The 57383-nt window shown below is 70.7% G+C and carries 51 protein-coding genes, 1 tRNA gene and 2 pseudogenes (1 of these 54 cut by a window edge); 26 read left to right on the top strand and 28 right to left on the bottom strand.

The features are described 5' to 3' along the window. Positions 1-59 precede the first annotated feature (59 nt). The 8 genes from ACZ60T_RS04820 (at position 60) to ACZ60T_RS04785 (ending at position 7459) form a co-directional block, all read left to right on the top strand. Entirely contained in the window at positions 60-1409 is a 1350-nt protein-coding gene (locus ACZ60T_RS04820; protein WP_365629371.1) for an aromatic ring-hydroxylating dioxygenase subunit alpha, read from the top strand. Further along, entirely contained in the window at positions 1406-1741 is a 336-nt protein-coding gene (locus ACZ60T_RS04815) for a non-heme iron oxygenase ferredoxin subunit (RefSeq protein ID WP_365629368.1), read from the top strand. Before ACZ60T_RS04820 ends, ACZ60T_RS04815 begins: the two co-directional genes overlap by 4 nt. Further along, complete coding sequence (locus ACZ60T_RS04810) at positions 1738-2952, top strand: NAD(P)/FAD-dependent oxidoreductase (protein ID WP_469664419.1); 1215 nt, start codon at positions 1738-1740, stop codon at positions 2950-2952. Before ACZ60T_RS04815 ends, ACZ60T_RS04810 begins: the two co-directional genes overlap by 4 nt. Before the next feature lie 68 nt (positions 2953-3020). Further along, a complete protein-coding gene (locus tag ACZ60T_RS04805) occupies positions 3021-3596 on the top strand; it encodes a 3-phenylpropionate/cinnamic acid dioxygenase subunit beta (protein ID WP_365629362.1) in 576 nt (191 codons plus the stop codon). A gap of 105 nt (positions 3597-3701) precedes the next feature. Further along, positions 3702-4559 carry an alpha/beta fold hydrolase gene (locus ACZ60T_RS04800; RefSeq protein WP_365629359.1) on the top strand — a complete coding sequence of 286 codons (858 nt, stop codon included), beginning with the start codon at positions 3702-3704 and terminating at the stop codon, positions 4557-4559. Next, a complete protein-coding gene (gene hcaB, locus ACZ60T_RS04795; RefSeq protein WP_365629356.1) occupies positions 4556-5392 on the top strand; it encodes a 3-(cis-5,6-dihydroxycyclohexa-1,3-dien-1-yl)propanoate dehydrogenase in 837 nt (278 codons plus the stop codon). Before ACZ60T_RS04800 ends, hcaB begins: the two co-directional genes overlap by 4 nt. Next, positions 5392-6996 (top strand): acyl-CoA synthetase, encoded by a 1605-nt coding sequence (locus ACZ60T_RS04790; protein WP_469664416.1) that lies wholly within the window; start codon positions 5392-5394, stop codon positions 6994-6996. Before hcaB ends, ACZ60T_RS04790 begins: the two co-directional genes overlap by 1 nt. A 1-nt stretch (position 6997) precedes the next feature. Continuing rightward, positions 6998-7459, top strand: a complete 462-nt coding sequence (locus tag ACZ60T_RS04785) for a hypothetical protein (RefSeq protein ID WP_469664414.1) — start codon at positions 6998-7000, stop codon at positions 7457-7459. Positions 7460-7538: 79 nt separating this feature from the next. Here the strand turns inward: ACZ60T_RS04785 and ACZ60T_RS04780 are convergent, their stop codons facing one another. Both ACZ60T_RS04780 and ACZ60T_RS04775 read right to left on the bottom strand, forming a co-directional pair. Then, positions 7539-7925, bottom strand: a complete 387-nt coding sequence (locus ACZ60T_RS04780; RefSeq protein ID WP_365629347.1) for a peptidase inhibitor family I36 protein — start codon at positions 7923-7925, stop codon at positions 7539-7541. Between the two features lie 251 nt (positions 7926-8176). Continuing rightward, positions 8177-9277: a hypothetical protein gene (locus tag ACZ60T_RS04775; protein WP_469664412.1), complete on the bottom strand. Its 1101-nt coding sequence runs from the start codon at positions 9275-9277 to the stop codon at positions 8177-8179. 310 nt (positions 9278-9587) lie between these two features. On the opposite strand from ACZ60T_RS04775, the gene ACZ60T_RS04770 reads away from it, so the two are divergent. After that, positions 9588-9803 carry a hypothetical protein gene (locus tag ACZ60T_RS04770; RefSeq protein ID WP_252424202.1) on the top strand — a complete coding sequence of 72 codons (216 nt, stop codon included), beginning with the start codon at positions 9588-9590 and terminating at the stop codon, positions 9801-9803. Positions 9804-9833: 30 nt separating this feature from the next. Here ACZ60T_RS04770 and ACZ60T_RS04765 read toward each other — a convergent pair whose 3' ends face one another. The 15 genes from ACZ60T_RS04765 to ACZ60T_RS04695 all read right to left on the bottom strand — a co-directional run bounded on the left by ACZ60T_RS04765 (position 9834) and on the right by ACZ60T_RS04695 (position 22591). Beyond that, the gene (locus ACZ60T_RS04765) at positions 9834-10280 is read right to left on the bottom strand and encodes a hypothetical protein (protein WP_469664410.1); all 447 of its coding nucleotides are present in this window, start codon (positions 10278-10280) and stop codon (positions 9834-9836) included. Between the two features lie 74 nt (positions 10281-10354). Beyond that, positions 10355-11065 (bottom strand): discoidin domain-containing protein, encoded by a 711-nt coding sequence (locus ACZ60T_RS04760; protein ID WP_365629337.1) that lies wholly within the window; start codon positions 11063-11065, stop codon positions 10355-10357. 124 nt (positions 11066-11189) lie between these two features. Continuing rightward, positions 11190-11642: a hypothetical protein gene (locus ACZ60T_RS04755; RefSeq protein WP_469664408.1), complete on the bottom strand. Its 453-nt coding sequence runs from the start codon at positions 11640-11642 to the stop codon at positions 11190-11192. A gap of 73 nt (positions 11643-11715) precedes the next feature. Next, entirely contained in the window at positions 11716-12276 is a 561-nt protein-coding gene (locus ACZ60T_RS04750) for a phage tail protein (RefSeq protein ID WP_469664406.1), read from the bottom strand. Further along, positions 12277-14244 (bottom strand): putative baseplate assembly protein, encoded by a 1968-nt coding sequence (locus ACZ60T_RS04745; protein WP_469664404.1) that lies wholly within the window; start codon positions 14242-14244, stop codon positions 12277-12279. Continuing rightward, complete coding sequence (locus tag ACZ60T_RS04740) at positions 14241-14648, bottom strand: GPW/gp25 family protein (protein WP_365629325.1); 408 nt, start codon at positions 14646-14648, stop codon at positions 14241-14243. The genes ACZ60T_RS04745 and ACZ60T_RS04740 overlap by 4 nt, the downstream gene beginning before the upstream one ends. A gap of 4 nt (positions 14649-14652) precedes the next feature. Then, positions 14653-14928, bottom strand: coding sequence for a PAAR domain-containing protein (locus tag ACZ60T_RS04735; protein WP_365629322.1), 276 nt, complete (start codon positions 14926-14928; stop codon positions 14653-14655). A 61-nt stretch (positions 14929-14989) separates the two neighbouring features. After that, complete coding sequence (locus ACZ60T_RS04730) at positions 14990-16897, bottom strand: VgrG-related protein (RefSeq protein WP_469664401.1); 1908 nt, start codon at positions 16895-16897, stop codon at positions 14990-14992. 8 nt (positions 16898-16905) lie between these two features. Further along, on the bottom strand, positions 16906-17706 hold the full coding sequence (locus tag ACZ60T_RS04725) for a CIS tube protein (RefSeq protein WP_365629316.1): 801 nt from the start codon (positions 17704-17706) through the stop codon (positions 16906-16908). Positions 17707-17709: 3 nt separating this feature from the next. Beyond that, positions 17710-18141: a phage tail protein gene (locus ACZ60T_RS04720; protein ID WP_365629313.1), complete on the bottom strand. Its 432-nt coding sequence runs from the start codon at positions 18139-18141 to the stop codon at positions 17710-17712. Positions 18142-18166: 25 nt separating this feature from the next. Further along, a complete protein-coding gene (locus ACZ60T_RS04715) occupies positions 18167-19933 on the bottom strand; it encodes a hypothetical protein (protein ID WP_469664399.1) in 1767 nt (588 codons plus the stop codon). A 5-nt stretch (positions 19934-19938) separates the two neighbouring features. Further along, the gene (locus ACZ60T_RS04710) at positions 19939-20082 is read right to left on the bottom strand and encodes a DUF6760 family protein (RefSeq protein WP_469664397.1); all 144 of its coding nucleotides are present in this window, start codon (positions 20080-20082) and stop codon (positions 19939-19941) included. Further along, positions 20079-20519 carry a hypothetical protein gene (locus ACZ60T_RS04705; RefSeq protein WP_469664396.1) on the bottom strand — a complete coding sequence of 147 codons (441 nt, stop codon included), beginning with the start codon at positions 20517-20519 and terminating at the stop codon, positions 20079-20081. The genes ACZ60T_RS04710 and ACZ60T_RS04705 overlap by 4 nt, the downstream gene beginning before the upstream one ends. Continuing rightward, on the bottom strand, positions 20519-20962 hold the full coding sequence (locus ACZ60T_RS04700; protein WP_252424216.1) for a phage tail protein: 444 nt from the start codon (positions 20960-20962) through the stop codon (positions 20519-20521). The genes ACZ60T_RS04705 and ACZ60T_RS04700 overlap by 1 nt, the downstream gene beginning before the upstream one ends. 63 nt (positions 20963-21025) lie before the next feature. After that, the gene (locus ACZ60T_RS04695; RefSeq protein ID WP_469664394.1) at positions 21026-22591 is read right to left on the bottom strand and encodes a phage tail sheath family protein; all 1566 of its coding nucleotides are present in this window, start codon (positions 22589-22591) and stop codon (positions 21026-21028) included. 294 nt (positions 22592-22885) lie between these two features. Between ACZ60T_RS04695 and ACZ60T_RS04690 the strand changes: the two genes are divergently transcribed. Then, positions 22886-26548: a phage tail protein gene (locus tag ACZ60T_RS04690; protein WP_469664392.1), complete on the top strand. Its 3663-nt coding sequence runs from the start codon at positions 22886-22888 to the stop codon at positions 26546-26548. Next, positions 26545-27135 (top strand): hypothetical protein, encoded by a 591-nt coding sequence (locus ACZ60T_RS04685; protein ID WP_469664390.1) that lies wholly within the window; start codon positions 26545-26547, stop codon positions 27133-27135. The genes ACZ60T_RS04690 and ACZ60T_RS04685 overlap by 4 nt, the downstream gene beginning before the upstream one ends. Before the next feature lie 49 nt (positions 27136-27184). Here ACZ60T_RS04685 and ACZ60T_RS04680 read toward each other — a convergent pair whose 3' ends face one another. The 4 genes from ACZ60T_RS04680 to ACZ60T_RS04665 form a co-directional block, all read right to left on the bottom strand. Beyond that, positions 27185-29359 carry an ATP-binding protein gene (locus ACZ60T_RS04680; RefSeq protein ID WP_469664388.1) on the bottom strand — a complete coding sequence of 725 codons (2175 nt, stop codon included), beginning with the start codon at positions 29357-29359 and terminating at the stop codon, positions 27185-27187. Next, the gene (locus tag ACZ60T_RS04675) at positions 29356-30135 is read right to left on the bottom strand and encodes a Pvc16 family protein (protein ID WP_469664386.1); all 780 of its coding nucleotides are present in this window, start codon (positions 30133-30135) and stop codon (positions 29356-29358) included. The genes ACZ60T_RS04680 and ACZ60T_RS04675 overlap by 4 nt, the downstream gene beginning before the upstream one ends. 6 nt (positions 30136-30141) lie before the next feature. Further along, positions 30142-32451: a VWA domain-containing protein gene (locus tag ACZ60T_RS04670; RefSeq protein WP_469664384.1), complete on the bottom strand. Its 2310-nt coding sequence runs from the start codon at positions 32449-32451 to the stop codon at positions 30142-30144. Positions 32452-32775: 324 nt separating this feature from the next. Beyond that, entirely contained in the window at positions 32776-33345 is a 570-nt protein-coding gene (locus tag ACZ60T_RS04665; protein WP_365629284.1) for a helix-turn-helix transcriptional regulator, read from the bottom strand. Between the two features lie 361 nt (positions 33346-33706). Here ACZ60T_RS04665 and ACZ60T_RS04660 point away from each other — a divergent pair, with 361 nt between their 5' ends. After that, on the top strand, positions 33707-35077 hold the full coding sequence (locus ACZ60T_RS04660; protein WP_469664382.1) for a COG1470 family protein: 1371 nt from the start codon (positions 33707-33709) through the stop codon (positions 35075-35077). A gap of 48 nt (positions 35078-35125) precedes the next feature. On the opposite strand, the gene ACZ60T_RS04655 is transcribed toward ACZ60T_RS04660, so the two are convergent. Next, positions 35126-35944, bottom strand: coding sequence for an eCIS core domain-containing protein (locus tag ACZ60T_RS04655; protein WP_469664380.1), 819 nt, complete (start codon positions 35942-35944; stop codon positions 35126-35128). A gap of 654 nt (positions 35945-36598) precedes the next feature. Continuing rightward, positions 36599-38038 carry an NADP-dependent phosphogluconate dehydrogenase gene (gene gndA / locus ACZ60T_RS04650; protein ID WP_469664378.1) on the bottom strand — a complete coding sequence of 480 codons (1440 nt, stop codon included), beginning with the start codon at positions 38036-38038 and terminating at the stop codon, positions 36599-36601. Between the two features lie 272 nt (positions 38039-38310). On the opposite strand from gndA, the gene ACZ60T_RS04645 reads away from it, so the two are divergent. Next, positions 38311-39573 (top strand): transglycosylase family protein, encoded by a 1263-nt coding sequence (locus ACZ60T_RS04645; protein WP_365629272.1) that lies wholly within the window; start codon positions 38311-38313, stop codon positions 39571-39573. On the opposite strand, the gene ACZ60T_RS04640 is transcribed toward ACZ60T_RS04645, so the two are convergent. After that, positions 39543-40640: a DMT family transporter gene (locus tag ACZ60T_RS04640; protein ID WP_469664376.1), complete on the bottom strand. Its 1098-nt coding sequence runs from the start codon at positions 40638-40640 to the stop codon at positions 39543-39545. The genes ACZ60T_RS04645 and ACZ60T_RS04640 overlap by 31 nt on opposite strands. 286 nt (positions 40641-40926) lie before the next feature. Here ACZ60T_RS04640 and ACZ60T_RS04635 point away from each other — a divergent pair, with 286 nt between their 5' ends. The 8 genes from ACZ60T_RS04635 (at position 40927) to ACZ60T_RS04600 (ending at position 50567) form a co-directional block, all read left to right on the top strand. Further along, positions 40927-43254, top strand: a complete 2328-nt coding sequence (locus tag ACZ60T_RS04635) for a GH92 family glycosyl hydrolase (RefSeq protein WP_469664374.1) — start codon at positions 40927-40929, stop codon at positions 43252-43254. A gap of 120 nt (positions 43255-43374) precedes the next feature. After that, complete coding sequence (locus ACZ60T_RS04630; protein ID WP_365629263.1) at positions 43375-44769, top strand: wax ester/triacylglycerol synthase family O-acyltransferase; 1395 nt, start codon at positions 43375-43377, stop codon at positions 44767-44769. 172 nt (positions 44770-44941) lie between these two features. Then, positions 44942-46417, top strand: coding sequence for an SDR family NAD(P)-dependent oxidoreductase (locus ACZ60T_RS04625; protein ID WP_469664372.1), 1476 nt, complete (start codon positions 44942-44944; stop codon positions 46415-46417). A gap of 99 nt (positions 46418-46516) precedes the next feature. After that, positions 46517-46750, top strand: coding sequence for a hypothetical protein (locus ACZ60T_RS04620; protein WP_365629257.1), 234 nt, complete (start codon positions 46517-46519; stop codon positions 46748-46750). Between the two features lie 203 nt (positions 46751-46953). Next, the gene (locus tag ACZ60T_RS04615) at positions 46954-47643 is read left to right on the top strand and encodes a nucleotidyltransferase domain-containing protein (protein WP_469664371.1); all 690 of its coding nucleotides are present in this window, start codon (positions 46954-46956) and stop codon (positions 47641-47643) included. A 496-nt stretch (positions 47644-48139) separates the two neighbouring features. Further along, positions 48140-48316, top strand: a complete 177-nt coding sequence (locus ACZ60T_RS04610; RefSeq protein WP_252424254.1) for a hypothetical protein — start codon at positions 48140-48142, stop codon at positions 48314-48316. A gap of 148 nt (positions 48317-48464) precedes the next feature. Further along, complete coding sequence (locus ACZ60T_RS04605; RefSeq protein WP_469664368.1) at positions 48465-49655, top strand: thiolase family protein; 1191 nt, start codon at positions 48465-48467, stop codon at positions 49653-49655. A gap of 132 nt (positions 49656-49787) precedes the next feature. Then, positions 49788-50567 carry a sulfite exporter TauE/SafE family protein gene (locus ACZ60T_RS04600; protein WP_469664366.1) on the top strand — a complete coding sequence of 260 codons (780 nt, stop codon included), beginning with the start codon at positions 49788-49790 and terminating at the stop codon, positions 50565-50567. A gap of 14 nt (positions 50568-50581) precedes the next feature. On the opposite strand, the pseudogene ACZ60T_RS04595 reads toward ACZ60T_RS04600, so the two are convergent. Beyond that, positions 50582-51351, bottom strand: a pseudogene (locus tag ACZ60T_RS04595) (HAD-IIA family hydrolase). 74 nt (positions 51352-51425) lie between these two features. On the opposite strand from ACZ60T_RS04595, the gene ACZ60T_RS04590 reads away from it, so the two are divergent. Next, positions 51426-52178 (top strand): cobalt-precorrin-6A reductase, encoded by a 753-nt coding sequence (locus ACZ60T_RS04590; protein WP_469664365.1) that lies wholly within the window; start codon positions 51426-51428, stop codon positions 52176-52178. Here the strand turns inward: ACZ60T_RS04590 and cobF are convergent. Further along, complete coding sequence (gene cobF / locus ACZ60T_RS04585) at positions 52175-52963, bottom strand: precorrin-6A synthase (deacetylating) (protein WP_469664763.1); 789 nt, start codon at positions 52961-52963, stop codon at positions 52175-52177. The genes ACZ60T_RS04590 and cobF overlap by 4 nt on opposite strands. Before the next feature lie 51 nt (positions 52964-53014). Continuing rightward, entirely contained in the window at positions 53015-53524 is a 510-nt protein-coding gene (locus ACZ60T_RS04580; protein ID WP_469664363.1) for a DUF309 domain-containing protein, read from the bottom strand. 98 nt (positions 53525-53622) lie between these two features. Between ACZ60T_RS04580 and ACZ60T_RS04575 the strand changes: the two genes are divergently transcribed. Beyond that, positions 53623-53696 (top strand) — tRNA-Pro (locus ACZ60T_RS04575). Between the two features lie 237 nt (positions 53697-53933). Then, positions 53934-54344 (top strand): annotated as a pseudogene (locus ACZ60T_RS04570) (secondary thiamine-phosphate synthase enzyme YjbQ); the annotation flags it as partial. Between the two features lie 93 nt (positions 54345-54437). On the opposite strand, the gene ACZ60T_RS04565 reads toward ACZ60T_RS04570, so the two are convergent. After that, the gene (locus ACZ60T_RS04565) at positions 54438-55388 is read right to left on the bottom strand and encodes a VOC family protein (RefSeq protein WP_469664361.1); all 951 of its coding nucleotides are present in this window, start codon (positions 55386-55388) and stop codon (positions 54438-54440) included. Between the two features lie 403 nt (positions 55389-55791). Here ACZ60T_RS04565 and ACZ60T_RS04560 point away from each other — a divergent pair, with 403 nt between their 5' ends. Together ACZ60T_RS04560 and ACZ60T_RS04555 are read left to right on the top strand one after the other, a co-directional pair. Beyond that, positions 55792-56916, top strand: a complete 1125-nt coding sequence (locus ACZ60T_RS04560; RefSeq protein ID WP_469664359.1) for a helix-turn-helix transcriptional regulator — start codon at positions 55792-55794, stop codon at positions 56914-56916. Positions 56917-57307: 391 nt separating this feature from the next. Next, a protein-coding gene (locus ACZ60T_RS04555) for an FAD-dependent monooxygenase (protein ID WP_469664357.1) crosses the window boundary here: on the top strand, positions 57308-57383 show its beginning. The gene runs 1427 nt beyond the window's last position; only the first 76 of its 1503 coding nucleotides appear in the window; the start codon lies at positions 57308-57310; its stop codon lies beyond the right edge, outside the window.

The following is a 57383-nucleotide window of genomic DNA, read 5'->3' as shown; positions in this document are numbered from 1 at the left end:
GTTCCGTCCTGCGGAACGACGGATGGCGACGGCTCGCACCCCTGGGTTTGCCTAAGGCCATGACCTCGACGAACGAACCCCAGGGCGCGGCCACGACGGCCCCGCGCGGGGCCCTGCGGCGCCCGGGAGACCTGGCACGGAACATCGACGTCTCCGGGCTCGTGGACACCGAGGGCGGGCTGCTGGACCGGGTGGTCTTCACCGACCAGCAGCTCTACCGGCAGGAGCTGCGCCGCGTCTTCGCCCCGAGCTGGCTGTTCCTGGCCCACACCGACCAGTTCCACAAGCCGGGTGACTTCTTCACCACGTACATGGGCGAGGACCCCGTCATCGTCACCCTCGACCGTGACCGGCACATCCGTGCCTACCTCAACTCCTGTCGGCACCGCGGCGCCCGCGTCTGCCGCGCCGACGCCGGCACCACGCGCAACTTCACCTGCACCTACCACGGCTGGTCCTTCAACCTGGACGGCGCGTTGGTCAGCGTGCCCAACCAGGACGGCTACCCCGAGTCCTTCGAGACGGGGGAGTGGGGCCTGGTGGAGGTCCCGCACGTGGAGACGTACCAGGGGCTGATCTTCGGCACCTGGAACCCCGAACCCGTGTCCCTGCGCGAGTCACTCGGCGACATGGCCTGGTACATGGACGCGATGCTCGACCACGACGACGAGGGCACGGTCGTGGTGGGCGGCGTCCACAAGTGGGTCCTGGAGGGCAACTGGAAGCTGGCGGCCGAGCAGTTCGCCACCGACTGGTACCACGTCAACATGAGCCACGCCTCGGCGCTCATGGCGCTCGCCCCGGCGGGCAAGAAGCCCAAGGACGAGGTCGTCCACCGCACCGGCCGCCAGTACTCCGACGCGAACGGCAACGGCGCGGGCTTCCCGGTCCACCCCAGGAACCGGTTCGACGCCCAGACCGTGCACCAGTGGATGGACTACGACGCGCTGCGCGCACGCCTCGGCGAGGCCCGTGTCGAGGGTCCGCTGACCAACGGCCACGCCACCGTCTTCCCCAACTTCTCCTACCTCCCCGTCAACGGCTCGCTGCGCGTCTGGCACCCCAAGGGCCCCGACAAGATGGAGGTCTGGGCCTGGACGATCGTCGACAAGTCGATGCCGCCCGAGGTGCGTGAGGCCCAACGCCTGTACAACCTGCGCACGTTCGGACCGAGCGGCATCTTCGAGCAGGACGACGGCGAGAACTGGAGCGAGTGCCAGGCCATCTCCCACGGCTTCATCACCAACAACGTGGCCCTCAACTACCAGATGGGGATGGGCTCCGAGCGTGCGGACGGCCGCTACCCCGGCACGACCAGCGAGCTGTACAGCGACGCGGCCGGACGCGCCTTCTACACCCGCTGGCGCGACCTGATGAACACCCCCGCCTGGCACGAGGAGCAGAAATGAGTGACGGCATCCGCGTCGCGGCCCTGGACGACATCCCCCAGGGCGAGGGCATCGCCATCGACAAGGCGGTCACCGGCACCGCCGACGACATCGCCCTGCTGCGCGACACCGACGACAGCGTGTACGCGCTGGACGACACCTGCACCCACGGGGACGCCTCGCTCGCCGAGGGCTGGGTGGAGGACGGGTACGTCGAATGCCCGCTGCACTCCAGCAAGTTCTGCCTGAAGAACGGCGACGTCCAGGGCCTGCCCGCCACCCGCAACGCCTGCCCGCACCGCGTCGAGGTGCGCGACGGCGAGGTCTACCTCTTCCCGGGGGAGACGCCGTGACCGACCGTGTGGTGATCGTGGGCGGCGGGATCGCGGGCGTCAGCACCGCCGCGGCCCTGCGCGCAGGAGGCTTCGAGGGTGACCTCTGCCTCGTCGACGCGGGCGAATTCCCCTATGACCGCCCGCCGTTGTCGAAGGCCTTCCTGGCCGGGACCAAGGACCTCGGGCAGATCGCCCTCCAGACGTCCGACTGGTACGACGACCAGCGGGTCCGCCTGGTCAACCGGGCGATCGTGACGGCCCTGAGGCCGAGCGACGGCGCCGTGGAGCTGGCGGACGGCCGACTGCTGCCCGCCGACCGGGTCGTCCTCGCGACCGGCGGCGGCGCCGCCCGGCCCCCGATCCCGGGAGCGGGCAGCGACCGCGTCCACGTCCTGCGCACCGCGGACGACGCCGACCGGCTGCGCCCGGCGCTCTTCCCCGGCGCCCGGCTGCTGGTCGTCGGCGCCGGACTGATCGGCGCCGAGGTCGCCGCCACCGCCGTAGGCCTCGGCTGCGAGGTCGTGCTGGTCGACCCGGTGGCCACCCCCCTCGTCGCGCCGCTCGGCCCGGAACTGGCCACCTGGCTGCACACCCTGCACACCCGGCACCGGGTCACGACCGCACAGGCCGCCGCGGAGTCCTTCACGGACCGCCCCGACGGCATCGAGGCACGCTTCACGGGCGACGCCACACCGCAGCTCTTCGACGCGGTGGTGCTCGGCGTCGGCATGGTGCCGTGCACCGAACTCGCCGCGGCGGCCGGGCTGGAGGTCGACCGGGGCATCGTCGTGGACACCCGTCAGGTCACCTCGAACCCGGCGGTGCTCGCCGTCGGCGACCCCGCGCGGACCCGCCACGAGGGCACCCTCCTGCCACGCACCGAACACTGGGAAGCCGCCCAGCACGACGGCGCCCGCGCGGCGGCCACCGTCCTCGGCACCCCGCCCCCGGCCCCGACCGCCCCCTGGTTCTGGACCGACCGGCACGGACACCACATCGAAGGCGTGGGCACCATGGCCGACGCCACGCGGACGGTCCTGCGCGGCTCCCTGGACGACCCGTCCTTCGCGGTCTTCGGGCTGCGCGACGAACAGGTCGTCGCGGCGGCCGCCGTCGACGACCCGTCCGCCGTACGGGCCGCCCGCCGGATGATCGACCGCCGCGTCACGGTCGACGCCGCCCGACTGGCCGACCCGGCCGTCAACCTGCGCACGCTGCTGCGCGGTTGACGTGCCGGTGTGCCGACCAGCGGCACACCCCGTAACGCCTCGCCCCGCAGAAGGGATCGAATGACACCGTGAGCACAGCCATCGAGCAGAACCGGTCACGCGCGGGGGCGCGCGCCGACCGTGACACGCACTTCGAGGTGGAGCAGTTCTACTACGAGGAGGCCGACCTCCTCGACGCCGGCCGCTACGCCGACTGGCTCGACCTGCTCGCCGACGACCTCGACTACTGGATGCCGACCCGCACCAACCGACTGCGCCGCCAGCAGTCCCTGTCCGTGGCCGCGCGCGGCGAGGCCGCCTTCTACGACGAGAGCAAGGACAGCCTCGCCTGGCGCGTACGCCGGTTCGACTCCGGCATGGCCTGGGCCGAGGACCCGCCCTCGCGGACCCGGCACCTGGTGACGAACGTGATGGTGCGGCATGTGGACCCCGCCGAGCACGACGGGTTCACCGCCGACGACCTGTGGGTGCGCTCGGCGTTCCTCGTCTACCGCAACCGGCTGGAGCGCGAGGAGAACGTCTTCGCGGGCAGCCGTACCGACATCCTGCGCCGCGGCGGCGACCGCGGCCTCCAGGTGGCCCGCAGGACCATCCTCCTGGAGCAGAACATCCTCCAGGCGAAGAACATCTCCACGTTCTTCTGAGCGGCGGTCCGTCCTCGCGTCGTACCGCCCCACCACCTCGCTCCCGCCGACCTCCTGCCGACTCCTGCCGATCTCTCCTGCCGATCTCCTTGTGAGGGACATCCCGTGACCGACCTCGACCTCAAGCACCACCGCGTGCCCACCTCGCTGGGTGATATCGCGGTGGCCGAAACCGGCGAAGGGCCCGTGCTGGTGATGCTGCACGGCGGCGGCCCCGGCGCCTCCGGTGCTGCCAACTACCACCAGAACCTCCCCGCCCTGGCCCGGCACTTCCGTGTCGTCCTGCCGGACCAGCCCGGCTTCGGCGACAGCTACCGCCCGAGCGAGGAGGAGCTGGGGCAGCGGTCGATCACCGAGATCACCGTGGACGCCCTCTACCAGGCCCTCGACGCCCTCGGCATCGACACCTTCCACCTGCTGGGCAACAGCCTCGGTGGCGCCGCCGCCCTCGCCATGGCCCAGCAGCGCCCGGAGCGGGTGACCCGCCTGGTGCTGATGGCCCCCGGCGGCGGCTGGCTGCCCTTCGGCCCCACGCCCACCGAGGGCCAGAAGGAGATGTTCCGCTACTACAACGGCGGCGGCCCCAGCGAGAAGAAGATGGCCGCGTTCATCCGCACCATGGTCTTCGACCACCGCCAGTTCGGCGAGGACGTCGTACGGGCCCGCTACGAGGCCTCCCTCGACGAGAGCCACATCGCCTTCTACCACCGCTACAACGCGGCGTTCGCCCGGCGCGGCGGCATGGACCCGCTCTGGCGTGAGCTGCATCGCATCACCGCGCCCACCCTTCTGCTGTGGGGCCGTGACGACCGTACGATCACCCTTGACGGCGCGCAGCTCATGCTCAAGAACATCCGGGACGTGCAACTGCACGTGTTCGGCCGCTGCGGCCACTGGGTGCAGCTCGAGCGGCAGCGCGAGTTCGACGAACTGGTCACCGGATTCCTCAGGGAGCAGGCATGAGCGGCGGCTGGCTCGAGGGGTACTCGGCCCTGATCACCGGCGGCGGGTCCGGCATCGGCCGCGCCGTCGCCGAACGCTTCCTCGCCGAGGGAGCCTCCGTCACGATCCTCGGCCGGGACGACGACCGGCTGCAGGAGGTCGTGCGCTCGGTCGCCGACCCGTCCCGTATCCACACGGTCACGGCGGACGTGCGTGACGGCGCGGCTCTCGCCGCCGCCGTCGCCGAGACCGTCGACCGCTTCGGCAAGCTGGACACCCTCGTCGCCAACGCCGGGGTGTGGGACTACCAGCGCCAGCTCACCCGGCTCAGCCCCGAGGAGGTGGACACCGCCTTCGACGAGATCTTCTCCGTCAACGTCAAGGGGTATCTGCTGGCCGCCCAGGCGGCCTGGCGCGAGCTGGTGAAGACGCGCGGCAGCATCGTCATGACCCTGTCCAACGCCTCCTTCTACGTCAACGGCGGCGGCCCCCTCTACACGGCGAGCAAGCACGCCTGCCTGGGCCTGATGCGCGAGCTGGCCTACGAACTCGCCCCCAAGGTCCGGGTCAACGGCGTGGCCTGCGGCGGCATGAACACCGATCTGCGCGGGCCCGAGACCCTCGCCCTGGCCGGGCGTTCGATCTCGGCGTCCTTCGCGAAGAAGGGCCCGGACACCCCGCCGCCGCCCATCCCGCTGCACGACTCCAGCACGGAACCGCGTGACTTCACCGGCCCGTACGTGCTGCTCGCCTCCCGCGCCCAAAGTGGTCCCATCACCGGACATGCGATCTCCGTCGACGGCGGCATCGGCGTACGCGGATTCGCGCGTGCCGCCGGCGGCGACGACCTCTGATGCTCGATGAGGAGCCGACCGTGACTACGCCCCACCCGCTCAACTCCGGCCTGAGAGTCGACCTCAACCCGGCCGCCGCGATCGCGCGCAACGCCCGCCACCAGGGCGACACCGTCGCCGTCCGCTACGAGGGCGGCGACCTCACCTACGCCCGGCTCGACGACCGGTCCGCCCGGCTGGCGACCGTTCTGGCCGAGGGCGGCATCAGCGACGGCGACCGGGTCGCCTACCTCGGCCTCAACAGCGGCGCCTTCCTGGTGACCATGCTGGCCGCCTTCCGGCTCGGCGCCGTGTTCGTCCCCGTCAACTACCGGCTGGCCGAACCGGAGCTGGAGCGTGTGCTGCACGGCAGCGGTGCCACGGTCGTGGTCTGCGAGGAAGGGCACCGCGAGAGCGTCGAGCGCGTGCGCGAGGGGACCCTGCTGACCCGCTTCCTCCTCGTGGACGACGACCCGGAGGCCCCGACGGCGGGCGCGGCGGGCTGGGAGCCCTGGTCCCCGCTGCTGGAGACCGCCCTGCCCACCCCGGCCCTGGCCGTCAAGCACGCCGACGACGCGGCGATCCTGATGTTCACCTCGGGCACCACCGGAGCGCCCAAGGGGGTCGTGCTGACGCACGGCAACGCCTGGTGGAACGCCGTCAACGTCGAACTGCGGCTGGACACCCGCCGCGGCGACGTCACCTACGCCGCCGCCCCGCTCTTCCACATCGGGGCCCTGAACAGCTTCGTGCTGCGCACCCTGGTGCGCGGCGGCACGGTGGTGGTGCGCCGCGCCTTCGACCCGCAGGCCTGTCTGGACGACGTGGTCACCCACCGGGTCAACTCGATGTTCGGGGTGCCCCAGATGTTCGGTGCCCTGGCCCGCGTGCCCGGCGTCTTCGAGCGGGACCTGAGCCATCTGCGGGCCGTCGTGGTCGCGGGCGCCCCCGTGCCGCCCTCGCTGATAGAGCAGTACGCGGCCCAGGGCGTGCTCCTCCAGCAGGCGTGGGGACTGACCGAGACCGCCCCCTTCGCCACCCATCTGCCGGCCGAGCGCACCCTGGACAAGATCGGCTCCGCGGGCATCCCGATGCCCTTCACCGAGGTCCGCGTCGTCGACATGGTCACCCAGGAGCCGCTGAAGCCCGGCGAGCCCGGCGAGATCGTCGTCCGCGGCCCCAACGTCACCGCCGGGTACTGGAACAACCCGGAGGCGACGCGCGCGGCCTTCGACGACGAGGGATGGTTCCACTCCGGCGACATCGGCCACCTCGACGAGGACGGCTTCCTGTACATCGTGGACCGCCTCAAGGACATGATCATCAGCGGTGGTGAGAACGTCTATCCGGCCGAGGTCGAGCGGGTCCTGGCCGCCATGCCGGGCGTGCTCGACGTCGCCGTGGTCGGGGTCCCCGACGAGCAGTGGGGCGAGACCGTGGCCGCCGTGGTGACCGTGGCGGACCCCGAGGCGATGACCCTGGAGGACGTCCGGGCCTACGCCGCCGGGCAGTTGGCCCGGTACAAGCTGCCGCGCCGTCTCACGCTCGTGCCCGTCCTCCCGCGCAACACCTCCGGGAAGCTGGACAAGACCGTCATCCGGCGCCTGGCCGAAGAGGAGGACTGAGGTGTTCGCGGTTCCCGCCCTGCCCGCGCTGCCCGTCCCGGGCGCCCGGACGGCCACGGTGGAGTCCTGGACGCGCTTCACGGGCCGACTGCGCCTGTCCGGGCCGGGCGCCGACGTCGGTGTCCAGGTGGAACGCTGCGCGGCCGGGCGGCTCCGGGACGCGTACCCGGCCGGAGCCCGCGACCTGGAGGTGCGGATCGACGGCGGCTGCCCGGACGGCGACGCGCGGGCCGCGCTGCTCCGGGACCTGGTGGACGCGATCGGCGCGGCGGATCCGCACTGCCGCAGAGTCGTCCACGCCGTCGCGGAGGGGGACCACGACGGCCTCGCGGCGGCGGCGCGCGCCGGCTTCCGCCATGTCGTCGACGTGGACCTCGGGCAGCAGCAGCTCAGCCTGCTGGTGGCCGAGCCGGACTGGGTCACCGCCACCGACATGGACCTGGCGCACGTCCCCGGTAGCTGAGCCCGTACACCACCGCCGTACCCCTGTGGACACGCGCAGAGTCCACAGGGGTACGGCGCGGTCGCTCGCGCGCGGCTGCCTACTGCGGCCGGAAGGACCGGATCTGGTAGTTGCCCTGGAGGTTGCCGCCGTGGCCGGCCGGGGTGGAACCGACGCGGTGGTTGAAGTTGGTGCCCGTGTAGTACTGGATCCGGTGCCCGGTTCCGTTCCACAGCGAGCGGACGTTCCTGTTGCTCCGGATGAAGGAGCAGTCGTCGGCGGTGTTCGCCTTGCTGGCCTGCCGCCACTGACAGCGGGCCCCTCCGCCGTTGTAGTCGCTGTAGATGCAGAAGTACCCCGGGGTGCAACTGAAGGCGGCCCGGTGGACCGTGGGCGCGGGCGTCGCGGCCGAGGCCGCGACGGGGACGCCTCCGAAGGCGGCGGCCAGTGCGACAGCGGCGAGGGTGAACGAGCGGAAACGGCGCATGCCATGGACTCCTTCTCCTCCCCGGACGTCCCGGGCGGACGTGCCACCCGGGACAGGGGAGGTTCAGCGGGATCGTCTGCTCACGAGGACGCCACAGCGGCGGAACCGCGAGCAAGGACAAGGCCGGTAAACCGCCCGTTAAGGGGAAAGAGGGGCGAAGTCGGGGCGCGGTGTCGTACGAGGGGCGGTACGAGGGCGCGGGCCACGCGTGCCCGCGCCCTCGTACCGGGCGCGCGGCCGCGCCCCGGAGATCACGCGCCGGCGCTGCTGGTGGCGCCGTCCTGCGCGGTCGCGGACTTGGTGCCGAGCGCGCTCTTGGCCGCGTTGATCACCGTGTCGCGCTGCCGGTGGTGCCGCTCGTACTCCAGTACCTGCCGCACCACACGGTCGGAGACGTTGCGCAGATGCGTCTTGACGCGCTCCGGCCCCATCGTGTCGTATCCGGCCCAGGGCTCGTCCTCGCGAAGATGCCTGATGGCCTGCAACACTCCGGCACGGCCCGCGTGGGAGCGCTCGTAGCCCTCGATCACCGTCAGCTCGGTCTGGGACAGGCCGCGCAGCCGCTGCTGGATCTCCGTGAGGCCGAGCTGACCGAAGCCGGGGATCGGCAGATCCCTGTCACGGGCCCGCTCTGCCAAGCGGGTGACATCGGGTACGTCGCGCAGAGCGCCCTCGGCCTGGTACCGCGCGCGCCTGGTGCCTCTGCGGAACGCGGACCGCAGGCGGGACATGGCCACCCGCACCCTGCGCCTGACCAGGTACAGCAGCCTGCGGCGGTCGGTGGCTCCGGGCCGCGGGGAACGGTGGCCGTCGGTGGCCGTCGCCACGGCCATGGCCCGGCGGGCGAGATCCTCCTCGAGGGTCTCCAGCATCTGCTCGTCCTGGCGGCACAGCACGGACAGCAGCTCGGCGGTCTCCCGGTCGTGGAACTGTTCCGCGATGTTCTTGCCCACCTGACAGGTGGCCAGCGCACGGGCCGCGACGGCGTACGCCTCCTCGGTGTTCTTCAGCAGCCGACGCTCGTCCGCGGGCCGACGGCCGTGCGCCGTCTCCGTCACGACCGCCGCCCCCGCCCTCAGGGGCAGCACGGCCGCCCGCACGGCACCGCGGGTCATGGACCGCGTCAACCGCGCGGCGGTGGAGAACAGTCCGCGGGCCGGGCGTATCTCCCGGACCCGGTCCTCGATCCGTTCGAGGTGGTCCCGAGCCTCGGCCACCTGGCGTTCGAGCCGTTGCCGCCGGACGCCCGGCGGGGTGATGGTCGCATCCGTCCGGAAGCGGTCGACGACCGCCGCGTGGGCCTCACGGGCGTCCTCCAACGCCGGTATCAGGACATCCGTCATCGCTGCCATGAGCTGCTCCTGGTGGGTCGGGTACGGCACCGCGGCCGCGTACGAGGAAGGGCGGCCCGCCGTCCCTCGCCCGTGGCCGGGTGACCGAACCCATCCTGCGGAACGTTCCGGAAGATCGCCCGGCGAGCCGCCCGCTCCCCGGCCCGTCCACGCAGGTGGCGCGGGACCGGGCGGAGAGAGGTCACCGCTGCTGATCGAGTGGTGGATCCCTCGGGTCCGGGTGGATTCTGGTCCTAGTCAGCCACAGACCGGCGCGGCGCACAGCGGCTCCGTCCCGGCGGTGGTGCTCCTTCCCTCACCGGGGGGCGACGTGAAAGTCGAACTGATCCAACGCGCCGCCGACGTGCTGGTCGACGTCCCGGACGACGTGCACGAGGAGATCATCAAGCTCATCGACGCGGTGGCCGAGGACCCGGAGGCCCAGATACCGGCGGACCTGGCCGCGGCCTTCGGCGAGTGGTGCTGGCTCGTGTACATCATTCACGAGGACGTGATCGAGGTACTGGACGTCGGCTGCGCACGGTGACGCCGGGACCGAGCCAGGGCCTGTCGCGGCTCACTCCAGCTCGGGCGGTCCGTCCCCGACGGGTTCCTCCTCGGGTACGGGAAGCGGCTGCCGCCACGGCGTGGAGGTGTCGATCCTCGGCGCGGTCCCGCGGATCGCCCGCGCCGAGGCCTCGGCGCGCGGGCTCGTCGGTACGGAGACGGCGACGGCACGGAAGGGCGCGGGGGGCCGGGTCTCGACGTAGACCACGGGTCTGCCGGGCCGCACCGCCACGAAGTCCTGCCCGCCTTGATGCGCACGCGTACCGATGCTCAGGGCACAGGGCAGCCACACGCCTCGCCCGGGGTCGCCGCGCAGCGCACGCCACCAGTCGGGTTCCACGACCACCCGGCACACCGCCGTCAGCGGCACGCGCACGCCGAAGCGGCGCGCCGCCGCCTTCTCCCACCACGACAGGCGGACGACCACGTCGTCACCCTTGACGAACATCCGTGCCATCGATCGCTCCGCTCCTCCCTGCCATCCTCACGCAGGGAGGCGTCGTCGGCGTCCGCGTACACCGGCGCCCGCGGTCACTGGCGCCCGAAGAACTCCACCTCGGCGACGGCCACCCGGCGGTCCGCGCGGACGCCGTAGGCGGCGTCCACGGTCAGCCGTACCCGCGTGACATCCGACCCTCGCACCGTGAAGCTCTGCTGGCCGGGCGCGTCGCTGAGGTTCAGGACCTTGCTGGTGCGCTCGCCCTCCGAGGAGACGAGGGTGACCGTGATCTTCGACGGCCGCGCCTGGCCCAGGAACTCGTCGGACTTCGTCGAACTCCCGGACGTGATCAGGAGTTCGCGCAGCCGCACCGGACGCTCGAAGTCGGCCTCCAGATACTGCCCCGTGCCACGGCCGGGGTCGGCCGGTGCCCAGTAGCGGTTGTTGAAGCCGTCGAAGGCCGCCTGCGCGCGGTGCGACGGCGCCTGGCTGGAGGCGCGCACCTGCGCGGGGTGCACCGGCTTCGGGTCACCGGTACTGCTCTCCGCGAAGGAGAACAGGTCGGTGAGCTGCGCACGGCCGAACCACGCCGCGACGAGGAGGACGAGCAGGAGCCACGGCAGCGTCAGGCGCGGTCGGCGCCACGCCCGGCGCTTGGGCCGGGTCCCGGCCGCCAGCGGCTGCCGTTCGCGGCGCGGCAGAAGCCGACGCCACCAGGGCGGCCGGGGCGCCTCGCCGGGGGCCCGCGCGGGGTCGAGCAGCGTCCCGCAGCGTACGCACAACCGCCGCTCGTACGGGTTCATGGCACGGCAGCTCGGGCAGGGGCGCTCGGGGCGGTGCGGCGGATCCTCCGGGCGGGGCGGTGGGTCCACGGGCGGTCCGGTGGGGTGGTCCGGGCCGGGGCCTGAGGGGTGGTGCGGGGGTTCGTCAGGGCGCCGGGGTGCGACTGCGGGCGGCGTCGGTGCGGTCCGCACGGCCGCCGGGGGTGGCGCCGAGGCGTCGGCCGAGGGCGCGCGTCGCGACGGAGACGGGGGCGACGGAGGCCGTGAAGGGGGCGGTGGTGGCGGAGAAGCGGGTGTCGGTGTCGACGGTGAGGGAGTGGCGGGCCGAGGTGCCGACGATGGGGGCGAGCCGGGCCCCGGTGTCGACGGCGGCGGGGATGCGGGCCGAGGCGTCGATGGCGGCGGAGTGGCGGGCCCCGGTGCCGACGGCGGGGGAGTGTCGGGCCGCGGTGTGCGCGGTGTCGGGGATGCGGGCCGCGACGGCGACCGTGGCGGAGACGCGGGCCGCGGCAGCGACTGTGGCGGAGACGCGGGTCGTGGCGGAGTCGTCGGGCCCGTCTCGGGAGTCGGCGGCTCGCCCCGCTCCTCGTCCTCCCACGCCAGGAACGCCTGGCAGGACGCGCAGAAGCGGGTGCCGGGCGTATTGCGATGGCCGCAGTCGGGGCAGATCATCACGCACCCGCCCCGTCCGCCGCCACGACCTCCACCGCGTACCCCACCTGCGCGGGCACCTCGGCCGCCACCAGCCGCTCCAGCCGCGCCCGGGTCGGCACCACGGCCTCCGCGTCCGCCACCCGCACCCGTACCCGCACCCAGGGCCGCGCCGCACCGGGCAGCGCCGACCCCGGATCGGCGGACCAGGACGTGGCGCCGCTCTCGCTGATCTCCGGTTCGAGGCCCGTCTCCACCCGGATCGCCGCGGCCAGCCCGGCCAGGGTGCCCCGCTGCCGGTGCCGGGCCACCGCACCGGCCACCACCGCCCGGCGCCGCTCGACCGGCCGCTCCCCGTCCACCTCCGCCGCCACCCACTCCGCCAGCCACGCCAGCAGATCCTCGGGCGCGGTGCGCGGATCCAGATGCGCGGGCAGGTTGTCCAGGGTGAGCAGCACCGGCGCCAACACCTCGTCCAGCGCGCTCAGGAACCCTTGGACGAAGGGCTGATCCTGGTAGACGGCGGGGAGTTGACGCAGCAGCGGGTGCGGCGTCGGCAGCCCCGGAAGTGTTGCGCGCACTCAGGCCTCCCTCACGCGCAACTGGTGTTCATAGCTGAACACCAGTGCGTGCCGGTCGAGTTCGATCTTCGTGGCGGCCTCACCGCGCCGCCCGGTGACCGGGTCCGCCGGGAACAGCCGTACGTCCTCGACGAGATCGACACCGGGCACGCGTTGCAGCACCGCGAACACCTCCCCGGAGTGCACCGGCCGCCCGAACGGCCAGCCCTCGCCCCGCGGCCCGCCCGTCAGCGGATTGAAGTAGCCGTACAGGGCCGCCAGCGCCGCCTCGCGCAGCCGGTCGGCCGCCGTCCCGCGGCCCGCCACCACCGAGGCGACCACGGTCACCCCCTGGTAGTAGGGCGGCTCCACGACCAGCCGGGTGCCGATCGGGCGCCGCTCGTCCAGATACGACGCGATCATCGCGAGCGTGTCCCGCGGCGGGATCAGCTCCTGGAACCGGATCCGGCCCTGCTCGTCATCACGACCTGCCGGTACCACCAACAGCCGTACGCCACCGGCCTGTTCGGAAGTCTCGTCGTCCCCCGACAGACCCGCCGGGACACACGCCACTCGCGCGGCGTCCGGTGCCACCTCGCGCGCCAGCAGCTCGTAGTCGCGCGGCACCACCGCCCGGTGCAGGGTGCGCAGCGTCATCGGCCCGCGCACCCGCGCGTTCTCCACCGTCTCGCCGTCCACCCCGCCGAGCGCAGGACGCCGGTTCTCCACCCGCGCCACGAACGGCAGCGAGCTGCGCAGCACCCGCAGCGCGCCCCGCGCCACATTGCCCCGCCGCCCCCCGCCCGTACGGTAGGACCGCACCCGCACCGCGGCGCTCTTCGGTGGCACCGCGCCGTACAGCCGCAGGGTGCCGTCGGACTCCCGTACGGCGGGTCCGAAGTCCACCTGCCCGGAGTTGGGGTCCAGGGTGAAGTGGCGGCCGTACGGCGTGGAGTGCGCGAAGTCGTCCACCCGCGTCCACTCCACCCACCCGTGCCCCTCCGCCACCTCCACCACGAACGGCTCCTCGCCCGCCACCACCGGCGGCCGGGCCACCCCGAACGCCTGCCCGGCCACCCCCTCCGACAGACCGAGGATCTCCTCCACGACGGTCTCGGCGTGCGCGGCCTCCACCGTGCCGCCGATGGTGAACGCGCTCGCCGCGCGGACCGTCGGGGAGGCCACATAGGTGGGCTGGTCCGGTGCGGCCTCGACCAGACGGCAGCGCAGCCAGCCGCCGGAGTGCCCGGCCACCACCGAGGCGGTGTGCCCGCCGGGCACATGCAGGATCACCTCACCGGCCTTGTTGAACCCGCCCGTGTCGTCCTTCTCGACCTCGCACACCACCCAGCCGGTGCCGTCCCACGCCTCCCACAGCAGCGGCGGGCGGCGCGGATCGACCCCGACCCCGTCCACCCGGCAGTCCAGCCGCAGGACCACCGCACAGCCGGGCACCGGCCCGGACAGTCCGACGTACAGGCAATCCCCGGGCGCGGGCGCGGCGTTGAAGCACGGCACATCGCGGCCGAGGGCCAACTCCTGTGAGCGATCAGCGGCGTTGCCGGTAGACGGCCAGGTGGCGAGATGGGACAGCGCGCACGGCACGACCGACAGATCCCGGCCGGTGGTGAACACCACCGCCTCCTCGGTCTCGGTGCGCACGGTGGCCACCTCGGTCCCGGCCGCGATCCGCACGGTGTCGGGCTGCGGCGCGGAGAGCCAGAACGTGGCATCGGTCCGCGCGGCCGTCGGCGGATACAACCGCACCCCGATGAGATCAAGGAAGGCCAGGTAGTTCTTGTCCGGCACCCGGTTCAGCCGGTACACGAGCTGATCGACCATGGTGGCGAACGCCTCGATCAGCGTGACACCCGGATCGGAGACGTTGTGGTCGGTCCACTCGGGGCAGCGCTGCTGCACCAACCGCTTGGCCTCGTCCACCAGTTGCTGGAAGCGCCGGTCGTCCAGGTTCGGGCTGGGGAGTGTCATACGGACCCCTCGTTGTCCGGGATCACATAGAACGGGAAGACCAGGTTGCGCGGATCGTTGGTGCCGCGCACCGCGTACCCGATGTCGATGTAGAGCACCCCGTCGTCCGCGTCGTCGAATCGTACGGAGACATCGGCCACCTCGATACGCGGCTCCCACCGTTCCAGCGCGAGCCGTACCTCGTAGGCGAGTTGACCGGCCGTGCCCGCGTCGGCGGGCGCGAACACGTAGTCGCCGAGCGCGCATCCGAACTCCGGGCGCATCGGCCGCTCGCCGGGCGAGGTGGCCAGGATCAGCCGGATCGACTCCGCTATCTCCCGCTCGTCCCGGACCAGCGCGATACTGCCGGTGGCGTCCGTCCGCGGGGGGAACGCCCAGCCCGCGCCGATGAATTGGCGGCCCATGCCGTCAGCCTCCGATCTGCACGCTCGGGCACCCGGACGTGATCGGCGCACCACAGCCCGCCGTGTCGCCGACCCGGGCGGCCGGTCGGCCACCGATGAGCACACTCGAACTGCCGGGCGGGGCAAGGGTGGACGGGCCGTGTGCGGCGGGCGAGGAGCACTGGTGCGCGGTGCCCACCGTCGCCGCGGGCTGCCCGCCGATCAGCACCGTGCGCTCTCCGGGCGGGCCGATCACCCCCGGATGCCCGGTGGGATCGCCGACGCGTGCGGCTGCTGGCATGTGCTCTGCCCCCTGACTGGTCCTGACCCGTTCCCTGTCGTGCCGTAGCTTGAGCTGCCGTTCAATTGATGCGTACGAGCGGCGCGTTGACGGTCAGCGTGCTGCCGCCCTTGAGTTCGGTGCGGGTGGTGCTGCCCACCGCCACCCGGTTGCCGCGCACCTCCACAGCGCCGTCCGTGGACAGCTTCACCTCACCGCTGCCGCCGTCCACCTGGACCCCGGTGCGAGAGGTGAGCTTCACGGCGTCACCGGTCAACTCCAAGGTGCCCTCGCCCGCGTCCAGTGCGACCCCGCTGCCCGCCTTGATCGAGACCTGCTCCTTCGCCTCGATCTCCACCGTGCCGTCGCTGTGCACCACGATGGTGGTGCCCTTGCGGTCGAGGTCGATCTTCAGCTTGCCGTCGCCCGTCACCAGCCGCACGCCCTGCGGGCCGTTCGCCGCGTCCAGCAACTCCAGCTTGTTGCCGCCCTTCGAACCGAACGCGCGCTTGTTGACGGCCCCGCTCGTCGGGTCGACGGCCGCGGTCTCCTGACCGTCCCCGGCGCCACCCGCACCACCGGCCTGCGCCGGACCACCGCCCTGCCCCGGCTTGTCCTGCCCGTTGTGGAGCCCGGCGAGCACGTACGGGCGGTCCAGACGGCCCTGTTCGAACCCGACCAGCACCTCGTCCCCGACCTCGGGGATGAACGCCTCCCCACCACCGGTCCCACCCGACTGCGCCGTCCGCGCCCAGTCGCTCGCGTACTCGTCGGACAGCCACGGGAACCGCACCTTCACCCGGCCGAGCCCCTCCGGGTCCTTGGTGTCCGTCACCGTGCCGTTCGCCAGCCCCGAACACCGCCCGGCCGCACCACCGTTGCTCCCCGAGCCACCGCCGGTGAGCCCGTACAGCGAACGCTCCTGCTGCCCCGAGACCGTCACCCAGGTCTCATAGCCACGCAGCGGATCGAACACATGCCGCGAGGACGTCACCGTGTACCGCCCCTCGAAGGGCGCGCCCACCCCGGCCAGCGTGACCGCGCCGCCCGCCCGCACCTCCGGATTGCCCCGGATCACCGCCTCCAACTCTGCGAACGACCCGGCGATCCGCGCCGCGAGCGACTTCGCCGCCTGATCCACCCGCGCCTGGTTGTCGTACGGCGCGTCCGACACCACGAAGTCCGCGTCGCCGAACGGCCGCGCCACCTCGGCTGCCGTCACCCCCAGCTCCAGCGTCGCCGCCTCACCCGCGTCGGCCCGGCCGATCAACGGCTGCTTGGCCCGTACGTCCCACCCCCGCACCTCGACCGCCGACACCTGCTCGGCGGCCGACACCCCGGCCCGGCAGCGCAACAGGTTGGCGCCCATCTCCAGGACCAGCGGATCACGGTCGGCCCGCGCGGACGTGTCCGGCGCGGCACTCGCCCCCGTGGGCTTCACGACATGGAGCTGACCATCCGTCACATGGAGCTGGGCACCCGCCTCTTCGACGAGTGCGCGCAGGAACTCCCAGTCACTGATGTTCGGTTGGGCCACATGCTCCAGGACCGGGCCCGCCACCTCCATCGTGCCGGGCTTCAACCCCGCCCGCCGCGCCACCTGCACACAGATGTCGGCGAGCGTCATGTTCTGGTAGCCGGCCACCCGACGGCCGCGGAAGAGGCGGTACGACTCGTCCAGGCCCCGCACCACCGTGAAGGTGCCCATATCGTCGATCTCCACCTCCAGCGCCGTCACACTCCCGGTGAACAGCGGACGCGGCGAGGGGCCACCACCGGCGGCGGCCAGCAGCCGCACCCGGGTCCCGATCCGTACCCCTGTCTGCTCCAGCAGCACCCGGCTCGGATCACGGAAGCGCAGCACGAACAGGTCCGGCAACGTACGACTGTCGTCCACATACCCCTCGACGAGGGTGTTCGCCTGGGCGGGCGACAGCGGACGGCCGTCGAACTCCACGACCAGGGTCTTGGCGACACTCTGACTGACCATGACCGGCCTCACCGCCCCCCGTCGTGTCCATGGCCGTTGCCACCGCCACCGCCGTCGTGCCTGACCTCGTCCAACGCGGGAAGCAGCAGTTCCCGTCCCTCGGGCAGGCGCATCGGATCATCGATCCCGTTCGCCTCCGCGATCGTCCGCCAGGCCGCCGGATCGCCGTACTCACGCCAGGCCAACGACGCCAACGTGTCCCCGGCGCGCACCCGGTGCACCCGGCGCGCGTGCAACGCTCCCGACGTCGGGTTCTGCCCCGGCGTCTCCCCGGTGATCTCCTCCATCGTCACCTGGCACACCGCCCGGATCGGCACGCCCGAGGTGGTGAACAGGGTGTACTTCGCCTGGACTTGACTGACGTATCCGGGGAAGCCGGTGAGCCCGCCCCAGTGGAAGACCACCCACGGCGGCGACGCCCGCTGCCGCTGCCGTGTCTCACTCGTCGGCACACAGCACGTGAACAGCTTCTCCACCGCGGTCACCACGCTGGTGTCGTGTGTGTCGCTCGCGTCGAAGAACATCTCCACCGTGAGCTTGCTGGGCTGCGGCCCCTGGTACTCGGGCGGCCCCGCGCTCTTCGCCCCCTTGGCCGGAGTCCGCTGCCAGGCCGCCGACTTGGCCAGCGACAACTCCTTCGGGTTGAACTGGAAGTCGATCCGCCCGCACGCCGCGCCCGGCGTCAGCCCGCCACCCGGCGGCGGAGTACGCAGCTCCAGGTACGCGTGCTCCAACTTCGGCCGGGCGCCGCCCCCTTGGACGGCACCGCGCCCCGTGCCCGCCGCGCTGAACGCCACCGGTGAACTCACGGCTCAGCCCTCCATCACATAGCCGTGATGAGCGATCTCGATGGTCTCCGTCGCGACCTTGGGCGACTCCGGGTTGAACGACGGCCCTGACCACCGCACCGGCACCACCTCCAGCAGCCCCCACTGCGCCACCTTGCGCCCGTCACCGGTACGCGCCTCGATGTGTGCCGTCCTGCGCTTGATCCCGGTGGTCATGCTCGCGAACCACTTGGCCACCTTCTCGGTGTCCCGGGTCAGCGGCCTGGACAGCTTGATGTTCGGGTACTTCAGCCGGGTGGGCAACTGCCACAGATGCCCGTTGTTGCCGCCCTCCTCGCGCTGTTCGAGCACCACCTCGCAGCCGAGGCCCTCACAGGTGTTGAACGAGCCCAACTCGATGCCGTCCACGGTGACGACGAAGCACACGCTGACCGCCGGTTCATCGGTCACGGACATGCCGTACCCCCTCTCTCCGCACGCGTCAGTGCCGGGTGTCGATCAGATGACCCGCCCGCTCCCGGTCCAGCCGCAGCTCCGCCTTGAGCAGTCGGCTGAGCGGCGCGAACAGGGCGCGGACCAGCTCGTCGTCCACCTTGGGCGGGTGGCTTCCGGAGGCACCGGACGCCGGGGCCGGTGCCGACCCGTCGGCGGCGGAGGGGGCGGGGTCGGGCTCCTCCGGGACGGGCTCGGGGGACGGACTCGGCGGTTCGGGCGGGTCGGGCGGCTCGGGAGGGTCCGGGGGAGGCGGGTCGGAAGCAGCCGCGTCACGCTGGACGACCCTGGACGACGGGGCGAAGGGGAGTCGCTGGACGGGCGGGGGGAGTGGCATCGGGGTCGGCGACGGACCGTACGACGGCACGGGGCGCACGGTCGCCGGGGGCGATACGGGTGGCACAGGTGATACGGGAGCTGTCGACGGTGGGCCCGGTGGGCCGAACACCACCGAGCCGTCGGCCATGCGCTGGGCCACCCCGGCGGCGACGGCGACCGTACCGGCGTCCGGCCTCGCGCGGGACGTGGAGGTGAGAGGGCCGGGTGCCCGTGTGGGGACCGGTGGGGGAGTGGCCGGTGCGGGAGCGGGCGGCGAGGTGACGGCACGCTGGGCGGACGGCACCGGGGTACGGTCCTCCGCGGCTGGAGTCGTCGTTGAGGATGCGGCTGGGCCGTCATCGGACGGGGACGACCACCGAAGCGGTACGACACGCGGTTCGGCCGTAGCCTCTGGCGTGCTCCCCGAGGGCTCCGCCCTGGAGAAGAGCGGCACCGACCGCTGCGCTAGGAGCGGCATCAACGGCCCTGCCGCCGGGGCCGGTTCTGCCGCGATCGGCGTTCCGGCGGCGGTGGCCCGCTGGATCGGCACGGGCGGGGCGGCGACCCCGGGCTGTGGCTTCGGCTCGGGTACCGGGCCGGTGTCCCCGGTACGTACGACGAGCGGATCGTCGGCGAGCAGTGGCCGGGACGGCGCTTCCGCGGGCGGTACGGGCTCGGGCGCGTCCGGCGGCAGGGGGCCACCGCTGCTCGCGGCGGGCGTCCGCTGGGCGGTGGGCGGCAGCGCGGTCAACGGCTCCCCCAGACCGAAGCCGTGCGGACGTACGGTCTCCGTGGCCCGCTGGAGCGGCGGCGCGGCGGACGATGAAGGCGCGGCCGGGAGAGGAGGTGCGGCCGCCGGAAGTGCGTCCGTAGGCGTACCGGGCCCCGGACCTTCGACCGGCACCCGCTCCAACTGGCGCAGGGGCATGTCCGCAGGCGGGGCCGAAATCAGCGGAGCGGCCGTCGTCTCCGGGACGTCACGTGCGTCGTCACGTACGACATCGGGTACGGCGGGCTGACCGCTGAACTCCCCAGCATCCACGGCCCGTTGCAACGGAACGACCGAAAGCGGCGCCCCGCCGCTCGCCTGCCGCCCACGCACTGCCCCCGTACTCTCCGGGCCCACCTCACGGCTCACCGTCGGCACCCCGGGCGACGCGCTCGGGGCCACGAGCCCATGGCCCAGGCCCGACGGTGCCTGCGGGCTCACCAGATGGCCGAGCGGGGTGAAGAACGACGCGTCCTGCCAAGTGCCCAGAGAACCCTGGAACTTCGCCGGATCGGTCACCAGATCGGGGGCGCCCACCGTACGTTGCAACGGCGGCACGTCCCGCCAACCAGCCGCGCGCACGGGCGGGTCGGTCGCCTCCGACGTGCTCTGCGCACCGTCATCGCGCCCGCGTCCGTGCCCGCCGGTGAACCAGGACAGCCATCCCATCGGCGTCACCGCTCGTTCAGCCGGGCGATGTACTGCACATACCGCAGCCGGTCCGGGTGTTCGAGGTCGAGGATCTGGTCGAGGGACCAGTGGAAGTGGTAGGCGAGGTACGCGACTTCCTCATGGATGCGGTCGGTCGCGTACGTCATGATTCCCCCAGGCGACCACCACCGGACAGATCCACCGCGAAGTTCTCCTGGCACGACGGGCAGGTGACCGCGGCGCGGGTGTGCCCCTCGGCGTTGATCCGACGGTAGAAGTCCTGGAGGAAGGCGAGGTCGGAGGCGAACAGGTCCTCGACAACGCCGGGGTGGACGTCCTCGATCGCACCGAGGCGCACGATCACCCGCGAGATCAACACCACGGACAGATAGGCGGAGTTCTCCCGGACCCGGTCGTCCCGCAGTGGCACCAGTTCGTCGCGGGCGGTCGCCAGCCGCATGACCCCGCTGCGGTGCACCGTCCCCGAGTCGTCCACGTATCCGCGCGGCAACTCGAAGGGGAACTCGGTGCGCAGCGTGTCTACCGACCCGCCGTGGTCCGTGTCCGTGCCGGTCTGCGCGGACGCCGCGATCGCACGCCGCATCAGTCGAGTTCCACGCTTTCGTACGTGATCGACAGCTTCTCCGTCAGCACGGAGGTGTCCCCCGCCTTGAGGGTGCTGATCTCCAGCGACTTGGGCCATGCGTTGATCAGCTTGTAGCGCTTGATCGGGAGGCCCTCGTAGTCGTAGACGATGATCGAGCCGTTGCGGCGGGCGTTGACCATCTTCCCGAACCGGGAGTCCTTGATCCACCGTTCGAAGCTGTTGTCCTCGGTCAGACCACGGGTGACGGTGACCTCACCGGCCTTGGGGCGACCCGGCAGCTTCTTGATCGCGTACTTGCCGTCGGCCGTGTTCTGCTTCAACTCGATGACGTCCTGCTCCATCTTCAGACCGCTGACCTCGGTGATCTGCTTGATGAGGACGCTGTCGAACTCAAGGCCGAAGGAATGTCCCACGGAACTGTCGAGCTCGGGGAGCGGCATGCAAGCCTCCTACAATCCGTTCGTCGAATCCGTTCGCCGCAAGGGCTCTCGCGGCACTCACCGTCACTCGTCGACCCCGCCCGACCCGGCCGAGAGCTGCGCGAGCCGGAACACCACGAACTCCGCGGGCTTGACCGGTGCCACGCCGACCTCACAGATGACCTGACCCGCCTCGATGGACTCCGGAGGGTTGGTCTCGCGGTCGCACTTCACATAGAAGGCCTCGTCCGGAGTCAGCCCGAACAGGGCGCCCTTGCGCCACTCGTTGACCAGGAACGCCGAGATGGTGCGCCGGATACGGGCCCACAGCGCGTCGTCGTTGGGCTCGAAGACCACCCACTGGGTGCCCGCGAGGATCGACTCCTCCAGGTAGTTGAAGAGCCGTCGCACGTTGAGGTAGCGCCATGACGGGTCGTCAGCGAGCGTGCGCGCGCCCCATACCCGGATGCCGCGACCGGGGAACGCGCGGATGCAGTTGAGCCCGACCGGGTTGAGGAGGTCGTGCTCGCCCTTGGTGATCTGCGTCTGCAACCCGACCGCGCCGCGCAGCACTTCGTTCGCCGGCGCCTTGTGCACTCCGCGCGTCTCGTCGTTGCGCGCCCAGACGCCCGCGACATGCCCGCTCGGCGGTACGAAGGCGTCGCGGCCCACGGCCGGGTCGAACACCTTGATCCACGGGTAGTACAGCGTCGCGTACTTGGTGTCGAACCCGGTCGTCTCCTCGCGCCAGGACTTGATCTGACGGGGACTCAGGCCCGGCGGGGGATCGAGAATGGCGATCCGGTCGCCCATCGCCTCGCAGTGGGTGATCAGCCCGCGCTGCACCGAGATAACCGTCTCGAGGTCCAACGCCCCACGCTGGAAGGCGCTCATCAGGTCGGGCACGGCCACCATCGTGACCTCTTCGACGGCCTCCAGACCGCCGAATCCGGTGCGCCGGTCGGGGTCACCGACGTACGCATCCGTCGACAGGGTGGCGGGCACCGCGACGGCCCCCGCGTCCGACCCGGCCGCGGGCGCCGCGGCCAGCGTCACCGACTGCGCGTCGGGACGCGCGGGCGCGGCCCCCTTGCCGGACTCCTCCAGCCGGATGAGCTGGGAGCGGGCCCTGACCTGGGTGGCCACATTGTCCTTGCTGCGCTTGGTGGTCACGGACGGATACGTCTCGGCGACCACCCCGTCCCGCTTCACGACCAGCGAGAAGACGTCCTGGGGCGGATCCTCGCCCTCGGGGTCGGCGACCTCGACGGTGACCTGCCCGGTGACACCGGGCAGCATCTTGACGACGTACGGCCCGAGCTGCGCCGTAGGCCCCGCGGCAACTTCCGCCGCGGCTCCCGTACTTGCGTCGCTCTGATCCCCGGCCTCGCCGCCGATGCGGATGACGTAACAGATCCCGCCGCCGTTGGCGAAGTACCCGTAGACGGACGAGGCGAGATAGGTCCCCTCGACGAAGTCACCGAACACGGTGGTGAACTGCGTCCAGTTGGTGATCAGCGTCGGCTCGTTGAACGGGCCCTTCCGCGCGAAACCGATGAAGGCGGCGACGGAGGTCCCGACCCCCTCGATCGGCCGTGACCCGGATTCCACCTCTTCGACGTAGACGCCCGGGGACAGGTACGACGGCATGCCACTCTCCTTGACCCTTGACCGGGGACTTGATCCTTGATCGGGGAAACGAGAGCGATTGTTCCCGCGCGGCCGACCAGCGAAGAAGGGCTTTCGGTCGTACTGATGTACAGGACTCCGTGCCCGAAGGGCAGTTGCGGTCCCTTCCCTATCGGGCACCTCCGGCTGCCCTCACGGCTTCACGTCCGGTCGCGGGCGAGCCCGGGGTGGGCCCGGCACTCTGAGGAGCATGCTGCGGACGCCTCTGCCGCCACCGCTGCCACCTCGACGCCGCGAGGCCGAGCGGGTGGTGCGGTGAAGTCGTCCCAGGAGAAGGCACCGCAGAGGGCATCGCGCGACGCCTCGGCGAAGGCGGTGCAGAAGGCGCCGCAGCAGGGCGGGAGCACCTCGCCCGCGCGTGTCACGGAAGCCACCCCCGCGCCGTCGCGTATCCCCGTTCCTCCGCCTGCCGGGCGGCGGTTGAGCCTCCAGAGCCTGCGCCACCTCCAGGGCGCGGCCGGCAACGCGGCCGTCTCCCGGCTCGTGGCGCAGCGCTATACGGCCCCTGTGAGCCCGCTGCCGTCGCAGGCGCCCGGGATGCGCAGGGTCACCGCCGACATCGCTGCCAAGAAGCTGAAGTTGGCCCAGCACCATCCGGCGACCGCCGAGTCCCGTGCGGCCCAGGACGCGGCGAAGGCCCCGCCCGACGACAAGGAGGCACAGGGCAAGGCGGCCAACGCGGAGAAGATGAACGCGGCCAAGCCCGGGGAGTTCGACAAGGCCGCCTTCGTCACGGCGGTCAACGAGGCGATCGCCGCGCAAGCCCCCAAGAACCTTGACGAGGCGGACAAGTTCGCCGACTCCGGCAAGGCCGAGAAGGTCAAGGGCGCGGTCGACGGCAAGGTCACGGACGGCAAGGAGGCCTCGGCCAAGGACATCGAGACCACGACGAAGGCCGCTCCCGACACCTCCAAGGCCAAGGAGAAGCAGGTCACCCCGATGCGGCCGGACCAGCCTCCGGCGAATCCGGGTGCGCCGAGCGCCGCCGACGCGACGCCGCAGCAACAGCCGCCCCAGGTGACGGACTTCTCCGAAGGGCCGAAGAAGACCGACCACGAGATGGCGGAAGCCGACGTCACCGAAGAGCAGTTGACCAAGAGCAACGAGCCCGACTTCAAGGCCGCGTTGGGGGAGAAGCACAAGGCGGAACAGCACTCGGCGACCGCTCCCGCCCAGGCGCGGGCCGGGGAGAAGGCGCACCTGGCGAGCGCGAAGGCGGGGGCCGCCGTAGCCGGCGCTCAGGCGATGAACTCCCTGACGGCGACCCGCCATGCGGCGGGCAAGCAGGTGGACGGCGGCAAGGGCGAGGCCAAGTCGAAGGACGAGCAGAAGCGGGCGGAGGTCACCGGCAAGCTCCAGAAGGTCTTCGACGCCACCCAGAAGGACGTCGAGGGAATCCTGAAGGGCCTGGACGGCACGGTGGACAAGCAGTTCACCGAGGGGGAGAAGAAGGCCCGCGACGCGTTCAACACCGACCAGAAGCGTCGCATGAAGCAGTACAAGAGCAAGCGCTACGGCGGCTTCTTCGGTCCGGCCAAATGGGCCAAGGACAAGCTGCTGGGAATGCCGAAGGAAGCGAACGAACTCTTCCAGGAATCCCGGAAGCTGTACGTACGCCTCATGCAGGGTGTGATCTCGTCCATAGCCGACACGATCGGCACGGAACTGGGCAAGGCGAAGGCGCGTATCGCCAAGGGGCGTTCAGATCTGAAGACGGAGGTCGACAAGCTCCCCGCGGACCTGAAGAAGTACGGGCAGGAAGCGGCCAAGGACTTCGCGGGCAAGTTCGACGACCTCGAGTCGGAGGTCGACGACAAGTCAAAGCAACTCGTACAGACCCTGGCCCAGAAATACACCCAGGCCCTGCACGCGGTGGACGAGGAGATCAAGAAGCTCCAGGAGGCCAACAAGGGCCTGGTCCAGAAGGCGGTTGACGCGGTCAAGGATGTCATCAACACCATCAAGAGACTCAAGGACCTCCTGATGGGCATCCTGGCGAAGGCCGCAGCCGCGATCGCGAAGATCATCAAGGACCCCATCGGCTTCTTGGGCAAGCTGGTCCAGGCGGTGGGCGCGGGCCTTCACCAGTTCATGGCGAACATCGCCACGCACCTCGAATCGGGCCTGGTCTCCTGGCTGTTGGGCACGGCGGTGAAGGCGGGCATCGAGATCCCCTCCCGCTTCGACCTCAAGGGCATCATCCAGTTGATCGGCTCACTCCTGGGCCTGACCTGGGCGAACATCCGCGCCCGCATCACCCGCAAGGGCGTCCCCGACCAGGCGATGAACAAGGTCGAACAGTCCGTCCCCGTGGCCAAGGCCCTGGCGACGGAGGGCCCGGCGGGCGCGACGAAGGAGATCTCCGCCGAGGTAGGGGACCTGAAGTCCACGATCTTGTCCGACCTCAAGTCGTACTTGATCCCCACGGTCCTCATCGCGGGCGTCACTTGGATCCTCTCCCTCCTCAACCCTGCCTCGGCATTCGTCCGCGCCGTCAAGGGAATCATCGACATAGTCACGTTCATAGTGAACCAGGGCGCCCAGATAGTGCAGTTCGTCAACGCGGTCCTGGACGCGGTGGTGGCGATAGCCAACGGCGGCACAGCAGGCGTCCCGAAAATGATCGAAACAGCCCTGGCAGCAAGCCTCCCGCTACTGATCGGCTTCCTGGCCTCGATCCTGGGCATAGGCGGCCTGGCCAACAAGATCAAACAGGTCTTCCAGAGGGTGTCGCGCCCGGTCAACCGGGCCATAGACAAGATCGCGACCAAGCTCGCCCAACTCGGAAAGAAGGCCTGGAAGAAGTTCAAGGGCAAGTCCGACAGGAGAAGTGGGAGGGCGGGCAAGGGTGAGAAGGGGAGTGACAAGAGAAGCTTCTCTGAGAAGCAGAGAGATCTCGATGCCGGTCTCGATGCGGCCGATGCCCTGCTGCAACAGGGACTCACGCGCAAAGAGATCACTGCGAAGCTTCCAGCGATTCGCCGCAGGTATCGGCTGAAGGGTCTCAGTCTCGTTCATGACGGGCGGCGGGACAAGGACGAGCTAGTTCATGTCAGAGGCTCGGTAAACCCGTCCGGAGAGCGGGTGAAGCGGCCTATACCTGGACTCTACGAGAGTGTTGATCCGAACGAGAGTGGCCGTGATTCCTTCGTCTTCAAGGGTGATATGCAGCCGTCCCCGCCCAGGAATGACAAGACGGATATAAAGACGGAGATCCGTCTCATGGATGGCAAGAACGTGCGGGCAACCGGGCATGTGTGGAACGTCTTTGATCTCAAGGAGGACGGCATCACGATGAAGGAGCACTTCCTTGACGCTATACCGGCCAACAAGAGGTGGATCGAAGCTCCTGGCGTGCCTCTGAAGCCCGGCAGGGGAACGCCGCTCATCACCTATGTGAACCTCCGTCAGATGCGCAGATTCGAAGAGTATGCCGGAGCGCTCGCAGTGAAGGCGGTCAAGGCGGAACGCAGGCGTCAGGGGATGCCCGGGTCGCTGGAATCAGGGGAAGAGCGTACTCTGCGGGAGAGTAGAAAGCTCTATGGAACTGTCAAGAACGTCACTCTGGATAATGTGGAGAATATTCCTGCGATCCTCCAGCTTCACCAGCAGTTGAAGATTGAGCCGGGAGTTGACCTGAATCGGGCGATTCTGGCAACGCATTCGGTGTCCTATGTTGACACGATAATCATTCAGGCGGGAGGCCGTATACGGTCCGCGGAAGTGACGGGTGGCGAGTCGCGCACCATAGGTGAATTGATGAAGTTCTACGAGGATGCGGCGAGCAAGCGCCGAAAGGAAGAGGTGCGCGAATATCACCAACAGCTTCTCGAAACATACGGATTCACGCGCAGTGAAGTGGTGCTCATGAACTTCGATGTGAAGCTGGCCATCGAGCCCTTTGGCTCTCCAGCATGAGACCCGGCCGCGTCAATGCCGCGCCGAGCGAAGACGGGCCACTGATCGCGCTGGATTCTGACTGGCGTCGAACCGTGGACGTCGATGAAGCCGGACGCCCGGTAACGCTGCGACAGTTCGAGGAGGTCGACGAATTCGCGGAAGCGATGTCCAGCGGTGACCGCAAGATCAGAGTCCGGTACGTCGATGAACTGGATCGAGTACCAGAGACTCTCATCGTGTGTGAAGAGTGTGTGGCTGAGACACTCCTTGAGGAGTCGTCCTTGGATGCGCGGAACCTGTATAGACGCATCTTCCTGTTGAATGTTGAGCGTGGCCACAAGAATGCGAAGCGTATCGATTCGCTGGGAATGGCCGGTGCAATCATTGGCCTGCGCTACCGGGTATGGCGTACAGAGCGAGCAGATGACCCAGGCGGGGGTGTGTTCGGGCGTAGAGATGTAGCAGCAGGAATGGGTGCGAGTTGGGGAAGCTCGGGGATCTGGAATACGGAACGCTACTGTCTCTTCTGGCATTCCGACTATCCCACGCTTCCGTTGCTGCTTTCGCAGTATCTAGTGGCGTACGGAAGAAGACTGCTGAAGTAGATGCGCTGGTTCTGGTAAATACGCTGGTTCTACCGTCCGTGACCGGCCCTCAAACGCCCGTCAGGAGGGACATGTACGGCCCGAACTCCGACGCCAATGTCAGGCGGCCCAGCTTCTGGTACTCCCGTTGGACCGCGTGGATCAGGTCCGTCATCGTGACCGGGGTGCCGGACTCGGCAGCCAAGTAGGCTGCCGTCACTGCCACCGAGCGGATGTTGCCGCCCGCCAGTTCGAAGGAGTTCGCGCAGAAGTCCAGGTCCAGGTCCCCGGTGCGGGGGAGGACCGGGCCCAGGCAGCGGTCCCACAAGGCTCGGCGCTGGATGGCATCAGGCACGGGGAAGTCGATGACCAGGTCCAGGCGACGGGTGAAGGCGTCGTCCAGGTTGGCGCGGAGGTTGGTGGCGAGGATCGCCAGGCCGTCGAAGGTCTCCATCCGCTGGAGGAGATACGCGCTCTCGACGTTCGCGTACCGGTCGTGCGCGTCCTTCACCTCCGACCGCTTGCCGAAGATCGCATCCGCCTCGTCGAAGAGCAGCACACCGTTGATGCCGGCCGCCTCGGAGAAGATCCGCTCGAGGTTCTTCTCGGTCTCGCCCACGTACTTGTCGATGACCGTGGCCAGATCGACCGTATAGAGGTCCAACCCCAGGTCCGCGGCGATCACTTCAGCCGACATCGTCTTGCCCGTACCCGAGTCACCCGCGAACAGGGCGCTCACCCCCCTGCCCCGGCCGCCACCCGGCCGCATGCCCCACTCGCCCAGGACCCGGTCGCGATGCCGGGCGCGCGCGGTGAGTTCGCGGAGTTGGGTGAGCGTGTCCGGAGGGAGAACGAGGTCGGACCACGTCACCGCCGGTTCTATACGGCGCGCCAGGCGGTCGAGTCCCGCCGCGTTCTGTGCGCGGGCGCCCGCGCGTACGTGGTCCGGGTGAAGGGTGCCGCCATCCAACATCGCGGCCTGGGAGGCACCTTGGGCCGCCCGTACGATCTGGTCCGGGGCCAGCAGGAAGGGGGACAGGAGGTGGGTCAGGTCCAGATCCGGGTTCAGGGCCGGGTCCCGATCCAGAGCCTGGTCCTGGGCCTGGGGGATGGGTGTGGGGTACGCCCTCGTCCAGAGCGCGGCCCGTGTCGTCGGTTCCACACGGGGGGCGTGCAGGAGCAGCGGCGGGCGGGACGACCACGCCGCGTCCCACGGCACCCTGCCCACCAGGACCACGGGGACGGGAACATCCGTCACCAGGCGGATGATCTCCGCCTTGTCTGGCTCCCGCGTCAGCGCGTCGAGCGGTGCGCACACCAATCCCGAGGCGGTGAGCCGGGCTTCGCGCGCGAGAACGCGTACGGCCTCGGCGGGGTGCGGGTCATGGGTCAGGCGGTCGAGGTCGACGCCGAGGACACCCTGGCTCGCGCGGGCCAAGGCAGACGCGGCGAGCGTCGTCCCCGCGCCGCCCTGTTCCTCACGGAGGTAGGCGAGCGGGACCCCGGCCGCGAGGGCGCGGGCGAGAGGGGTGGGGTCGCCGACATCAGCGATGTCCTGTCCGGGCGTCAGCAGGTCCACGATGCGGGGATCGGGGGTGTCGTCGCCGAGGAGGTGGGCGGTGACCCGGTCGGGGACGCGAAGCGCGCGGGCGAGGAAGGGGCGGTCCTGCTCCTCCACCAGCAGAAGGCCCCCGGAGCGCAGCGGTGCCTGCGGCGACAGCCGTGCCCTGGCTGTTGCGTCGGCCGCGGACAGGCCGCACAGGCCGAGCGCGAGGCCGGTCGTGGGGCGGCGGCGGGTGACGTCGTCGTTCAAGTAGCCGTAGAACTGCTCGAATCGGTCGTCCAGATCCGGGAGCAGCGCGATCAGCAGGATCTCGATGTCCAGTGCAGCGAGGTCGAAGTCACAAATCAGCGTGCGGAGTTGGATCGTATGGCCCGCCGCTTCCGCCTCGTCCGCGCGTGACTCCGCTTCTTCCTTGAAGGCCGCGTCCGATTCGTCGGGAGCGGTGTGAGCGAAGGAACGAGGACCGGAGTCCAAGAGGCGCTGGATCGTCTCGTCGCTCAAGTACAGCCCGCGGAACGCGTCGTCCGGGGCCGGGTCCGTGAGCTGCCGGGCGTGGACCGCACGTCGTACCCGCTGTTCGACGAGGATCGCCCGGTCGAGGAGGTGGCGCAGACCAGGAGAGAAGGCGTTCGGTTCCGGGGAGGAGGAGGGTGCGGAAGGAACGTCCGAGGGATACGTCATTCCGCAGACTCCGCAGACTCCGCAGACTCCGCAGAACCCGTAGCCTCCGGAGGCTCAGGACGCTCCGAGTGCCCGGGGGGCTCCGGGTTCTCCTCCGCCACACGCGACGCGATCCCGCCCCGACGCGCCCCGTACACCGGCAGATTGGCGCCGCCGGGCATCCGCTGAGTGGGGCGGTCCGCGGGCGACGACCGGTCCGGGGGCATCTCGCCGAAGCCGAGCTGGATCCCCTCGTCGTCGACGCGCGGGCCCGCCGGATAGACCGGCGACTCGGTGACCGGCACGCTCACCACCAGGTCGAGCGACGGCTTGAGTTCGCCGCCGAGCGCGCTCCACACGTCGGCGAACGACCGGTCCTCGGGCGGCGGCAGCGCGACCGTCATGGGCACGGAGACGCCGATCTCCCCCAACGTGCCGGTGAGTTGCTCGGCGGGCAGCGCCTCGTACCGCAGCAGGCACGCCAAGAGCGAGGAGAGCAGGCGGTGTTCGTCCTCGGGGCGCTTGGTCCAGGCGGTGATGAGATACGACAGCTTGAAGTAGCGGGGCGGGCGGCGCCGGGCCACGATGCCGCCCTGCTCGTCGTACTCGTTGAGCAGACCGCGTTCGCGACGCCGCATGTCCTCACGGATGTCGTACAAGTACAGGTTGACGGTAGGGGCGTTGACCTTCGCGGCCCAGTCGCGGGTCGGCGCGTCGAAGACCACCGTCACCTGGCCGCCCGCCAGGGCATCCGTCCGGAACATCGTGCGCAGCGCGTCATCGACCTCGTGGATCACGCGCCGTCACCTCTGACCGGCGAAGTCGGGCGGCTGAAGGCTGCGTTGCACGATCAGCACCGGCTTCGTCAGCCGTTTCAGGCCCTGCACGTCGGCACGGAGCGTACGCGGCCCGAGCTGGTCCTTGCGCAGCACCAGCACCTGCGCCTCGAAGGTGCCGTCCCCGCCGACCCGTACGGTCGACTGTGCCGCCGTGATGCCAGGCCGCCAACTGAGCGTCACCGCACGTCCGGGCGGGAAGTCCTTGCCGCGCGCCAGCACCACATCGCCAGGCCTGGCCACCTGCGGTGTGACGGTCAACTTCGGTTGCAGAACGCGGATACGGGCCGTGGCGGTGTTGTTCGCGGGACGCGGGTCACGGGGCGAGCCGGTGACCGAGGCGCGTACCTCGCCGCTCACCGCGCTGTCGTACACGGCGCTTTGGGTGACGGTGACGCGACCACCGGGAGCGATGGTGCAGGGTGTCGCCCGCGTGCAGTTCGACAGGGCGGACAGCGTGCGCTTGCCCGTGCTCTTGCCGCGCGGCCAACTGCTCGTGAGAACCACGTGCTTGGCCGTCTTCGGGCCCGCGTTGGTGAGGGTGAAGCCCACCTGTGTCGTCAGGCCGGTGTAGTTGGGCACGGGGGACGCGGTCGCGGTGACGGCGAGGTCCGCCTCGTTGGGTATGGGGGGTGGGGCGACCGTGAACGTGGCCGTGTCCGTGCCCGTGTTGCCGGACGCGTCGGTGGCGGTGCACGTGACCTTGGTGGTGCCGACGGGGAAGCGGGAGCCGGAAGCCGGGTCACAGGTGACCGGCAGTGTGCCGTCGACCGCGTCCTTGGCGGTGGCGGTGAAGTCGATGACGGTGCCGTTGCCATCGGTGGCTTCGACGGTGCGATCGTCGATCGTGACGACGGGGGCGGCCATGTCCTTGACGGTGATGGTGATGCGCTGCTGATAGCTCCCGGGGGCGGGGGCATCGGCAACTCCCGCGTCATCACGGCCGCCGCCGACGGTCACACCCCCGATGGCACGGGCGCTCCGGTCGCCGTTCTGCGAACCATCACCGCCGTCGACCGGACCGCCGAGGTCCCCGCTGTTGGATCCACCCCTCACTCCACCGATGAGCCCCCCGCCACGGATACCGTCCCTGCCACCGAGCACCCCACCACCGAGTCCACCGACAAGCCCCCGGTCATGCCTACCGATGCCCGCAGCCGATCCGTCGTCGCCGCTGTCGGGTACCCCCAAGGCGCCGTCGCCCGCATCCGCCGCGCCCCTCTCCCCCCGGAACTCCCGGCCGGGCGTCACATCGACCGGTGTCTCCCCGCTCGGCGGCTTGCCGTCCAGCAGGAACTGGACCGTGCAGCTCAGCGCCATGCCCTGCGGGGCGTCGTCCGCCACCTTGATCGTCTCGGTGAAGGCGGCGGTCTCTCCGCTCGTCAGCCGTCGGCTCGGCGGGTTCAGGGTGACGGAGAGGGCGGGATCGCAACTGACCGTCTCATGGCCGACGTCGGTGGGCAGATTGGTGAGTCCCCGGGCGACGGTGTCCGCGACCTGGTCCGCGTCGATGTTCTGGAAGAGCTTGCCGCCGGTGGCCTCGACAACCTTGGTCGCCTGGTCGGGGTCGTGGGTCGGTTCCCGGTTCTGCGCGGGGCCGTTGCCGTTGTCCCCGTTGCCGTTCAGCCCGTCGCCGAGGTCGGTCGTCACGTCGACACCGATCACCCGTACCCCCGCGTCCTTCAGGACGTCGATGGCGTCGGTGAGGCTGTGGTCCATGCTGGGATCGTGGCTCGAGGCGTCGCCGACGAGCACCACGACGGGGCTCGCGCCCTCCCGGAAGACGGTCTGCCCGCCGGCCCCGTTGCCGATCTGCCACAGGGCGTTGATCCAGTCCTCCGCGGGCCCCGGACTGTACTCACCGCGGTCGGCGGTGAGACCGTCGACGCCCTTCTGTACGGCGTCCAGATCGTCCGTGAGCCCCTGGAGCACCGTGAACACCCGGTCCCCGTCGATCTTGTCCCCGTACGTCGCCACGGCGAAGCGGGAGTCGGGCTGTTCCTGGCGCACCCGGTCGGTGATCCTGCTCAGGTTGGCCTGGACGTTGTCGATGGTGGGCTGCATGCTGCCCGTGCCGTCGACCAGCAGGACGACGTCGGGTCGGGGCGGCACCACGGGGGTGCGGACCCGCTTGTCCACCGTGAGCGAGCCGCCCGGGGCGAGCGCCTCGTCCACCACGGCGGGGGTCACCGGCGACTGCGGAGCGGCGACCGGTACGCCCACGGCGGCCCCCGTGACGGCGCCGCCGATCACCAGGAGCAGTACGGTGACCAGCACGCCGATACGGGACCTGTGAGAACGCGTGCCACCGTCAGATGGGTGAGAGCGCCGAAATCCCCGTACAGAACGTATCGAATGCACTGAACGCACTGAACGCACTGAACACCCCACTCAGGACTCACGACCGGCCTCATCGGTCCGCTTCGGACTCTCACGATCGGCACGCTTGGTCTCCCACCCTCGCCGATGACCGACGCGCGGTGCAGCGGGGACGAGCCAGTCCTTCGGGAAGGACCGACTGCCCTATGAGGCAGGGGCCGAACTACGCGCGCGTGGACCAGAACTACGCGCGCGTGGACCAGAACTACGCGCGCGCGGACCTCATATCAACCCCTGCCGCAAGGCATATGCCACCGCATGCGAGCGATTACGCAGATTGAGTCGCGACATCACGGCATGCAGCACGTTTTTGATCGTCCGCTCCGAGTAAGAGAGCTTCACGGCGATATCGGATGTGTCGTACCCCTCGGCCACCAGCCGCAGGACCTCGATCTCGCGAGGCGAGAGGCCGGTGAAGCTGAGTCCGTGCGGCGCGAGTACCTGTCCCTGGAGCCGCCCGACCTGTTTGAGCAGGCTGCCCAGCAGGTCGGGCGGCACCCGGCCCTCGCCCTTCGCCACGGAGCCGATCACCTGTACCAGGCGTTCCGGCGTCGCTTCGGAGCGTCGGACGATGCCGACGAAGCCGCATTCGGCGGCGTTCACCAGTTGTTGTTCGTCGATGTGGGTGGTGACCAGTACCCCCCGCGCGGTACTGGTCCGATGGATGTGGCGCAACACGCGTAGCGCGTCGTCATCGAGGACATCGAGGACGACGACCACCACCTGTGGTGTGTCCCCCTCGTCCCATTCGATGACCTTGACTTCGGGTCGCGCACGGAGCTGGCTGGACACTCCGGCCTGGGATACGGGGTCCTGGGCGCGAAGCGCCACCGTGACCCGTTCTGTGTTCGTCTGTAACACCGCCGCTCTCTCTCTTCGGGTGACCGAGGAAGATCGAGGAATACCGAGGAAGACCAAGGAGAACCGAGGAAGACCACGGAAGGCCGAGGGAGAGCGCCGAGGAGAGATGAAGAGAACGTGGGGAGAGCGTCATCACGTTTCGTTCACTTGGGTCCCCCTTTGCCAACCGGCCACACTAATACCCCTGTTTCCCCAAGGGAATTGTTCGTGTCACCCAGGGCATCGTCATTGCCCGAAAGTGTTCCTGTGTGGCCGGTCCTGATGGGTCGCGGCCGACCGTACGGTGCGCGGCATGAGTGTTTCGGCGAGCCTGGACGAGTCTTCCGTAACCGTCGAGCCGGGCGGCGAGGCGGATCTTGCGGTGCGGGTGCTCAACTCGGGGACCATCGTTGAGGAGTGCCGGTTCGAGGTGGTCGGGCCGTGTGCCGACTGGGCCACGGTGGAACCGGAGAGCCTCTCGCTCTACCCGGGCGCGACCGGCAACGCCACCGTCAGGCTGCGCCCACCGCGCAACTCCCTTACGAAGCCCGGGGAAACACCGCTCGGGCTGCGTGTGGTGCCGACAACTGACGGCAGCGAGGCGGTGGTTCTGGAACGCAGCGTGACCGTACGCCCGTTCACCGAGGTCACCTCGGACCTCGTACCGCCCGGTTCGCACGGCGCGTGGCGTGGGCGCCACAAGGTGGCCGTGGACAGCAGGGGCAACACGCCCGTCACGATCGCGTTGAGCGCGCGGGGCGCGACCGAACGTTCACGGCTCGCCTTCGAACCCGCCGAGCTGGAGATCCCGCCCGGCCAGGCCAAGTTCGCGACCTTGAGCGTGCGTCCCGCCAAGCGGCTGTGGCGCGGCACCCCGATCACGCACTCCTTCCAGGTGGCGGTCACACCCCGGGTGCCGGAGGGGCAGGACCCGTACGAGCCGGTGGTCCTGGACGGCGCCTACGAGCAGCAGGCCATCCTGCCGCGTTGGCTTCCCCGCGCCCTCGTCGCGGCGGTGCTCGTGGCGGGGGCCCTGGTCGGGCTCTGGTACGCGGTGCTGCGGCCCACCGTGCGCTCGGCGGCCCGTGAGGCGGTCACCCCGGAGGTCGTCGAGTCCGCGGCGCAGCAGGGGAAGGCCACGCCGAACGGCGGTGGCCGCAACGGACAGGACCAGGGGCAGGACCAGGGCCGAGGACAGGGTCAGGGGAACACCGGCGACGGCGGGAGGGGAGGAACGGCCGACCCCGGCGGCGCGTCGCCGTCCCCGGGCGCGGCCGGGAACGCCAAGCCCGGTGAGCCGGGCGGACCCGCGGCGCCGGAGAGCGCCCGGGTGCAGGTCAAGGACGCGGTCGGCGGCGGCGACACCCGGCGGACGGCGTACACGGTCCCGAGCGGCAAGACCTTCGAGCTGACAGACATCGTCGTGCAGAACCCGCAGGGTGACGCGGGCACCCTGGTGGTCTCCACCGGAGACGGGCAACTGCTCAACCTGGCGCTGGAGAACTTCCGTGACTCCGACTACCACTTCGTGACGCCCATCCAGGTACGGGCGGGCGGCCGGATCACCCTCGCCGTGAGCTGCCGACAGGTGGGCAAGCCGGTCAAAGCACCGGCGCCGTCGCAGTGTTCGGAGTCGCTGTTCCTCGGCGGCAAGATCTCGGCGAACGCGGAGACGGGCCGCTGAGCGACGAACGCTCGGGAGACCAGGAGGAGTTCGCGATCGAGGGCCTCGTCAGGCCTCGGGCGCGGACTCCTCTTCCTCGTCCTCCTTGCCCGCGCCTTCCGCCGCCCGCTGTACGAACGACCCCTGCACATCAGCCGGTTCCTCGTCCTCGTCGGCGGCCTGGCGCTGCACGGGCGCGGCGGTCGGAGCGGGCGACGGGGCGGCCTGAGGCGACTCCGTGACGGGCGTCGAGGGCGAGTCCACGGGCGCGGGCGCGGCCAGTACCCGCTCGGCGTTGGCCGACGCCTCCTGCTCGAAGCGGTCCGACGGATCGCTCACCCGGATCCCACCCGGCGCCTCCGTCCCGTCGACCGGGCCGCTGCGCTGCTGGATGACATGGGTCAGCTCATGGGCGAGCGTGGTACGGCCCTGGTGGGAGGCGGGGTCGTAACTGTCCCGTTGGAAGACGATGTTGTCGCCGACCGTGTAGGCGTGCGCGCCGACCTCCTTCGCCGACTCGTGCGCCGCCGATCCGGTGTGCACGCGTACGGAGGAGAAGTCGGCGCCGAGCCGTCCCTCCATGTCCGCGCGGGTGTCCGTGTCCAGCGGCTGACCTCCGCCGGACGAGACCACGTCGTGGACGCCGGACCGCTCCTCGCGCCGCTCCGGCTCCGGGTCGGCCTCCCGCTGGAGCGCGGCGCCCACAGCCGCGTTGCCGACCGTCCGCTGGAGGGCGCTCATCCCGGAGCGGCCGATCACCTCCGTACGCCCGGTGGCCGCGGCCTTCAGCAGATGCGGAAGCTCCGCCGACGCCGGATCGGAGGTCTCCCGGGCCGCCTTCGCGGGCGCCTCGTGCTCGTGTTCCTGATCGTGGTCGTATGCGCGCATGTGCCGCTCCCCGAGGAATGCCGGATGTCCGCCTCGACCATCAAGCCTCGCGGGCGGCGCCGCTTCCCGTCCAGGCCCGCCCGCGTCGGGGAGGGGCACCGCGACTTGCCCCTTCGGGCAGCACCCGCTCGCGTCGCCGCACAGCCGGGGAGCACCCTGGAACCACTACGCCGGGGGAGCACCCCGGAATCACCACGCGGCGCCCTGGCGGGCGAGTGTCGGCGCGGCGGCAGGGTACCCGTGGGGCAAGGCCAGGGCCACCACGATGACTGGCTGGAGGACACGATGACGCAGCCGTTCCCCGATCCCGCCCAGCCGGGACCACCCCCCGGACCTGGACCGACCCCGGGCCCCGAGCCGACGCCCGAGCCGGAGCCGACTCCTGAACCGGGTCCCGCGCCCCCACCGCCCCCGCCGGGGCCCCCACCAGGACCCGGCCCCGACCAACCGCAGCCGGTCCCGGAACCGGGCCCGCAACCGCGCCCGACCCCCGAGCCGCCCCCGTCCCCGATTCCTCGGCCACCGGGCCCGGACCCCGTGCCGGAGCCCGAACCGGGGCCGCCGGTGAAGTGAGGGTGGCCCGGCGCACCGGGCCACCCTCATCGGCCGGATACGTCCTCCAGGCCCTCTACGCCTCTGCGCCGGATACGTCCGCTACGCCTCGACCTCCGAACGATCCCCGCCCCACAGCGTGTGATACGACCCCGCGCGGTCCGTCCGCCGGTACGTGTGCGCCCCGAAGAAGTCCCGCTGCCCCTGGGTGAGCGCGGCGGGCAGCCGCTCGGCGCGCAGGGCGTCGTAGTACGCGAGCGCCGCGGCGAAACCGGGTGCCGGGACGCCCTGGCGGGTCGCGGCGACAAGGACCTCGCGCCAGTCGTCCTGCGCGTCCGCGATCTCCTGCGCGAACGTCTTGTCCGACAGCAGGCTCGGCAGGTCCGCCCGAGCGTCGTAGGCGGCGCGGATACGGTCCAGGAAGGCCGCGCGGATGATGCAGCCACCGCGCCAGATCGACGCCACCTCGCCGAGGTCGATGTGCCAGCCGTACTCCTCGCTGCCCGCGGCGATCTCATGGAAGCCCTGGGTGTAGGACACGATCTTCGAGGCGTACAGCGCCTGTTCCACGCGGTCCGCGAAGGCCGCCGCCTCCGCCTCGCCCATCGGCGCGGGCCGCGGCCCGGCGAGGCCGCGCGAGGCCTCGCGCAGCGCCGTGTGCCCGGACAGCGAGCGGGCGAAGACGGCCTCCGCGATACCCGACACCGGCACCCCGAGATCGAGCGCGATCTGCACGGTCCAGCGGCCGGTGCCCTTCTGCTCCGCCTGGTCCAGGACCACGTCCACGAACGGCTTGCCCGTCGCCGCGTCGACATGGGAGAGCACCTCGGCGGTGATCTCGATCAGATACGAGTCCAGGCGGCCGGTGTTCCACGTGCGGAAGATCTCCGCGATCTGCGCGGGGGTACGTCCGGCGACATCGCGCAGCAACTGGTAGGCCTCGCCGATCAGTTGCATGTCGGCGTACTCGATGCCGTTGTGGACCATCTTCACGAAGTGACCGGCGCCGTCGGGACCGACATGGGTCACGCACGGCGCGCCGTCCTTCGCCTTCGCGGAGATCTTCTCCAGCATCGGGCCGAGGGAGGCGTAGGACTCGGTCGAGCCGCCCGGCATGATGCTCGGGCCGTGCAGCGCGCCTTCCTCGCCGCCGGAGACGCCGGCGCCCACGAAGTGGATGCCCCGCTCGCGCAGCTCCCTCTCCCGGCGGCGGGTGTCCGCGAAGTGCGCGTTGCCGCCGTCGATGATCATGTCGCCCGGCTCCAGGAGGTGGGCGAACTCCTGGATCACGGCGTCGGTCGGTGCGCCCGCCTTCACCATGATCATCAGACGTCGGGGCCGCTCCAGCGCCGCCACGAAGTCCTCCGCGCTCTCGGTCGGCACGAAGTCGCCCTCGTGTCCGAATTCCTTGATGAGATCGTGGGTCCGGGACGCGGTCCGGTTGTGCAGCGCGACCGTGTAGCCGTTGCGCGCGAAGTTGCGGGCGAGGTTGCGGCCCATGACCGCGAGCCCCGAGACACCGATCTGGGCTGACGTGCTCATTACGGCTGGCTCCTAGAGATCGTGGATCGAGCAGTGACGGTTGTGCCCGTCAGTATGGTCCGGTGACCAGCGTGACGTGCCGGTATCGCCCCCGCATTCGGGAGGTCCGCGCGTGTCGGGGCGGCCCGCGCCCGCGCCCGCCGCTTCCCGACGGCGTCAACCACGGCTGGATACCGGCCGGTTGACGCGCGAGAGAGGCCGACCGGCGTCTTGTCACAGCCGCGCCGCACCGCTAGCTTTTGCCCCTTCTGACACATGTCGAGGGGGTCTCGATGGCCGCAAGCGGCCGGCACCGCCGGTACCAGCCGACCAGGATCAACCGCGCCTCGCTGAGTGTGACGGTGGGCAGCGCGGGCGTGGTGATCCCGCTCATCGGCGCCGGCATCGCACACGCGGCCGACGCGGACACCTGGAACAAGGTCGCCGCCTGCGAGTCCAGCCACAACTGGAACACCAACACCGGCAACGGCTACTACGGCGGGCTCCAGTTCACCCAGTCCACCTGGGCGGCCTACGGCGGAACGGCGTACGCCCAACGCGCGGATCTGGCCACCAGGGACCAGCAGATCACCGTGGCCGAGAAGGTCCTCAAGGGACAGGGCCCCCGGGCCTGGCCCGTGTGCTCGACCCGCGCGGGACTCGGCCTGAGCGGGAAGACACACACTGCCGCGGCGCCCGCACCCGAGAAGCGGAACTCCTCCCCGCACACCGTCCAGCCCGTCAAACGCTCCGTGCGTGACGTCACACCGCAGACCACACCGCAGTCACAGGCGGGCACGGCCGAGATGTACACGGTCGTCCGCGGTGACACGCTCTCGGGTATCGCCGACGACCAGCGGGTCAGGGGTGGTTGGCAGCGGCTGTACTCCGCCAACCGCGAGGCGATCGGCACGGACCCGGACCTGATCCTGCCGGGCCAGCGGCTCCATCTGCACGACAGGACCACGGGACACCCCGGGACATCGACGCCCACGCCGAAGCAGAAGTCCCCCGCGCCGAAGCCGAAGTCCCCTGCCAAGCCCCACAAGCCGACCGAGCCCACCCACAAGTCCCCGGCCAAGCCCCACAAGTCGGCGCCCAAACCCCACAAGTCCACGCCGCAGAAGCGGACTTCGGAGCGGGTCACCACTCACACCCGGGTCGCCCCGGTGAACGCCGGAACGGGCACGCAGTACCACGCCACGGGTTCCTCCTGGTCGAAGGGCTACCACACCGGCGTCGACTTCCCCGTGCCCACCGGCACTTCCGTGAAGGCGGTGGCGGCCGGGCATGTGGTCAGCGCCGGGTGGGGCGGTTCCTTCGGCTATCAGGTGGTCATCCGGCACGCCGACGGCCACTACACGCAGTACGCCCATCTCTCGGCGATCTCCGTGAAGACCGGGCAGAGCGTGGCGGCCGGTCAGCGCATCGCCCGCTCTGGCTCCACGGGCAACAGCACCGGCCCGCACCTGCACTTCGAAGTGCGTACGGGCCCCGGCTTCGGCAGCGACATCGACCCGCTCGCCTATCTCCGGGCAGGCGGCGCCGGGGTCTGACGCCCCCGGACGAGGACGCGGCGCGCACCGGCCCTGACCCGTGACCGACGCCGCTCCAGCGTCGGCACCGGCACCAACAGGCCGCCGTGGACAGGGCGGTACGGCAACGGCGGCCGGGCGCGGTGACCGACCCCGCCGCTGCCCTGCAAAGGAACGCGTACCGGTGCCGGAGGCTGCTCGGCGGGCTCGGTGACCGCGGACTCCGCGAGGGGCCCGGCCGCCACCACCGTCCGCCGCTCGCCGCTGATCCGCTCCGTGGTCAGCAGGATCAGCCCGCCCGCGGCGACGACACCGCTGCCCAGCGCGAGCGCCGTGCCCGTGGTCCCGTAGCGGAACGTCTCCTCGAACATGACGATGCCCACCGCTGCCGCCACCACCGGGTTCATGACGGTCAGCGTGGCCAGCGGCGCCGCGAGGCCCGCGCCGCGGTAGGAAGCCTGCGACAGCAGCATGCCGGCCGTCGCGAGGACGCCTATCACCGCCAGGCTGGGCAGTTCGTCGAGCGAGACCCCGCTCGTCCAGTCCACCGCGACCGTCTTCGTGAACACCGACGACATCCCGAACGCGACACCGGACGCCACCGCCAGCAGCACACTGCGCACCACCGGATGCCGGTGCGCGGCGCGGGCCGCGGCCATCAGTGTCACGATGCCGCCGACCGTGACCAGGGCCAGCAGCACCCGCTGGGCGTCGTTCAGCGACCGGGCGTCGGCCGCGACGACCAGGGAGAGCAGGCCCGCGAGACCGACCGTCGCCATGACGGCGCCCCGCCAGGCGGTCGCCCCGGCCCGGCGGCCCACGAACAGGGCCGCCATCGGCAGCGCGAACACGATGGTGAGCGCGCCCAGCGGCTGGACCAGGCTCAACGGACCGTAGGCGAGCGCCACCACATGCAGCAGCGCGCCGAGACCGTTCAACAGCACGGCGGTCCACCAGCCGAGCCGGCGCAGCGGAGCGAAGCGCTGCCCCACCGAGGACGCGGCCACCCGCTCCTGCACGATCGCTCCGCCCGCGTAGGCGACGGCGGAGACGAGCGACAGAAGCATGGACAACGCGAGGGCGCTCATGAGCGGCTCCCCGGTGTGAGGCGGCACGGCAGGCGGTCGTATTCCATACCCCACACGATGCCGTGCGCCGCCGTCCCCGTCGTCGTACCTGAGGCCGCATTGGGTCGTACTACCGATGGAGTACTACGGGACGACCTCCTGGCCCGAAGGGGTACGGGTCCGGCCCGGAAGAGGAACGGACCGCGCCCGCGACGCGTCGGCGCCCAACTCCTCGGGTTGCGCGGAAAGCTGACGGATCGCCAGCACCATGAGGGCAACGATGTCGATCTTCCGGAGGTCTTCCGAGATGAGATGGACCCGGTGCCTGCGCCTCGCCGTCGCGGGCACGGTGGCCGCCGCGGCGCTGTTCCCGCTGCCGGCGGCCCACGCCGAGCCGACCGACGGCAGCCTCACCGACCTGGTCAACCCATTCATCGGCACCCAGCGCGAAGGCAACACCTTCCCGGGCGCCACCGTGCCCTTCGGCATGGTGCAGTTCTCACCGGACACCGGGCACAGAACCGGCTACGACTACGGTCAGCACACGATCCGCGGCTTCTCCCTGGTCCATCTCTCCGGCGTCGGCTGCCCCATCGGCGGCGACCTGCCCGTGCTGCCCACGACGGGTGACGTCACCGAGACCGACTACACCAAGTACGCGGCCGGGTTCAGCCACGCGCACGAGCAGGCGAGCCCCGGCTTCTACCGGGTCGGCCTCGACTCCGGCATCGAGGCCCAACTGACCGCCACCGAACGGGCGGGCGTGCAGCGCTACACGTTCCCGGCCACCGACAAGGCCAACGTCCTGCTCAACACCGGACAGTCCCTGCACAGGAACGTCTCGTCCACGGTCGAGATCCTCGACGACCACACCGTACGCACCAAGATCACCGGCAGTGGCTTCTGCCGCTCCACCCGCCCCTACACGGTGTACACGCTCACCCGCTTCGACCGCCCGTTCACCGCGCACGGCACCTGGTACCAGGACTCGATCACCCGGGGCGCGACCAGATCGTCGGGACCCGGACCCAACGGCGCCTACGTCACGTTCGACACGACGAGCGACCGTACGGTCGAGGCGACCACCGCGCTGTCGTACGTCGACGCACGCGGCGCCGAGGTCAACCTCGCTGCCACGCAAGGGCGTTCGTTCGACCAGGTACGGCAGGCCGCTCGCCGCGCCTGGGAGGACCGGCTGGGCGACGTGAGAGTCCAGGGCGGCGGCGACACCCTGCGCACCACCTTCTACTCGTCCCTGTACCGGTCCTTCCTCGCGCCGAACATCGGCAGCGACGCCGACGGCCGCTACCGGGGCTGGGACCAGAAGACCCACCGGGCGCGGGGGTTCACGTACTACCAGAACTGGTCGCTGTGGGACACCTACCGCACCCAGGCCCAACTCCTGTCCCTGCTCGCGCCGCACGAGTCACGTGACATGGCGCTCTCGCTGCTCAAGGTCGACGAGGAGGGCGGCTGGCTGCCCAAGTGGGGCTACGGTCCGGTCGAGACGAACATCATGAGCGGCGACCCGGTCACCCCGTTCCTCACCAACGCCTACCAGCAGGGGCTGCTCACGGGGTACGAGGAGCGGGTCTACCGCGCGCTCAGGAAGAACGCCGACGGCGTGCCGCCCGCCGACACCATGTACACCGGCCGGGAGTCCAACCGCGAGTACCTCGCGCACGGCTTCGCCCCCTACGTCAAGGGCCGCCCGTACGCCAAGCCCGGTGACTCCGACTACCACCACGGCGGTTCGGTGACGCTGGAGTACGCGCTGTCCGACGCGATGCTCGCGCAGATGGCGCGCGAGCTGGGCCATACCGCGGACGCGGCGCGCTATGCCGCCCGGTCGCGCAACTACCGCAACGTCTTCGACCGCTCGACCGGCTTCGTCCGCGCCCGGGACACCTCCGGCGCCTTCGCCGGACCGGCCGACCCGGCCCGCAGCGAGGGCTTCCACGAGGGCACGGCCTGGCAGTACCAGTGGCTGGTGCCGCAGGATCTGCGCGACATGATCGGCCTGATCGGCGGCGAGCAGGCGGCCGACGCCCGCCTCGACGCCTTCTTCGCCTACGACCGGCTCCTGAAGGACCCGGCGAGGACCGCGCGCGAGGTGTGGGTGAACGGGCCGTACGCCTACTACAACGCCGACAAGTACAACCCGCAGAACGAGCCCGACCTGATCGCGCCGTACGCGTATCTGTGGACCGGGAAGCCGTGGAAGACGACCGACGTGGTGCACGCGGCGCTGACGCTCTTCACGGACGGGCCCACCGGTATGACCGGCAACGACGACGTCGGAACGATGTCCGCGTGGAACGTGTTGTCGTCCATCGGCATCTTCCCCATTCAGCCCGGCTACCCGAGCTGGGGCCTGACGACGCCCGTCTTCGACCGCGTCGACCTGGCCCTGGACCGCGCCTACTACCCGCGCGGGAAGCTGACCGTCACCGCGCCCGGCGCCTCCGACGGCAACCGGTACATCCAGGGGGTGCGGGTCGGCGGAGCGGCCTATGACCGCACGTACGTCACGACCGACGTGCTCCGCCGTCCGGGTGTGCTGGAGTTCACGGTCGGCGCGCGGCCGTCCGGGTGGGGTACGGGACCCGATGCCGCGCCACCTGCGCTGAAGTGACCCCGTGCCCCGACAGGTCCCGCCTCTCCCGGACTCTCCCGGAGAGGCGGGACTTCATCTGTCGTTAACTGTACGTAGCCTGATAGTACTTGACCGTAATCGTCCGTCGGAGGTTGATCCTTGCTTCCCACCCCGTCGACGCGAGGCAAGCCTTGGACTTCTGACCTGCTCGCACCCCTCGACCTCTGCTTCTGGAACATCGAGTCCGACCGGCATCCGATGCACCTCGGTGCCCTCGGCGTCTTCACCTGTCACTCACCGACCGCGGGCGCCCACGCCGCCGATCTGCTGGCGGTCCGGGCCGCCGCCGTGCCGGGGCTGCGCATGCGGATCCGCGACGTCTGGCTGCCGGACGTCCGCGCCCCGCGCGACCTCGCCGAGGTACGGCTCCCGCTCGCCCTCGGCGGCGCGGCCCGGGAGCCCGTCCCCGACTTCGACCCCCTCGACCACGTACGACTCCATGCCCCCACCGCCGACTTCCACGACGCCGCGGGCCGCCTCTTGGAGCGCCCGCTGGAGCGCGGGCGACCGCCCTGGGAGGCGCATGTCCTGCCGGGGGAGTCGGGCACGTCCTTCGCGGTCCTCTTCAAGTTCCACCACGCGCTCGCCGACGGGCTGCGCGCCCTGACGCTCGCCGCCGCGATCATGGACCCGATGGACATGCCGGAGCCCCGGCCCCGCCCCCCGGAACCCGCCCGCGGACTCCTGCCCGACGTCCGCAAGCTCCCCGGACTGCTCCGCGGCACCCTCTCGGACATGGGCCGCGCCCTGGACATCGGCGCCTCCGTCGCCCTGTCCACGCTCGGGATGCGCTCCTCGTCCGCCTTCACCTCCGAGCCCAGCGGCACCCGCCGCACCGCCGGAGTCCTCGTCGACCTCGACGAGGTGCACCGCGTACGCAAGCAGGCGGGCGGCACCGTCAACGACGTCCTCATCGCCGTCGTCGCGGGCGCCCTGCGCCGCTGGCTGAACGAGCGCGGCGACGGCAGCGCGGGCGTCGCGCCCCGCGCCCTGATCCCCGTCTCCAGACGCCGGCCGCGCGCCGCCCAGCCACAGGGCAACCGGCTCTCCGGGTATCTGATACGGCTCCCGGTCGACGACCCCGATCCGCTGACGCGACTGAGCACGGTGCGCACCGCGATGGACCGCAACAAGGACGCGGGGCCCAATCGCGGCGCGGGCGCGGTCGCCCTGCTCGCCGACCACGTCCCCGCGCTGGGGCACCGGCTCGGCGGCCCCCTGGTCAGCCAGGCCGCCCGGCTCTGGTTCGACATCCTGGTCACCAGCGTCCCGCTGCCCAGCCTCGGCCTGCGGCTCGGCGGCAACCCGCTCACCGAGATCTATCCGCTCGCCCCGCTGGCCCGCGGCCAGTCCCTGGCGGTGGCGATCTCGACCTACCGCGGCCAGGTCCACTACGGGCTCGTCGCCGACGGCCGGGCGGTGCCGGACCTCGGCCGCCTCGCCCGCTCGGTGACGGAGGAGGTGGAGACGCTGCTGGTGGCCTGCCGCGCCTGACCGGACCCGAACCGCCACCGTCCCGCCACCGTTTCGCCGCCGTCCTGCCCGCCCCGTCCACCGGGGCGGGCAGGACGCGGTTTGGAGACCTGGCTCATGGCTCCGTAAAATTCCCTGTTCGAAAGCGAGCGCGGTCGGAGCGCTGCGCAGGTGAGCGAGGAACGGCAGCGCGATGACGGTGACTGAGGACGGCCTGGCGGCCATGGACGGGGTGGCGTACGGCCCCGGCATCGACCCGGAGCGGCTGGCCGTCTGCCTCAGCGTGCTCGAAGAACTCGACCGGATCGAGGTCGACCACCCCGACGCCGTCAAGGTGCGCCGGGCCACCTCGCACATCTACCGCATGGTCAAGCAGCGCCGCCGCTCGGAGCGCCGCGCCGCCAAGACCGCCCACGACAAGGCGGTCACCGAGGCCACGGCCACCGGCTCCGCACAGCGCATCGACGACGAGACCGAGGGCGTCCTGCCGTCGTCTGTCACCGAGGCCGGCCGGATCGCGGGGATACTCCAGCGCCCGCGCTCCTGCTACGTCTGCAAGGCGCGGTACGTCGAGGTCGACTACTTCTACCACCAGCTCTGCCAGAAGTGCGCCGCGGAGAACCGCGCCCGCCGCGACGCCAGGGCCGACCTCACCGGCAAGCGGGCGCTGCTCACCGGTGGCCGCGCCAAGATCGGTATGTACATCGCGCTGCGGCTGCTGCGTGACGGTGCCCACACCACGATCACCACGCGGTTCCCGAACGACGCGATCCGCCGCTTCAAGGCCCAGCCCGACAGCGACGAGTGGATCCATCGGCTGAAGATCGTCGGCATCGACCTGCGCGACCCCGCCCAGGTCGTGGCGCTCGCCGACTCGGTCGCCGCCGCGGGCCCGCTGGACATCCTGATCAACAACGCGGCGCAAACCGTACGCCGGTCCCCGCAGGCCTACAGCGAGCTGGTGTCCGCCGAGTCCGGCCCGCTGCCCGCGGGCGAGCTGCCGTCCGCCGAGGTGATCGGCGCGTTCGGCTCCGGGGCCGTGCCCGCGCTCCCGGTCTCCGGGGGCGGCGCGCTCAGCGCCCAGGACGTCACCGACCTGGCGCTGGTCTCCGGCTCGGCGTCGCTGGAACGCATCGCGGCGGGCACGGCGATCGACGCGGGCGGCCTCGTGCCCGACCTGCACGACAGCAACAGCTGGGTGCAGGCGGTGGAGGAGGTCACCCCCATCGAGCTGCTGGAGGTGCAACTCTGCAACTCCACGGCGCCCTTCATCCTGATCAGCCGCCTGCGCGGCGCCATGGCCGCCTCCTCGGGCCGACGCACGTACATCGTGAACGTCTCCGCGATGGAGGGCGTGTTCGACCGCGGCTACAAGGGCGCGGGCCATCCGCACACCAACATGGCGAAGGCCGCCCTGAACATGCTCACGCGCACCAGCGCGGAGGAGATGTTCGAGAAGGACCGCATCCTGATGACCGCCGTCGACACCGGCTGGATCACCGACGAGCGCCCGCACCCGGACAAGGTGCGCCTGGCGGACGCGGGCTTCCACGCCCCGCTCGACCTCGTCGACGGCGCGGCCCGGGTATACGATCCGATTGTGCGCGGCGAGCAGGGCGAGGACCTGTACGGCGTCTTCCTGAAGGACTACGCGCCCGGGAAGTGGTAGGCGCGAAACGGCCTGGGAAGGGCCGGTGCGGCACCTCTGACGTGTCGCCCGGCGCCGGGCGGGCACTCGGTCCCTGGTGAGTACCGTGGGAGGAGTTCCATGGCCGGACCACATGAGATCGATCCACGCGCCGCCGAGGATCCCCGCAACGTCTACCCGAGCGACGACGAGTTCTATCGGACGGACCGTCCACCGGGCCATGTGCTGCCGGAGGACCGGCCACGCGGCGGCGAGCCGAGACAGCGGCTGAAGCACCGCGGAACGTGGGCGACCGTCGCGCTGATCGCCTGCATCGTCGTGCTGATCATCGCCGGGATCGCGCTGTTCCCCTGAGCGATCGTGGCGGGCCGCGGTGTGCGACCGCGGCCTTGTGTCGGGGACGGGGGTACGCCCCGGAGAGCGAGTTCTCCGGGGCGTACCCCCGAGTCGTATGCCGTCACCGCCGGGAAATCCGGGTGACCGCGTCGCCGTCCGAGATGACAATGGGACGCCACGGCGCCGGTTCCACCCCATCGACCCGAGGAAGGCGGCCCCTTGTGACCGTCCCCAACGTCCTCCTGACCGGCATCGTCGGCTCGACCGCCTACGGGCTCGCCCATGAGGGCTCCGATGTGGACCGGCTCGGTATGTTCGCGGCGCCCACCGAGGCACTGCACGGCCTGCGCCGGCCCAAGGAGTCCCACGTCAGCACGGCGCCCGACCGCACGCTGCACGAGGCCGCGAAGTGGTGCAGACTCGCGCTCGGCGGCAATCCGACCGCCATGGAACTCGTATGGCTCCCGGCCGAGTTGTACGAGGTACGGACACCGCTCGGCGACGAACTGATCGGTATCCGTACGTCGTTCCTGTGCGCCCGGCGGGTCCGCGACGCCTATCTCGGCTATGCCACCCAGCAGTTCAGACGTCTCGAGGCCCGCGGTGACGGTTCCTTCTCCGCGGACACCCGCAAGCGCACCGCCAAGCACGCCCGGCACCTGAAGCGGCTGTGCGACCAGGGGCTGGAGCTGCACACCACCGGGAAGCTGACGATCCGCCTCGAGAACCCGCAGGAGTACCACGACTTCGGCGAACGCGTCGCCGCGGACGCGGAGGTCGCACGGCCGCTGCTGCGCTCCGTCGAGAACGCCTTCGACGAGACGCGCGGGGTGCTGCCGCAACAGCCCGACGAAGCCGCCGTGGAGGCGTGGCTGCGGCGCGTCCGCGCGCACTTCTACGCGCCGCGATGAGCCTGCGTGCCCTGCGTGCGCCGTGCGCGCCGGACCGCTGTGCGCCGGTGCGCGCCGGTCGCACCGCAGCACGCCGGGTGAGCGGGCGGTGAACTGAGCACGGTGTGCGCCGATCCGCACATCAGTGCCTCCGAATCGGTGAACAGTTCGACGATTGAGCCGAACGGGTGGCCCGATATCGGGCAGATGATGTCAAATCGGTTGAGAATGAAGCCCCATGAGTCCAGGTCCCGCAAGGTGTTTGCACAGATGTTTCAGCCCCATCGAGCGGGGTTCCGCTCATTTGGTTACTCTTGTATGTGACGGACAACTTCAAGGGGTCCTACCCACACCCACGGTCCGTCCTGGGACAAGCCGGTCACCACGGCCTGCTCTCGTAGGAGTTACCGGCGCCACCGCGTCCGAACCTGTTTCCACATCAGACCCGACGGACGCCGAGGCGCAGCGGCAGACTGGGCTACGTCCCGAGGGTTACCCGACACATAAGGAGTGCGCGGTGACACCGGAGAAGACGAATCGCGAGCAACGCCCCAAGGAACGTGCGGAGCGCGGGGGACGCCGGACGGAGAAGCAGCTCGGCAGCCTGGAGGTGTGGGCCAGGTCGGCCCCCATCCGGCTGGCCGGGTACGAGGACGACCTCGCGGAGCCCCATATCCTGCCGAGTATCGACTGACCTCGCGGGGCCGTGTCACCAGAGAGCCCAGCCTCTGGTGGCACGGCCCCGTCGTCCGGGGCCGCGGACCTTCCCAGCGGGGCGCCCGTCGGACTATAGTCCGAAACTAGCAGCGCTAATTAACCCTGAGGCAGGTCAGGAGTACTCCGTGCGTACGCGTACCGTCCACTTCGCCGCGGCCCGCCGCACCCCCATCGGCAAACTGCGCGGCGCTCTGTCCTGCGTACGCCCCGACGACCTCGCCGCCACGGTCATCCGCGGTCTGGTCGCCGACGCGCCCGCCCTCGACCCGGCCCGCATCGACGACGTCTACTGGGGCGCCGCCAACCAGGCCGGTGAGGACAACCGCAACGTCGCCCGCATGGCCGCCCTCCTCGCCGGTCTGCCGGAGTCCGTGCCGGGCGCCACGGTCAACCGGCTGTGCGCCTCGGGCCTTGAGGCAGTGACCCTGGCCGCCCGTACGATCGCCGCGGGCGAGGCCGACGTCGTGCTCGCCGGGGGCTCCGAGTCCATGAGCCGCGCCCCCTTCGTCCTGCCCCGCCCCGACGAGGCCCTGCCGCACCGCATGGAGACCGCCGACACCCGGCTCGGCTGGCGGCTGGTCAACCCGGCGATGCGTGAGCTGCACGGCCTGCTGTCCATGGGGGAGACCGCTGAGGAGGTCGCCGGGCGGTACGGCGTCTCGCGCGAACGCCAGGACGACTTCGCGCTGCGCAGCCACCAGCGTGCCGCCGCCGCCCGCAAGGACGGCTGCTTCGATGCTGAAATCCTGCCGGTGACCAGGCCGGACGGCATCGTGGTCGACGCCGACGAATGCGTCCGCGAGGACACGTCGGCCGAGAAGCTCGCCCGCCTCAAGCCGGTGTTCCGCGACGGCGGCACCGTCACCGCGGGCAACGCCTCGCCCATGAACGACGGCGCGGCCGGACTCCTGCTGGTCAGCGAGGAGGTGCTGAACGACCTGGGCCTCGAATCCCTCGGCCGGTACATCGCCGGGTCCTCGGCCGGTGTGCACCCGGACGTGATGGGCATCGGCCCCGTCCCCGCCACCGAGAAGGCCCTGGCGCGCGCGGGCTGGACCATCGGCGACCTCCAGGAGGCCGAGTTCAACGAGGCGTTCGCCGCCCAGGCCCTCGCCTGCGTCGACCGGCTCGGCATCGACCCGGAGCTGGTCAACCCGACCGGCGGCGCCATCGCCCTCGGCCACCCGCTCGGCTGCTCGGGCGCGCGCATCCTGACGACCCTGCTCCACCGCATGCGCCGCACGGGCGCGGCCCGCGGACTGGCGACGATGTGCGTGGGCGTCGGGCAGGGCAGCGCGGTACTGGTCGAGAACTGACAGGACCCCAAGAGGCGGGCGGCGCAAGGGAGTTCGCCCTGTCCCGGGTCGAACGTGCGCCGTTCCGGGCGTGCCGCCTGGCGAGACGGTCGCCGGGGCACCGGATGGGTGACCGTAGCATCGACCCTTGCCATGAACACGATGACACTGTGGTCCATATCCCCGTGGGGCTTCGCCGCGCTGGCCGCCGCCGCGCTGCTCGTCGGCTTCTCCAAGACCGCCGTGAGCGGCGCCAACACGGTCAGCCTCGCGATCTTCGCCGCCGTCCTGCCCGCCCGCGCCTCGACCGGCGTCCTGCTGCCCGTGCTGATCGTCGGTGACGTCCTCGCGGTCCTCACCTACCGGCGGCACGCCCACTGGCCCACGCTGTGGCGCCTGTTCCCGGCCGTCGCCGTGGGCGTCGTCCTCGGCACCCTCTTCCTGATCAGGGCCGATGACGCGATCGTCCGGACCTCGATCGGCGCGATCCTGCTGCTGATGGCCTCCGTCACGCTGTGGCGCCGCCGACGCGCGGGCCAGGCCGAGGAACCCGGACCCGGCTCGGTGACCACGAGCGCCGGCCGGCTCAAGGCCCGTTCCTACGGCGTCCTCGGCGGCTTCACCACGATGGTCGCGAACGCGGGCGGCCCGGTGATGTCGATGTACCTCCTCTCCGCCGGGTTCCGCAAGCTGGGCTTCCTCGGCACGTCCGCGTTCTTCTTCCTCATCGTCAATGTCTCCAAGGTGCCCTTCAGTGTCGGGCTGGGCCTGATCGACGGCCGGTCGCTGCTGCTGGACGCGGCGCTCGCGCTGTTCGTGGTGCCCGGGGCGTTCCTCGGCAAGTGGGCCGTGAAGTGGATCAACCAGCGGCTGTTCGAGGCGCTGGTGATCGTGGCGACGGTGGTCGGCGGCGTCCAACTGCTGCTGCGCTGAAGGCGGTCGAGGCGCTACCGAAGCAGCGCGGGCAGATCCGCGAAGGAGTCGAGGACATGGTCGGGCTCGCCGCTCGCGGCCCGGTGGACCTCCGGCAGATACTTGCCGGTCCTGACGAGCACCCCGGTGAGACCGACGCGCTGCGCCGCGAGGACATCGGACTCGATGTCGTCGCCGACCATCAACGCTTGGTCGGCGCGGACCCCGAGACGGGCCAGCGCCGCCTCGAAGAACGCGGGCGACGGCTTGCCCGTGAGCTCCGCCCGCGTGCCCGCGGCCTTCTCCAGCCCGAGCAGGAACGCACCCGTGTCGAGCCGCAGCCCGCGGTCGGTGCGCCAGTACAGATTGCGGTGCATGGCCACCAGCCGGGCGCCCTGCCGGAGTTGGCCGAAGAGAGCGCGGCGTAGTCGAACTCCGGGCCCGCGCCGCCGACGATCACGACGTCCGGGACGATGTCCCCCTCGACGAGCCGGACCCCGGTGAGATCCTCCCGGATGTCACCGCTGTTGAGCAGCGAGCACCGCGCGCCCGGACAGCGGTCGGCGAGGTACGCGGCGGTGACCGCGGGCGCGGTGAGGATGTCCTCGGCGGCTACCGGGAATCCGGCCGCCGACAGCGTCGTGGCGATCGAACCGCGCGTGCGGGACGTCGTGTTGGTGAGCAGGACGAAGGCGAGCCCCCGGTCGCGGATCTCCCACAGTGCCTCGACCGCGCCCGGCAGCGGCTGCCACGAGACGGTGAGGACGCCGTCGATGTCGATGAGTACGGCACGCACTGAGTCCATGCCGGGACCATAACGAGCGCGGTGGGCCCACGGGTTGTGCCGCGCTCACCCAGGACGCCCGTACGCTCGACGTCATGTCCTCGCATGTCCTGATCCTCGGCGGTACCACCGAGGCACGCGAACTCGCCGCCCGGCTCGGCTCCCGCGCCGGTGTGCGCGTGACCACGTCCCTGGCGGGGCGGGTGTCCCGGCCGGGGCCTGTCGACGGGGACGTACGCGTCGGGGGGTTCGGCGGGGCGGAGGGGCTGGCCGCCTGGCTGCGCGCGCACCGGGTGGACGCGATGGTCGACGCCACGCACCCCTTCGCCGCCCGCATCACGGCGAACGCGGCCCGTGCCGCCGCGCTCACCGCAGTGCCCACCGTCGTTCTGCGCAGGCCCGGTTGGCGCGCAGGCCGCGGGGACCGCTGGCACGCGGCGGCCTCGCTCGCCGAAGCCGCTGACCTGCTGCCGAGGCTCGGCCGTCGCGTCTTCCTCACCACCGGCCGCCTGGAGATCGCGGCCTTCGCCCACCTCGCGGACCTCCACTTCGTCGTACGGTCCGTGGAACCGCCGGAGCCCCCCATGCCGCCGGACACGCGGACACTCGCGGCCCGCGGGCCCTTCACGGTCGAGGGGGAGACGGCCCTGCTGCGCGCGCACCGTATCGACGTGCTCGTGACGAAGGACAGCGGTGGCACGGCGACGGCGGCCAAACTCACGGCCGCGCGGGAACTCGGGCTGCCCGTGGTCGTCGTACGCCGCCCGCCGCTGCCCGAGGGTGTGACCCCGGTGCCGGACGTGACCGGGGCACTGGCCGCGCTGGGACTGGCCCCGGATGACCGCTAGTCGGCCGCCTCGCCCCGGCCTCGCGGATGCCTGCGCAACAGATAGGTGTCCATGATCCAGCCCTTGCGCTCCCGGGCCTCCGCCCGCAGCCGCTCGATGCGCTCGGCGGTCTCGGAGAGGGGCCCGGAGACGAGTATCTCGTCGGGCGTGCCGATGTAGGCACCCCAGTAGATGTCGATGTCCTGGTCCGCGTACTGCCGGAAGGCCTGGTGGGCGTCGAGCATCACGACCACGTCGTCCACCCCGTCAGGGAAGCCCTCCGCGAGTCGGCGGCCCGTGGTGATCTGGACGGGCCGGGCCACCCGGTTGAGCCCCGTACGGTGCTTCGCGACGAGCGCTGAGACACTGCTGACGCCGGGCACGACGTCGTACGAGAACGTCACCGCGCCCCGGTCCAGGACCTCCTCCAGGATGCCGAGCGTGCTGTCGTACAGCGCGGGGTCGCCCCACACCAGGAACGCGCCGCTCTCGTCCTCGCCCAGCTCCTCGGCGATCAGCCGCTCGTAGAGGGCGGCGCGCGCCGAACGCCAGTCGCCGACGGCGGGGGAGTAGGCCGCCCCGCCCGCGGTCCGGTCGCGCTCCGGGTCACGCGCCTCGACCAGTCGGTACGCCCCCTCCGGCCGGTGCGCCTCGAGAAGGCCGTGGCGCAGCCGGGTGAGGTCCGACTTCACCTCGCCCTTGTCGAGCACGAAGAAGACGTCCGTACTCCGGAGCGCCTTGACCGCTTGCAGCGTGAGCTGATCGGGGTCGCCCGCCCCGATGCCGATGACATGGATCTTCCGCACGGCATCGAGTCTGCCGTACGCCACTGACACTCCACACCAGGCCCCCGCCTCCTACGACAGCTCCCCGCGCAGCCGGGGCGAGCAGGCCCGCGCGTCCACGGCGACCGAACCCCGCTCCACGGCCGAGGCCAGCTCCCGGGCCCACTCGACCAGAGCGCCTGTGTCCATGCCGTACGGCACGCTCCGTCCCGTCTCGGCCACCCACCCCTCGACAGCCCCGGCTCCCCGGCGCAGCAGCCGGGCGCCGCCGGTCGCGTTGCCCCGGGCCGCATGCGTGAGACCGACCGCGAGCTGGGCGAGCCCCCGCCACAGCGCACGCTCCTCGTCGGGCCCCGACTTCCAGGCGTCCTCGAAGACCTCGTGCGCATGGAACGGCTTCCCGGCGGCGAGCAGCGCCTGCGCCTCGGCGACGGTGTCCTCCGGAGCGCGCACGACCCCCTCCGGCTGACGCGCCACGCCCTGGACCCCGTAGGGCAACGGCCGCCCCAGCCCGTCCCTCGGCCGCGCATTACGAGCCCGCCCTGCCCCGTCCCGGTCGCGCCCTCCCACTACGTCACTCATACCCCGATTCTCCCGCGCCTCCAGCCCCCTGCGAGGCACTCCCCGCAGTGCGGTAAAGTTCTGTTCACGCGATCACGCGGTCCACCGCGAGAACGCATCGGGACGTGGCGCAGCTTGGTAGCGCACTTGACTGGGGGTCAAGGGGTCGCAGGTTCAAATCCTGTCGTCCCGACTCGAAAGAGTCGCAGGTCAGGGGCCGTATCGGAGGTATCCGAAACGGCCCCTCGATCGTTCCCGACCGGCAGACGCGCACCGCCCTCGACCAGCGGATCGAGGCCGCCGTGGGCCACAGCATCGAGGAGCTGTGGCGGCACCGCGACGACGGACTCCTCGACGTGGCGCACGCCGCCTTGGCAGACGCTCACCGCGACCTCGTCCGAGCCGAGCGGGACGTCACCTTGATGGAGTCATGTCCGACGTCTTCAGCACCCGTGTCCTGAACATCGCCTCCGGCTCGGCGGAGTCGGTCGTGGACCTCACCCGAGACTGCGAGGCCTTCCTCCGCGAGACGGCGCGCGGCCGGGACGGCCTCCTGAACGTCTTCGTGCCGCACGCCACGGCCGGCGTGGCGATCATCGAGACGGGTTCCGGCAGCGACGACGACCTCCTCGCGGCCCTGCACACGCTGCTCCCGGCGGACGACCGCTGGCAACACCGCCACGGCAGCCCCGGCCACGGCCGCGACCACGTCCTCCCGGCCTTCGTCCCACCCCACGCAACCCTGCCGGTCATCGACGGCCGTCTGCGACTGGGAACGTGGCAGTCGGTATGCCTGGTGGACACGAACAAGGACAACCCTGACCCTCAGGTGCGGCTGTCGTTATACGACTCATCGTTGATGCTGCCCCCGCACCGCGGCCACCGGTCCTTCGAGAGCGCCGCGGCCCTGCGCCGGCCGCGTAGGCATGCATCTTCAGCGTGATCCGTGCGCACCGGTCATCAGCGCGGCGAGGTCTTCGGGGGCGAGGAACGACGGGGGCGGCGGAGGGCCCCAGTTGTAGAGCGCGTGCATGCCCTCGAACGTCCGTGGTGTCCACAACGCGTCGTCGACGATGCAGTCGAGGTCGGAATAGTACTCGCTGAAGTTGCCCGCGGGGTCGCGCAGATACCAGAAGAAGTTGGAACCGACGTGGTGGCGGCCCAGGCCCCACACATGCCGGGACGGATCCTTCTCAAGCATCGCGGTCGCGCCGCGGCCCACGTCGTCGATGTCGTTCACCTGCCAGGACGTATGGTGCAGGAACGGGATCGGGGCCTGCTGCACCAGTACGTTGTGGTGGTCGGTGGAACAGCGCAGGAACGTCGCGAGGCCCGGCACGGCATCGCTGACCTTGAAGCCGAGGCCGTCGGTGAACAGCTTCTGGGAGCGCTCCTGATCTGCCGAGCCGAGGACGACGTGCCCGAGTTTGCGGGGCTGGACCGGCGCTTCACGCAGCACACTGGGTGCGCGGGCGTCGGGGCGGGCGATGTGACCGGGCATGTTGTAGGGCGGCGGCGGGGTCTCGGCCTGGTCGATTCGCGGCGCGAGTTCGACGACGATGCTGACCTCTGTGCCCGAATCGTAGGTCCGCAGCTTGCTTTCGGAGCGCTCGGCCAGCATGTCGATCGAAGCCAGGCCGCGCCCGATCCGTTCCAGGTCGTCCGCGTCGTCCGCGCCGATCCGCATCTCCACGAGCTGCCGGTGAGGCGCAGTCACCAGACGCAGTTGCTCACCGCCGTCGACCGTCGCGAAAGACGCGAACGGCACAGGACCGCCGAAGGAGGTCGTATCTGTCGGCGTGAGGCCGAATTCCGTGTAATAGCCGGCACTGGTGACAACGTCGGGGACCCCGATAGTGAGTCGGGTGAGACGGTGCAGCGCCATGAGTGATTCTCCTCCTGCTCGGGCCTGTCCGGCAATTCAGGTTGCGGTGGGCGTTGACGATTGATGAGTAGAGTCTGGTGCGACTGAAGGGGACGAAACGAAGGCGGGTGCGGATTGGTAAGACCTCGACTACGAGGAAGCCGTATTGCTGTCACCACATGCAGAGTTGCCCCTCGACAAGATCGGCGATCTGGGCAACGCGCTCCTCCGTGTCCTGGTCCCGACGACCGCTCGCGCGACCGGCTGAGGGTCGCGTTGGCACGGGCATGGTCGTTGCGCAGCCCGTACAGTCGCGTGAGGTGACCGATGTTAGGCTCGACTTCTGTACGCTCCTATCCCCAGTTTCTGGGGGCCTTCGCCGCCCTCCAGCAGGGTGGATTCCCGGCCACGCAGGAGGCGTTGTATGCGGCTGACGGGCCATCAGCTCGGTGTGGTGCTCGACGTCGAGATGATCTGCGCGCAGGAGACCGACTCGCGTGTGCTGCGTCAGCGGGTCACCGCGCGGCTTGCGCGGGTGTTGCAGTGGGACGCGGCCTGTTTCAGCACCATTGACCCATCAACGATGCTGATCACCGATCACGTGTCTGAGGGAATCCCGTCACACGTCTACGCCCTCGCCGCTTATAACGAGTACCTCGTTCCCGACGTCAACAAATTCACGACACTGGCCCGTTCCAGCACCGGAGTCGCGATTCTCGGCCACCTCGCCGAGGAACAGCAGGAGGCAAGTCCACGGCTGCGGACGATTCTTCCCATTCTCGATGCTCGCCACGAAGTTCGTGCTGTGTGCGTCGTCGATGGCCAGTGTTGGGGCGGTTTTGCGCTCTTCCGTACAGGCGACCGCCCGGACTTCTCCCTGGAAGAGGCGGCACTGTTGCAGGCGATCTGTCCGCTACTGGCCGCGGGACTCCGCCGAACCGCCTACCGCGCCCAGGCCCGGACAGGCACCCTCGCCGATGTCGGCCCCGGCGTCCTGGTGCTCAACAAGGACAACGAGACGCAACTGGCCAATGAGGCCGCCCAGCAGTACCTGGACGAACTGGCGCCCGCAGCGGGTCGGGGCGGTGGCCTGCCGTACGCCGTGCACCAGGTCGCGGCCAGGGCCCGGGTGTCACTCCCACACTCCCGGGTGTCGCCCTCCGCCCAGGGCCGGCTGGTGGATGCCTACTCCCGGGTGCAAGCCCGGTCCGGGCGATGGCTCGCTCTTCATGGCTCACCGGTCGGTGATGGCCAGGACCGGGACAAGGGCGTCGCGGTGGTCGTCGAGCCTGCTCCGAGTTCCGACATCGCCGAGCTGCTCATGCTCGTACACGGTCTGACCAACCGCGAACGACAGGTCCTGCAGAGAGTGATCGCAGGAGGCTCGTCGACGGCTATCAGCGCCCAGCTACACATCTCCGTCCACACCGTCCAGGACCATCTCAAATCCATCTTCGCCAAGGTCGGCGTGCGCAGCCGCGGACAGCTCGTGGCCACGATCCTCGAACAAGGACTCTCCGACCACGCCGCCACCTCTCAGCGCCCCTGAAGGGTCGCTCGCAGGCCGGACGTGCCTGCTGGTGCTGTGTCCGCACAGGTCCGCCGGGTTGTCGGCGGGACGGCTCGGTGCGCCCTCGCAGCGGCGGTGATCGTTGCGCCGGCGCGGGTAGTCCTGTATCTGCCGGGCGAGGGCTGGGTGGTCGGGCGGGTCGTTGTTGCCGATCACGAAGTTGCGCAGTGGTTCCGAAGTGCGGACCGTGTCCGGATCCGCATGACGAAGCTCCTCTCGAAGCGAAGAACAGACACCCTGCGCCCAAAGACCCCAGAAATCGGGGATAGGGGCAAGCCGAGGTCGTCCCTTAGCGTCGGCGAAGCGCTGCAAGAACCGGGAGCTCAGCAAACGACCACCAGCCCACCAGTAAAGAAGGATTCGGCACCACATGACCAACCCACAGAGGTCCTCGGCCGCCCGCGTCATCATCGCAGGAGCCGGCCCGGTCGGTCTCCTCCTCGCCC

The organism is Streptomyces sp. NPDC104371 (assembly GCF_055583785.1).
Note: the sequence above shows the minus strand (reverse complement) of the source record. Positions and strands in the feature narration are given on the sequence as shown.

Excerpts from the sequence above, each read along its gene's own strand:
- ACZ60T_RS04820 (WP_365629371.1), top strand. The coding sequence starts at position 60 with ATGACCTCGACGAACGAACCCCAGGGCGCGGCCACGACGGCCCCGCGC.
- ACZ60T_RS04815 (WP_365629368.1), top strand. The coding sequence starts at position 1,406 with ATGAGTGACGGCATCCGCGTCGCGGCCCTGGACGACATCCCCCAGGGC.
- hcaB (WP_365629356.1), top strand. The coding sequence starts at position 4,556 with ATGAGCGGCGGCTGGCTCGAGGGGTACTCGGCCCTGATCACCGGCGGC.
- ACZ60T_RS04790 (WP_469664416.1), top strand. The coding sequence starts at position 5,392 with ATGCTCGATGAGGAGCCGACCGTGACTACGCCCCACCCGCTCAACTCC.
- ACZ60T_RS04780 (WP_365629347.1), bottom strand. The coding sequence starts at position 7,925 with ATGCGCCGTTTCCGCTCGTTCACCCTCGCCGCTGTCGCACTGGCCGCC.
- ACZ60T_RS04775 (WP_469664412.1), bottom strand. The coding sequence starts at position 9,277 with ATGGCAGCGATGACGGATGTCCTGATACCGGCGTTGGAGGACGCCCGT.
- ACZ60T_RS04765 (WP_469664410.1), bottom strand. The coding sequence starts at position 10,280 with ATGGCACGGATGTTCGTCAAGGGTGACGACGTGGTCGTCCGCCTGTCG.
- ACZ60T_RS04760 (WP_365629337.1), bottom strand. The coding sequence starts at position 11,065 with ATGAACCCGTACGAGCGGCGGTTGTGCGTACGCTGCGGGACGCTGCTC.
- ACZ60T_RS04745 (WP_469664404.1), bottom strand. The coding sequence starts at position 14,244 with ATGACACTCCCCAGCCCGAACCTGGACGACCGGCGCTTCCAGCAACTG.
- ACZ60T_RS04740 (WP_365629325.1), bottom strand. The coding sequence starts at position 14,648 with ATGGGCCGCCAATTCATCGGCGCGGGCTGGGCGTTCCCCCCGCGGACG.
- ACZ60T_RS04735 (WP_365629322.1), bottom strand. The coding sequence starts at position 14,928 with ATGCCAGCAGCCGCACGCGTCGGCGATCCCACCGGGCATCCGGGGGTG.
- ACZ60T_RS04730 (WP_469664401.1), bottom strand. The coding sequence starts at position 16,897 with ATGGTCAGTCAGAGTGTCGCCAAGACCCTGGTCGTGGAGTTCGACGGC.
- ACZ60T_RS04720 (WP_365629313.1), bottom strand. The coding sequence starts at position 18,141 with ATGTCCGTGACCGATGAACCGGCGGTCAGCGTGTGCTTCGTCGTCACC.
- ACZ60T_RS04715 (WP_469664399.1), bottom strand. The coding sequence starts at position 19,933 with ATGGGATGGCTGTCCTGGTTCACCGGCGGGCACGGACGCGGGCGCGAT.
- ACZ60T_RS04710 (WP_469664397.1), bottom strand. The coding sequence starts at position 20,082 with ATGACGTACGCGACCGACCGCATCCATGAGGAAGTCGCGTACCTCGCC.
- ACZ60T_RS04705 (WP_469664396.1), bottom strand. The coding sequence starts at position 20,519 with ATGCGGCGTGCGATCGCGGCGTCCGCGCAGACCGGCACGGACACGGAC.
- ACZ60T_RS04700 (WP_252424216.1), bottom strand. The coding sequence starts at position 20,962 with ATGCCGCTCCCCGAGCTCGACAGTTCCGTGGGACATTCCTTCGGCCTT.
- ACZ60T_RS04695 (WP_469664394.1), bottom strand. The coding sequence starts at position 22,591 with ATGCCGTCGTACCTGTCCCCGGGCGTCTACGTCGAAGAGGTGGAATCC.
- ACZ60T_RS04685 (WP_469664390.1), top strand. The coding sequence starts at position 26,545 with ATGAGACCCGGCCGCGTCAATGCCGCGCCGAGCGAAGACGGGCCACTG.
- ACZ60T_RS04680 (WP_469664388.1), bottom strand. The coding sequence starts at position 29,359 with ATGACGTATCCCTCGGACGTTCCTTCCGCACCCTCCTCCTCCCCGGAA.
- ACZ60T_RS04660 (WP_469664382.1), top strand. The coding sequence starts at position 33,707 with ATGAGTGTTTCGGCGAGCCTGGACGAGTCTTCCGTAACCGTCGAGCCG.
- ACZ60T_RS04655 (WP_469664380.1), bottom strand. The coding sequence starts at position 35,944 with ATGCGCGCATACGACCACGATCAGGAACACGAGCACGAGGCGCCCGCG.
- gndA (WP_469664378.1), bottom strand. The coding sequence starts at position 38,038 with ATGAGCACGTCAGCCCAGATCGGTGTCTCGGGGCTCGCGGTCATGGGC.
- ACZ60T_RS04645 (WP_365629272.1), top strand. The coding sequence starts at position 38,311 with ATGGCCGCAAGCGGCCGGCACCGCCGGTACCAGCCGACCAGGATCAAC.
- ACZ60T_RS04640 (WP_469664376.1), bottom strand. The coding sequence starts at position 40,640 with ATGAGCGCCCTCGCGTTGTCCATGCTTCTGTCGCTCGTCTCCGCCGTC.
- ACZ60T_RS04635 (WP_469664374.1), top strand. The coding sequence starts at position 40,927 with ATGAGATGGACCCGGTGCCTGCGCCTCGCCGTCGCGGGCACGGTGGCC.
- ACZ60T_RS04625 (WP_469664372.1), top strand. The coding sequence starts at position 44,942 with ATGACGGTGACTGAGGACGGCCTGGCGGCCATGGACGGGGTGGCGTAC.
- ACZ60T_RS04620 (WP_365629257.1), top strand. The coding sequence starts at position 46,517 with ATGGCCGGACCACATGAGATCGATCCACGCGCCGCCGAGGATCCCCGC.
- ACZ60T_RS04600 (WP_469664366.1), top strand. The coding sequence starts at position 49,788 with ATGAACACGATGACACTGTGGTCCATATCCCCGTGGGGCTTCGCCGCG.
- ACZ60T_RS04590 (WP_469664365.1), top strand. The coding sequence starts at position 51,426 with ATGTCCTCGCATGTCCTGATCCTCGGCGGTACCACCGAGGCACGCGAA.
- ACZ60T_RS04580 (WP_469664363.1), bottom strand. The coding sequence starts at position 53,524 with ATGAGTGACGTAGTGGGAGGGCGCGACCGGGACGGGGCAGGGCGGGCT.
- ACZ60T_RS04565 (WP_469664361.1), bottom strand. The coding sequence starts at position 55,388 with ATGGCGCTGCACCGTCTCACCCGACTCACTATCGGGGTCCCCGACGTT.
- ACZ60T_RS04560 (WP_469664359.1), top strand. The coding sequence starts at position 55,792 with ATGCGGCTGACGGGCCATCAGCTCGGTGTGGTGCTCGACGTCGAGATG.